The following is a 57671-nucleotide window of genomic DNA, read 5'->3' as shown; positions in this document are numbered from 1 at the left end:
GGAGCGGCAAACGAGATCGAGGCCTGGATGCGCGATCCGAGATCGGTCGCAGCTTACGAAGCTCAACAAGCCACGCTCGGCAAGAATCCCTCGAACGAGGTGTTGCTCAATACCCGGCTGATCCCCGATCCGCGCCAGATCCGCTTGCGCGTGTATCAGACCAATTCGACCCACAAGTCGATGTCGGCGATCCGTCAGGGCTCGATGCTCTCGGTCAAGGACGTCGAATTCCACACGGTCGAGCAGCAGTTCAAGGAGGCCGTCTTTACCCATGCCTCCACGAGTCCGAACCAGCAGTTGATCGCGAGCCTCGACGTCTCGCGGCGCCAGATGGAGCTGGAAGGGTATGGTCTGGTGGCCAATGCGATCGAGATCGCGCTCGCCATCCGTCACGCCGTCAACACCAATCCGCTGCTCTCGAAATATTTCCGTATCCTCGGCGCCGACGCCATGGTGCCGGCGCAATATCGCCAGAGCGGGTTCACCGATTATCTGGCGGCCGGCGCGAACTGGGCGAGCTCTCTGAAGAGCCTGGACGAGGATGAGTTCTGTCTCGATCCGACCCGCATGACGCTGGTGTGCGGCACCGCCGGCTACGACGGCACGCAGTTCAAGGGCATCCTGGCGAACGACTACAACATCCAGGTCAACAAGACCTCGCGCAATTCGGTGCTGCTCCAGTCCAACATCAACAACACCCGCAGCGACATCGCGCATCTTATCAGGGTTTTGGCCGAGATTGCGGGCGAGGTGGATCGCGGCCTCGCCCGAGGCGGTGCCAATGCGAAGAAGACCTTCGAGGCGCGGGTGAAGAGCCTGATGACTGACGTGCCTGATCTGCCGAACTTCTCGCACTTCCACCAGAGCTTCCGTGGCGATGCCGGCAGCAAGACCAATGAGGGTGATATCCGCAGCGGATTCTACGCGGCCTACGACGCGGCGGGATGCGAATTTATCAGGCTCGCCGATCCCGAGATCGACCGCCGCCTGAAAGCCGGCCCCGACCTCGTCTCCGCCAGTTTCGTGATTCCCTATCCGCCGGGCTTCCCGATCATGGTGCCGGGTCAGGTGATCACCCAGGAGACCATCGACTTCATGCGCAAGCTCGATGTGAAGGAGATCCATGGCTACGACGCCAAGGAAGGCCTCAAGCTCGTGCGCGCCGAAGCCTTGGCGAAGATCGGCAAGCCCAAGCCCGGCGCGCAGCCGAAGCTGAAGGCCGCTTCGTAAAGAGGGGACGAACATGCAAGGTTTTTTCACCTTCCTGCAGCAGAATCCGTTTCTGCTGCTGTTCTTCGTCGTTGGTCTTGCCGTCTATATCGGGCGAGCCAGCATCAAGGGCTATGGTCTCGGCATGGTTGCCGGTGCCATCGTGGTGGGCGCCGGCTTGTCGGTCTGGGCATCCACCTATGGTGTGAAGCTCGAGCTGAACAATTTCGTCAAGAGCCTGTTCTACTATCTCTTCATGTACGGCGTGGGCTTGCGCGTCGGTCCGTCCTTCATCAACAGCCTGAGGGGCGACGGGCTGAAATTCTGTGTCCTGGCCGTGGTGTCGAGTGTTCTTGGCCTCGCACTCGTCGTCATCTGTACGAAGTTGTTCGCGCTACCGATCGGCGCCGCCGGTGGCATGCTGGCGGGATCTCAGACCATGTCGGCTGCGATCGGTTCGGCCGAGCAGGCCGTCACCTCCGGTGTCGTCAAGCTGCCCGAGGGCATGAAGCCCGAGGACGCCTCCGGGATGATCGCGTTGTCCTACGGCATCACTTACATCTGGGGCACCGTCGGCATCATCCTGATCTGCAAATATCTGCCGCGCTGGTGGGGTGTCGACGCCACGGCCGCCGCCAAGCAGTATGAGCGGGAATTTGGTGTCAAGGATCTCGAGGGCGGCGGCCTGACCGGTTATCGCCAGTTCGCCCTGCGGGCCTACCGGCTGGAAAATCCCGCGACGGTCGGCATGAGCATCGCAAAATTCCGTACCGTGAATCCGGAATACCGCATCGTCAATGTTGGGCGGAACGGTGAGCCGCAAGGCGCCGATGCTGACCTCGTCTTGCAAAAGGGCGACATCGTCGCGCTGGGCGGTGCGACCGAGCATCTCACGGAGAAAATGGGCCTGATCGGTCCGGAGGTTGCGGACGCCAAGACGCTCGGCATCCCCATGGACCAGGCGGACATCCTCGTCACCAACAAGGACATGGTGGGACGCACCTTCGAGTCCTTCCGCGACACCGCAATCGCTGGCCAGTTGCAGGTGACCAAGGTTGAGCGTGGAGGCGTCCAGATTCCGGCGGGTCTCAAGACCAAGCTGGAGCGAATGGACATCGTCTCCGTGGTCGGTCTGAAGTCCGCGGTCAACGATCTCGGCGAGATGTGGGGGCGCATCGCGCGCACCAACACCTCGACCGACCTGCTGACGCTGGCGGTCGGCATGATCATCGGCTTCCTGATCGGGATGATCGAGTTCCCGGCCTTCGGCGCCAAGATCGGCCTCGGCAACGCCGGTGGTCTCCTGCTCTCGGGCGTCATCGTGTCCTCGATCGTGTCGCGCTTGCGCTTCTTCGGCAACACGCCGAACGCGGCGCGCAATGTGCTGGAGGATCTCGGTCTCGTGGTCTTCGTCGCGATCGTCGGCGTCAATGCCGGCGCCGGGCTGCTGGCACAGCTCACCGGTGCGGTCGCCTTGAAGATCTTCCTCGCCGGTTTCATCGCTTGCACGATCCCGCCCTTCGTCGTCTGGGCGATCGGTTACCACGTCTTCAAGATCAATCCGGCGGTGCTGATGGGCGGCGTTGCCGGCGCCCGGTCGCATTCCGGTCCGTGTCGTGAAGCCGCGGTCGAAATCCAGAGCTCCGTGCCCTGGATCGGCTTCCCGGTCGCCTATGCCGTATCGGGCATCCTGCTCACCGTGTTCGGCTATTTCGCGATGATCCTGGCACAATAGTCCGTTGCAACAACCAAAGGGGAATGAACGTCATGAGGAAATCTGCCATCGCCGCCTCCTTGATCATCTCGTTTGCGGCCGCTACCGGCTTCAGCACGCCGTCGCGTGCCGAGACCGGTCAGGTTGCCGTCGTCTTCACCAAGGGCGGCTTCATCGTCGGCGTCGGCGGCGGCGAGGGTGTCTTGGTGTTGCGGGGCAAACAATATCCCTTCACCGTGTCAGGCATGAGCGTCGGTTTCACGATCGGAGCTTCGACGACCAAGTTTGTCGGCCGCGCCCTCAATCTGAGGGGTCCGCAGTCGATCGAAGGCTCTTACGCGGCGGGCGGAGCCGGCGGCGCCGTCGCCGCGGGAGCCGGAGCTGTGCAGTTGCAGAACGGCAATGGCGTGATCCTTCAGCTCAGTGGACCGAGGGTCGGCGCGGAAGTATCGGCTGCGGTTGGCGGCGTCACGATCCGGCTGAAATAGGCCCGGGGGGCACTCAAGCTAAACGGGCTGCGTCATCGTAGCCCGTTTCGCGTTTCAGTAGCGTTCCTCGACGAACTTCAGGCCGCGCAGGCTCGCCTGGTCGTTGTAGCGTCCCTTGTCGGACCGCGGCGGCAGCTTGACCTTCTCCCGCTTGACCTTCTTGTAAGGGATCGTTCTCAGGATGTGCGAGATGACGTTGAGCCGCGCTCGCCGCTTGTCGTCGGAGCGGATCAGTCGCCACGGTGCATGCTTCGTGTCGGTCGCCTCGAACATCGTGTCACGCGCGCGCGAGTAATCGTACCAGCGCCCGAACGACTCGGTGTCCATCGGGCTCAGCTTCCACTGCCGCAGCGGATCCTCGATACGCGCCTTGAAGCGGAGCTCCTGCTCCTCCATCCCGACCTCGAGCCAGAGCTTGATCAGGACGATGCCGGCGTCCACGGCGAATTTCTCGACCAGCGGACACAATTCCAGGAAGCGCTTGTGTTCGGTCGGCGAGCAGAAGCCCATGACGTATTCAACGCCGGCGCGGTTGTACCAGCTGCGGTCGAAAATCACGATCTCGCCGCCGGCCGGGAATTGCTCGATATAGCGCTGCAGGAACAGCTGGGATTTCTGCCGGTCGGAGGGCGCGGGCAGGGCGCAGACACGGAACACGCGCGGGCTCACCTTTTCGGTCAGCGCCTTGATGGTCCCGCCCTTGCCGGCCGCGTCGCGCCCCTCGAAGATGATGATCACCTTCAGTTTCTGGGCTCTGACCCATTCCTGAAGGTGACACAACTCGACCTGGAGTTTTTCGAGCTCCTTCTCATAGTCCTTCCGCTTCATCCGCTCCACGGGCGCGTCCTTGGCCATGCTCAATCACCCCAGGAAATGGTCACGCCGATATCGCCGGGAACACCGCCTGGAAAATCGATGATCTGATAGGCGATGCGATAGCCGCGCGGTTTCAGGTAATCGCTCCAAAGCTGGAAGATTTCCTTCGGAATCCCGGTCAGGGTGTTCTCCCAGCCCGCTTCCATCTGATTGATGGCGCGGCCCTTGTCGGTGCACAGCGTGTTGGGGAAGCGATAGACCAGAACTTCGGTCAAGCCGTTCCGCACCGCACGCTGGATGATCGTCGAGGCGAGCTTGATCTTCTCGTCCTCGGTCTTGCCAGAAGGCTTGCTGAGGCGTTCAATGAGGGCGTGTTTCTCGGCTTCGGCGGCGGCGGCAAGGCGCGCATATTCGTCGGCCTTCTCTGCCTCCTTGAGGGCTGCTTCCTTGCGGATCTGCGTGGCGCTGGGGATGAGATCATCGATGCCGGGCATGGCAGGCGGCTCCTGTTGTTGCACGTCAACTTTCAGGCGAGGCTAGGTGGAGCCGTTCCAGGCCCGTTGATCCAAATCAAGCAATTGCGCCACCCGATACCAACACTGCTTTCGACGCATTCAAGTGGAAACGCGCCTGACGAGGAGAGAACGTTGAGCGATCAGCTTCATCCGATGGCCCCGCATCATCTGCCGTTCTATCTCGCACCGGGAAGCGGGGTGGATCCGCTGATGGTCGTGATGGGAATCTTCCTGATCGGCACCGTGCTCTGGGTCGGTACTCTTTATTGGAAACTGCACAGCCTGCCCGAGCGAATGGCGCACAAATCGCAGAAACTGCAATTCGAATTCGTAGCCGTGCTCGGCCTGATCTCGCTCTTCACGCACATGCACATCTTCTGGATCGCAGGCCTGCTGCTAGCCATGATCGACATTCCCGACTTCGGCGGTCCGCTGCGCAGCATCGCCGATTCCGTGGAGAAGATCGCGGATGCGACGCCCGAAGACAGCGACGCGGCCACGCAGGCCAGCCCGCGACCGACAGGCGGCGACACGCCGCCTCCAGAAAAGCCGGGGCCCGCGAAGGAGAAGGAGCACAGCCATGTTTGAGCTGATGTTCTGCTCGCTGCTGACGATCCTGCCCGACTATCTCTACCGCCGCTATGTCCAGGGCAAGCGCTTCGGCAAGGAGATCACCTTCTTCTCCGTCTGGTACGAGCTGCGCTGGGGCATTACCGGCTGCCTGATGCTGACGGTGTCGCTGATCACCATGATCTTCTATTTCCATCCGTCGACATCCAACGCGACGCTTTATTTCCGCACCGTGCCGATCCTGCCCGAAGGCTCGGGCCGCGTGGCCGAGGTCAAGTTCGGCTTCAGCGCGCCGGTGAAGAAGGGCGACGTGCTGTTCACGCTCGACGCGTCGAAGCAGCAGGCCGCATTTGAGACCGCCAGGCGCAAGATTGCCGAAGTCGATGCCGCCATGCAGACGGCACAAGCTGACGTGGTCAAGGCCGAGGCGCAGATCGGGGAAGCCAAGGCCAGCTACCAGCAGGCCAAGGACGAACTCGACACCAAGACCGAGCTCCAGCGCCGCAATGCCAACGTCGTGGCGCAGCGCGACATCGAGAAGCTTCAGGTGTTGGTCGACCAGCGTCAGGCCGGAATCGATGCCGCGACGGCCGCGCGGCAGTCGGCGGCCTTGCAGGTCTCGACCTCGCTTCCAGCGCAGAAGGCGAGTGCCGAGGCGACGCTTGATCAGGCCCAGGTCGATCTCGACAAGACACTAGTCCGCGCCGGCGTCGACGGGCGCGTCGAGCAGTTCCTTGTCCGCCCCGGCGACGTCGTCAACCAGTTGATGCGGCCGGCGGGAATCCTGATTCCGACGGAGGCCGGCCGAACGTTCCTTCAGGCCGGCTTCGGTCAGATCGAGGCCCAGGTGATGAAGACCGGCATGGTGGCGGAGGCGACTTGCATCTCGAAGCCGTGGGTCATCATCCCGATGGTGATCACGACGGTGCAGGACTACATCGCCACCGGCCAATTCCGCTCCGGCGAGCAGTTACTGGAAGCACAGAACGCCGTTCGGCCCGGCACGATCCTGGTGTTCCTGGAGCCGCTCTACAAAGGCGGCCTCGAGGGCGTGACGCCGGGCTCAAGCTGCATCGTCAACGCCTACACCAGCAATCATGAAGAGATTTCCGCCAAGGACACCCCGACCAGCCGAAAGATCGCGCTGCACGTCGTCGACGGCGTCGGCCTGGTCCATGCCCTGCTGCTGCGCATCCAGGCGTTGCTGCTGCCGATTCAGACGCTGGTGCTGAGCGGGCACTGACGTGTCAGATCGGATCGTTTCGCCCCGTTCTGCGTGCAGCTTGACTGCGTCCTCGGCACTGTCGAAGCGGCCCATTTGTCGCTAGAATTGTGGTCCGGAGGCGCCGGAGAGCGGTCGAGGCGAAGGGGAACGGGCGCATGACCATGGCGTCGGTCAAGCAGTGGCTGGTTGCGGCCACGCTGTTGGGTCTCGGCTTGTTGCTCGCCGCGTGCATGCTGTCCGGGCCAGCGCGAGCCGCTGAGCCCGGCTCGGCTGCGCGCAGCGAGCCAAAGCGCGTGCTGATCCTGCACTCCTTCGGCCGCGAGTTTCGCCCCTGGAGTGAATATGCGCGGAGCATCAAGGTCGAGCTCGAGCGGCAATCGCCCTGGCCGCTCGACGTCCAGGAGCACGCGCTGCTCAGCGCGCGCTTCAACAATGCGGGCCCCGAAGCGCCCTTCGTCGAATATCTCGGTTCGCTCTACCATGACCAGCCGCCCGACATCGTGCTGAGCATCGGCGCACCCGCGGCGCGGTTCGTGCAGAGATACCGTGCGAAACTCTTTCCGGAAGCGCCGGCGGTGCTGACCGTGGTCGAACAACGGCTGGTGAACCGCCTGGATCTCACCGACAATGACGTGGTCGTGTCCGTCCGCAATGATTTCGTGGCGGCCTTCGAGAACATTCTCAAGGTCTTGCCCGATATCAAAACGGTTGCCGTTGTGATCGGCGCCTCGCCCCTCGAGAAATTCTGGATTGAGGAGGTGAAGCAGGAGTTGAAACCGCTGGAAGGCCGGCTCGACCTCGTCTGGTACCCCGACCTCCCGTTTGAGGAGATCCTGAAGCGCGCATCGGCGCTTCCACCGCACACGGCGCTGTTCTGGGGGCTGATGTCGGTCGATGCTGCCGGCATTGTCCACGAGGGCGATATCGCCCTGCACAGGCTGCATGCTGTCGCGAACGCGCCGATCTTCTCGTATCAGGAGCCTTTCTTCGGCAACGCCAGCGTCGGCGGGCCCATGCACTCCGTCGCCGAAACCAGTTCGAAGACCGTCAATGCCGCGATCCGCATCCTCGGCGGCGAGAAGCCGGCCCGCATCAAATACGAACCGATCGGATTCGGGTCGCCGAAATATGATTGGCGGGAATTGCAGCGCTGGGGGATCAGCGAGAGCAGTCTGCCGCCGGGCAGCGAAATCCTGTTTCGTGAGCCGACCGTCTGGGATCGCTACAGCTGGCAGATGCTGCTGATCGCGGCCGTGATTTTGATACAGGCCGGTTTCATCAGCGGGCTTCTGCACGAGCGCCATCGCCGTCAATTGGCCGAGATCGAGTCGCGACAGCGCCTGGCGGAACTCGCCCACGCCAATCGGTACTCGGCCGTCGGCGAGTTGACGACGTCGATTGCCCACGAGCTGAACCAGCCGCTCGGGTCCATTCTGACCAATGCCGAGACGGCGGAGCTCATGCTCAAAGCCACTGCACCCGACATCAACGAGATCCGCCAGATTCTAGCCGACATCAGGCGCGACGATCAGCGGGCGTCCGAGGTCATCCGCAGGCTTCGCAGTGTCCTGAAGAAGCGACCGTTTGAAATCAGGGACACCGAACTGAACGACACGGTACGGGAAGCCATTGGCCTGGTGACAGCCGTCGCCGACGGGCGCCGGATCACGCTGGGTTACGCGCCGGCCGCTGCGGAGCTGCACGTCAAGGGCGATCCCGTGCAGCTGCAGCAGGTCGTTCTCAACCTGATCATCAATGCGTTGGATGCGGTCTCCGACGCGGACATGAAGAAGCGCGAGGTCAGCGTATCGACCGGGCGCGCCGGAAGCCACGCCGAGATCCGGATCGCCGATACCGGTTCGGGCATTGCGGTCGGCGACCTCGCGAAAGTCTTCAATCCATTCTTCACGACCAAGCCTCAGGGCATGGGTATGGGGCTTGCAATCGTCAAGACCATCGTCGAGGCCCATCACGGCACCATAGCCGCCGAGAACCAGCCGTCTGGCGGTGCGCTGTTCACGATCAGGCTCCCGATCATCCACTAGCACGGACGTTTGGCGATCAGGCGGCGCGGCATTGCTCTCGCGCCGCAACAAGGCGGCGAAGCCGTCCTTCGTTGATCTTGATCAATAAACGCCAGTACCGCGGCCCGATCTTGGTGGTCGGAAAGTTCGATGGAGGATGGCATGTTTCGCTGCGGCAAGACCCTGTTGGCGCTTGCGCTCGTGGTTGCGATCCCGGTCGTCGCGACTGCTCAGACCGCCGACAAGCCGGCGGCCCCGAGCACGCAGGCGCAGCCGGCAAGTCCGCCGGCACCGGCCGCCGAGGTTCTGAAGCCCGAGCAGCTCGAGGCCCTGGTCGCGCCGATCGCACTCTATCCCGATGAGCTGCTTGCCAATCTGCTGGCTGCCTCGACCTATCCGCTCGAGGTGGTGCAGGCCGACCGCTGGCTGAAGGACCACACGAGCCTGAAGGGCGACGCGCTGAAGGCGGAGGTCGACAAGCAGGGCTGGGACGACAGCGTCAAGGCGCTCGCAAGCACGGCCGATGTTCTCTCCATGATGAGCGACAAGCTCGACTGGACCCAGAAGCTCGGCGATGCCTTTCTTGCGCAGCAGCCCGACGTGATGGATGCGATCCAGCGTCTGCGCAACAAGGCCTATGACAACAAGAAGCTGGTCACCACCAAGCAGCAGAAGGTCAGCGTCCAGAGCCAGGAAGGCAGGCAGGTCGTCGTCATACAGCAGGCCGATCCGGAGACGATGTACGTCCCCTATTACGATCCGGCGACGGTCTATGGCACCTGGCCCTATGCGGACTATCAGCCGTATTATTTCGGCTATCCATCCTATATCGGTGCTGGCGTGGTCGCTGCTGGCCTCGCCTTCGGCACGGCCTGGGCGATCGGGCGCTGGGGCAATTACTGGGGCGGCGGCGCCAACTGGGGTAACCGCAACGTCTACGTCAACCGTCGCACCACCAACATCAACAACGGCTGGCAGCACAATCCGGCGCATCGCCAGGGGGTGCGCTACAACAACGTCAATGTTCAGCAGCACTTCGGGAACAACAATATCAGGGCTGGCGCGTCGGACCGGATGGACTTCCGCGGCCGCGATGGAAACCAGGTGCTGCGTCCGAACCAGGGTGCGGGAGATCGGGCGGGAGATCGCGCCGGCGACCGTGCCGGTGATCGTGGCGGTCCGGGTGATCGTGCAGGAGATCGTGCTGGTGATCGCGGTGATCGTGCCGGCAATCGCGGCGACCGGCCCGGCGGCGGCGATCGCGCTGGCGCGGGAGATCGTGCCAAGGGTGGTGGAGATCGCGCCAAGAATGCAGGCAAGAATGCAGGTAAGGGCGGCGGCGATCGTGCAAAGGCTGCCAACCGTGCCGGCGGCGGCGCTGCCGCCAATCGTGGCGGTGGCGGCAATCGCGGCGGCGCGATGAACGTCTCCTCCGGTCGGGCGGCGGCCGCAGCATCGGCGCGCGGACGCTCCAGCATGGCGAGCATGCCGCGCGGTGGTGGCGGCGGGGGCTATGCCGGGCGCGGCGGCGGTGGCGGAATGGCCATGCATGGTGGTGGTGGCGGCTTCCGTGGTGGAGGCGGCGGAGGAGGCCGCGGCGGTGGCGGCGGTGGCCGGCGCTCCGACATCGCGCTGAAGCACGACATCACGCTGCTCGGCCATCTCTCTAACGGCCTCGGCTATTATCGCTTCAGCTACATCGGCAGCGACAAGGCCTATGTCGGCGTGATGGCGCAGGAGGTGGAGCAGGTGATGCCTGACGCCGTGACGCGCGGCAGCGATGGTTATCTGCGCGTCTATTATGAAAAGCTTGGCCTGACATTCCGCACCTACCGCGATTGGCTCGCCGACGGCGCGAAGATCCCTGCGGAGGTGACGCCATGATCGGCCTGAAATCGCTCCATCGCGCGATCCTGGCGGGCGTGGTGGCGCTCGCCATGCTTGGCTCGGCGGCACAGGCACAGCAATCCTACAAGACACCGGAGGATGCGGCCGCCGCGCTCGCGGCCGCAGTCAAAAGCGGGCCGGGCGACATTCTGAAGGTGCTCGGCAGGGCCGCCGAGGATATCGTCTCGTCCGGTGACGAGGTCGCCGACAACGACATCCGTCAGCGCTTCACGTCGATGTACGACGCCAAGCACGGCATCAAGGCGGAGGGCAACAAGACCGCGACCTTGATACTGGGGCCGGACGATTTCCCGTTCCCGATTCCGCTGCTCAACACCAAGACAGGCTGGGCGTTCGACACCGACGAGGGGCGGATCGAGGTGCTTCGCCGCCGCATCGGCCGCAACGAGCTCGACGCGATCCAGACCGCGCTCGCCTATGTCGATGCCCAGAATGAATACGCCGACAAGGATCGCGGCGAGGGCGCCGGTGTCTACGCGCAACGCTTCCTTTCCACGCCCGGCAAGAAGGACGGCCTGTTCTGGCGTGACGACAGTGATCCGAGCCCGCTCGGCGCACTGGTCGCGGAGGCCTCGGCCGAAGGCTACAAGCAAGGCACAGGCGAGGGACCCGCGCCTTATCACGGCTACTACTTCCGAATACTGAAAGGCCAGGGTTCCGACGCGCCCGGTGGCGCGCTCAACTACGTCGTCAAAGGCAAGATGATCGGGGGCTTCGGACTGATCGCCTGGCCCGCCGAATACGGCAATTCCGGCGTGATGACCTTTCTCGTCAATCATGCCGGCACCGTCTACCAGAAGGACCTCGGCAACCGCACGGCGGTCATCGCCGAGCGCACCACGCTGTTCGATCCCGACCAGACCTGGAAGAAGGTCGATGCCGCGAAGCCATAAACCGGAACGCATGCGGCGCGCGATCGCAATCGGCTTTACGGCGCTCGTGGTGCTCCTGCTCGCGATGCCGGCCACGCCGTCGTTCGCGCAAGCGAGCGGCCATGTCCAGGTGAGGTTCGTCAAGGCTGGCCTGCTGGTCGGAGGCGGCACCGGCAGTGGTGTGCTGAACTACCGTGGTCGGAACTATCCCTTCAAGGTCTCCGGCTTGAGCGTCGGCATCACGGCCGGTGCGACCGTCGGCAGATTTGATGGCCGGGCATCAGGCATTCGCGATGTCGGCGACTTCGTCGGCAGCTATAGCTCCGTCGGCGGCGGCTTCGCACTCGTCGGCGGCGTCAACGGCGCCCATCTGCGCAACGAAAAGGGCGTGACGATCGTGCTGCAAGGCCCGAAGGCCGGACTTGAGCTCGCCTCCAACATCAGTGCGATCACGATCGCCTGGAAGTGAGCGCCTCGAGCCTGGGGTTACCGGGCCGCGATGGCAGTCATCTCGAGTTTGACGCCCGGACCGAGATCGGCCACGCCGATCGCAGCGCGCGCCGGCAGGTGAGCTTCCGCAAAGTGCGCCTTCCAGGCCGCATTGAACTCCGCCTTCTCCTTCAGGTTGGTCATGAAGATGGTCACCTGCAAGACGTTGGCGAGATCGGAGCCGAGCGTCTTCAACAGGCGCGCCAGCTGCCCGAGGACGTCGTTGGCCTGGCCCGACATATCGAGGCTGGTGTCCTCGGGGACGATCCCGCCGATGTAAAGCACGCCATTATGCTCGACCACTTCGTGGAGGAGTCCTTCGTAGGGCAAGACGCGCTGGATCATGATGAGACCGATGTTGCTGTGGGGATGGGCGGCATATCGCACATTTCCATATCGATGTCGTTTGAAGAGATTTCGCGACCGGGGCGTCCCGAAGGTCATCCAACAAGATATTGAAAATAAAGAATAAATTGGCTTAAGAATCGCCGCTCGTCGCGCGGTCGGACGGTCACCAAGCTGTACTTGCGCGCGGGAGCCCGGCGCTTCCGACGGCCCTGATCCCGACGACATCGGGATGCGGATCGGTATACTGCCACCGGAATCGACGCGGCAGCGGCTGGGCCCGTGCCGTACCGGAACAAGGATCAGACGATGGACGATACGATTGGCTTTCCCGACCCCGGCCTCGACCTGTCTGACGGCTTCAAGCCCCACACCTCGCATTGGGGCGTGTTTTCCGCGCGTCAAAGCGAAGCCGGACTCGAGGTCAGGGCCTATGCGGGCGACCCCGATCCGAACGGCATCATCGGCAATTTCCCCGGCGCGCTGCGGCATCAGGCGCGCATCGCCCAGCCGGCGATCCGCCGCGGCTGGCTCGAGCGCGGACCTGGCCCGGACGATCGCCGCGGCCGCGATGAGTTCGTCTCCGTCAGTTGGGAGAAGGCGCTCGATCTGCTCGGCGACGAGCTCGGCCGCATCCGCGACACGCGCGGCCCCGGCGCCGTGTTCGGCGGCTCCTACGGCTGGTCGAGCGCGGGCCGCTTCCATCATGCCCAGAGCCAGGTGCATCGCTTCCTCAACATCGCGATGGGCGGCTATGTGCGCTCGGTGAATACCTATTCCTCGGGCGCGTCCTCGGTGCTGCTGCCGCAGATCCTTGCGGGCTACGAGGACATCACCAAGCGCAACGTCACCTGGGAGCAGATTGCCGAGAACACCGACATCGTGCTGGCGTTCGGCGGCATGGCGCTGAAGAACTCCATGGTGGCCGGCGGCTCGATCAGCAAGCATGTCGAGCGCGGCGCCATGGAAGCCGCGCGCCGGCGCGGCTGCGCGTTCATCCTGGTCAGCCCGCTGCGCGACGATCTTCCCGTCGAGGCCGGCGCCGAATGGATGACGTGCCTGCCCGGCACCGACACCGCCCTGATGCTCGGCATCGTCCACACACTTGTGAGCGAAGGTCTGCACGACCAGGCCTTCCTCGATCGCTACACCGAAGGCTGGCCCGTGTTCCTGCGCTATCTCAATGGCGAGAGCGACGGGCAGGCCAAGCATGCCGAATGGGCCGCCGCGATTTGCGGTGTCGATGCGGACGCGATCCGCGAGCTCGCGCGCCGCGCCGCCGGAAAGCGTGCGCTGATCACCGTTTCGCATTCGCTCCAGCGCGCCGAGCATGGCGAGCAGCCGGTGTGGATGGGCATGGTGCTCGCAGCAGCGCTCGGCCAGATCGGCCTTCCTGGCGGCGGCTATGCTTATTCGCTCGGCGCGATCGGCTATTACGGCCGCCGTGTCAACGACGTGCCGGGACCGACGCTGGGGCAGGGCCGCAACGGCGTGCGCGATTTCATTCCGGTCGCGCGCATCGCCGACATGCTGCTCAATCCCGGCACGACCTATCGCTACAATGGCGAGACGCGTACCTATCCGGACATCCGCCTCGTCTACTGGGCCGGCGGCAATCCCTTCCATCACCATCAGGACATCAACCGCTTGCGCAAGGCTTTTGCGCAGCTCGATACGTTCGTCGTGCACGAGCTCGCCTGGACCGCGACGGCGCGGCACGCGGACATCGTGCTGCCCTCGACCATGACGCTGGAGCGCGAGGATATCGGCTATTCGACCAACGATCCCCTGATGGTCGCGATGCACCAGATCGCCGAGCCCTTCGGCCTTGCGCGTGACGATTACGACATCTTTGCCGATCTCGCCGAGCGCCTGGGTGCGCGCGAACCTTTCACCGAAGGGCGCACGTCGCGGCAGTGGCTCGAACATCTGTACGAGCCGACGCGTGCCTCGCTTCAAGCGCGTGGCCTCGAGGCGCCTGATTTCGACGAACTCTGGCGGCGCGGCAGCCTGGTCGTGCCGCAACAGCCCGACGACGGCGGCCGGCTGCGCGGCTTTCGCGAGGATCCGGCCTATCATCCGCTGCCGACGCCGAGCGGGCGCATCGAGATCTATTCAGCCAAGATCGCTGCGCACGGCGATGCCGATTGCCCCGGCCATCCGGTCTGGCTCGACAAGACCGACATGCCGAAACCCGGCGCGCCGTGCTTCCTCGTCGCCAACCAGCCGGTGACGCGCCTGCACAGCCAGCTCGACTTCGGCGGCCATTCGCTGGGCGCGAAGCATCGCGGCCGCGAGGTGGCGCGCATGAATCCACGCGATGCCGATGCACGCGGAATCAAGGACGGCGACATCATCCGACTGTTCAACGAGCGCGGCGCCTGTCTCGCCGCCGTCCACGTCACCGACGGCATTGCGGCCGGCGTCGTGCAGCTTCCGACCGGCGCGTGGTACGACCCGATGGACCCCGAGGACGAAGCGCCGCTCTGCGTTCACGGCAATCCCAACGTGCTCACCCGCGACATCGGCACCTCGTCCTTCGCGCAGGGCTGCACCGGCCAGCTCACGACGGTCGAGGTGGAGAAGTTCACCGGCAATCTGCCGCCGATCCGCGCGTTCGATCCGGTGTAGGCGCGTCGCTGCTGCGGCCGTATTGCGAAGGCGCCGAATTACGCTGCGCTCGAGAGGCAGAAAGAAAAGGGGCCGCCCTGTGTGGGCGCAGGGACGGCCCCGAGTGGCTCGCAGGCCCGGGAGGAAAAGGGCTCGAGCCGGCGTGAGTGGCAGGGCACTCACGCCTAGGAAATCGCAAACCGGTCGAAGTACAGATGGCGTGATGCCAAGTGCCTTGATCTTAAGTCGCTTGATTCCAAATCCCTTGATTCCAAGTCCCTTGATTCCAGTTCCCTCGATCCCAATTCGCCTGCCGCCGCACGAACTACGCCGCTGCGCCGACCATCCAGTCCATGTCCGCGGCAGGGCGCCGCCGCGGAAGCGCCTCCGTAGCAGGCAGCACAGTCCTGCTGGCCAGACGCCAGCGTGCCGGTGACTCGCCGCTGATGCGCTTGAACACGGTCGAAAAATGCGCCTGGGTGCTGAAGCCGACGGCAAGCGCGATCTCCGCCAGCGGCCGCTCGGTCGTCGTGAGCAAGGTCTTCGCACGCTCGACGCGATGATTGAGCAGATATTCGCGTGGACGGTAGCCGGTCGCGGCGCGGAACTGTGCCGCGAAATGCATCCTCGAGAGGCCCGCGACATTGGCGAGCTCAGACAGACTGATGCAGCGATCAAAGTGATCGGCGATATATTGCTCGACGCGCCGTAGCCGCCATTTCGGCAAGGCATTGACTTTTGAGCGTGGCAGCTCAAGCCGGGTCAGATGCATCGCAAGGGTCTCGCCGATGCAGCGCGCGAACTGCTGGTCCGCGGTATCGCCATGCTCGGTCAGTGCCTTCGCGAGCTCGGCTGCGAGCGGGTCGCGCAGCAGGACGAGGTCGTTGAGGCCCTCGGTCGCCGGCCGCGCCGCCGAAAAATGATCGGTCGAGATGTGGAAGTGCAGGAAAGCGCAGGGCGACTGGAATTGCACGCCGAGAAGCTTCGATGGCGCACTGACGTACAGCGTGCCCGCGGGCATGGTGCCGTCGAAGATGATCTGACGGTCCCGCGTCAGCTTTACCCGAGCGGTCTTCAGCGCGATGGCGACGAAATAGCGGTCCGCCGGCGTCGTAGCTTCGTGCGACGAGATGGCCCGAGAGTCCTCCCATCGCGAAATCGTGATGTCCGTGTCCAGGCCGCGGTCGATGTTGCGCCATCCGCTTTCCTGCGCGATTGCTCGCATCCCGTGCGAAGCCTCGCGATCACACCGGCTGGCGGGAAATTCGATCCAGGCATGCGCTGCTTGCAAGTCATTGAACATCGCTCGTCCTCTCCTGGCCTCGTCGCCGCTTGCAGCGATCGGCCAACTCTCAGTGCTTTCCACGATCAGAGGATAGGCGTGAGCCAGGCAAGAAGCCCGTTAGTGATGATTAGGAGGTGTTAGATTTTGTGCGAGCGCATGAAGTGTGACAGCCCGCCGCAGGACGTTTGATTTTGTCCAGCATTTCAATTATTTGCGCAGATCGGTGCGGTGTGAGTTCATTGCAGAACATCGCGCTGCGATCGATGTGCCGGTATGAGGCCGGCGCGGTGCCTCGCTGGACCGCGCATCGACGGCGGGTATAGTCGCCGCGCATTTGAATGAAATGGCTGTCAAGATGAGTCAGAAGTGACCGAACCCCCGGCAGGACATGGCTCGCCCGGCAATGGCGCCGGGGCGAGCCTTGATTTCGACGCAGTCTCGTTCGGACCGTTTTCGCTGCGGTCGCGGTTGCTCGAGAGGGACGGGGCGCCGGTCAAGCTCGGCAGCCGCGCAATGGACATTCTGCGCCTGCTCCTCAGCCGTGCCGGCGAAGTGGTGCCGAAGAACGAGATTCTGAGCTACGCGTGGTCCGGCCTCGCGGTCGAGGAGATCAGCCTGCGCGTCCATGTCGCGGAGCTGCGCAAGGTGCTTGGCGACGGCAAGGACGGGGCTCGCTACATCACCAACGTCCCGAGCCGCGGCTATTGCTTCGTCGCGCCTGTGCAACGTGGCGAACGCAACGCCACTCCGGCACTCGCGCCGCGTGCACCTGAAAGAACGGTGCCGCCTGCGGCCTTGCCACACCGGCTGGACCGGATGATCGGTCGGGACGATGTGCTGCCCGAGTTGTCGGCGCGTCTGCTGAGCGACCGCTTCGTCACGCTGCGAGGACCGGGCGGCATCGGCAAGACCACGGTTGCGACCGCGCTCGCGCATGACATGTGGCAGGCATTCGAGGGCCACGTTCATTTCCTCGAATTCGGCCCACTGAAGGACGCCACGCTGGTCGCGAGCACGGTTGCCGCCGCTCTGGGCCTCGTCGTGCATCACGATGATCCCTCAGGCAGCATAGTCAATTTTCTGCGCGGACGGCGGCTGCTTCTTATCCTCGACAGCTGCGAGCACGTCATCGACGAGGTCGCTCGTTTGGCCGAAAACATCTATCGCGAAGCGCCGGGCATCGCCATTCTCGCCACCAGCCGCGAGTCGCTGCTGGTGGAAGGCGAGCAGATCTTCGAGCTCGTTCCGCTGGCCGGCCCGCCGCAAGGGGCGCGCCTCAGCGCCGGTGAAGTGCTGGATTATCCGGCCGCGCAGCTGTTCATCGATCGTGCCGCGGCCGCAGGCCATCGCGGCGATATCACGGACGACGATGCCGAGGTCCTGGCCGAGATCTGCGGCAAGCTCGATGGTATCGCGCTCGCGATCGAGCTCGCCGCCGTGCGCGTCGGCGTCTACGGATTGCGGGAGATGGCCGCGCTGCTCGACTCCAGGCTCAAGCTCGAATGGCGCGGACGGCGAACGGCGCCGCCACGGCAGCAGACGCTCGGCGCGACGCTCGACTGGAGTTTTGGCCTGATCGGCGAGAGCGAACGCACAGTGCTTCAGCGACTCGCCATCTTCGCCGGCTCCTTCACGCTCAAGGGCGCGATCGCAGTCGCCGCGGATGAGGGTGCCGCGGCCGATCGCGTCGTCGATGCGCTGGAACAGCTCGTGGCCAAGTCGCTGGTGTCGGCGCAGCCCGATGGCGCATCGCGGCGCTATCGCCTGCTGGATGCCACGCGCGCCTATGCCATGCAGAAGCTGGTCGACGCAGGCGAAGCGGTGGCGATCGCGCGCCGTCACACGGTATATATTCAGCGCACGCTCGAAGCCGGCATGGCGGAGCAGGGCGGCGACCCGGCTTCGCGCCTGCAGGCGCGGGCGAGCCTGCTCGCAGATGCCCGTGCGGCGTTGGAATGGAGTTTTGCCAACCACGACGGTGCCGCCTTGCGCGTGCCGCTCGCCGGCAGCGCCGCAAGGCTGTTCGTCGAGCTCAACCTGCTGAACGAGGCGCGCATCTGGTCGGGCCGCGCGCTCGCGATGCTCGACGATGCCAACCAGGGCGGCAAATGGGAGCTCGAGCTGCAGTCGACGCTTGGCCACGCCTTCATGTTCACGGAGCGCAACAGCGAGCAGGCCGAGGCCGCACTCCGGCGCGGGCTGGAGATCGCCGAAGCGCTCGACGATCACGCCAATGCGTTCAGGCTGCTGTCGCGGTTGAACATGTTCTATCGCCGCACGGGCGACTACAGGCACCTCGTGCCGACCGCACGCCAGGCCGAGCGCATCGCCCGCCAGATCGGCGACACCGCGGGGATCGCAGGCAGCAAGGCGCTTCTCGGCGTGTCCTATCATCTCGCCGGCGACCAGGCCGAGGCGCAGGCCCATCTCGATGAAGGCGTGCGCGACGACGCCGCGCTGCGCGGGACGGAGCCCGGGCATTTCGCCTATTCGCGCACGCCGCAGATTCCGCTCGCGCGGGTGCTGTGGTTGCGCGGCTTCCCCGACCGCGCACTCGATTGCGTCCGCCCGCTCGTCGGCGCCGCCGCGCCGCGTGATGTGGTGATGCATTGCATCGCGCTGTGCTGGTCATCCTCGGTGTTCGGCTGGGTCGGCGACTGGGCCGCCGTCGAGACGATGACGGGGCGCCTCGCGACCCATGCGAATTTGCACGGGCTCGCGCCGTACGAAGCCGTCGCGACCGGCTTTCGCGCGCAGACCATAATCGCCCGCGGCGAGCTGGCCGGCGGTGTCGATCTGCTGCGGAGCGCGCTGCCGCGCCTGCATGCGGATCGCTACGAGCTCTACGCATCCGCGTTCGCCGCGGATCTGTCGCAAGGACTGGCGGCGCTGGGACGGTTGACGGAAGGGCTGCAAGTCCTGCATGAGACGATCGCTCGCGTCGAGCAGGGCGGCGGAGGTTTTGACATGCCCGAGCTCCTGCGCCGGCGCGGCGACCTCGAGGCGCGCACCGGTGATCTCGGTGCCGCCGAAGCGAGCTTTGCCGTATCGCTCGCGCTGGCCGAGCAGCAGGGCGCGCTGTCCTGGCGGTTGCGGACGGAGATGTCGCTCGCGGCGCTTCGGCTTCGGCAGGGCGTCAAGAATCCGCTCGACGATCTCGCCGCAACCTATGCCCGGTTCTCGGAGGGATTCGAGACAGCGGATTTGAAGGCAGCGCGGCTCCTGCTGGACGAGGCATCTGCCTGACAAGGCTCAGTCGAACCGGAAATCCGTAAGATCGATCGACACCATCAGCTCATCACGCAGCGGCATCAGATCGTCGCCGCGCAGATAGATGCGCCGGCGGCTCGGGAGCTTGAAGCCGTCGACGGTGACGGGATCCGATACGTACTGAGCTGCCGGAAAATTGCCGGCGATCTCGACCCGGTAATCATGCCGGCGGATCAGCATGTCGGGGCCAAAATAGAAATCTTGCTCGGCGCTGTGGCTTGCGATCACGGCCGGGAACGTCGCCCGCAATCCGCGCCAGACCTCCGCGCCCTCGCGCCAGGGCGCGATCTCCCGGACCTCGAACCCGTCCGCCGCCAGCAGGAACGGCGCAGTCATGTAGGTCCAGAGCGCATAGCCGTTGAAATAGGCGCGATGCAGCGGATCCCAATGCGTGCGCATATCGTGCCGCGCGAACGAGCCGCGCGGATTGTTGCGCTCCGCGACGATGCGGCCGTCCGCAGCCACGATGGCAATCCGCTCCGGGCTGAAGTCGGTGCGCTGGCCGGGCTTGCCGAACGGCTCCACCGAAGCCCGCTCACGATGCAGCTCGATCCGCATCGTGCGCGGCGCATGGTCCTGATCGACGCCCTTCAATATCCAGAGGTCGCCGCCGGTCACGATCGTGGCGGTGAGGCGCTCATGGGCATTCCATCGATCGAGCCCGCCATGGGCCTCGATCGCATTCGCCAGCAGCGGAATCATCCGGCTGTTTTCCTCTCGCATCGGTGGTGTCGCCCCAATAGAGATACCCCCGTGCGCAGACGACCGCCCGTTAAGCGTTGTTAAGTGCCGTTGGCAGGCCCGGCGCCTAGGCTTCGGCCATGACGTCCAGCACCGCGTCGGCAAAGGCCTTCGGCGCCTCTTGCGGTAGATTATGGCCGATACCGCCCTTGATGGTCCGGTGCGAATAACGCCCGGAGAATTTCTTCGCGTAAGCGGACGGCTCCGGATGCGGCGCCCCGTTGGCGTCACCCTCCATGGTGATGGTGGGCACGGCGATCATGGGCGCCTGCGCCAATCTCGCCTCGTCGTCGGCATATTTCGCTTCGCCTTCGGCTAGGTCCAGCCGCCAGCGATAATTGTGGATTACGATCGCTACATGATCCGGATTGTCGAACGCCTTCGCGCTGCGATCGAAAGTGGAATCGTCGAAATGCCATTGGGGCGAAGCGAGCTGCCAGATCAGCTTCGAGAAATCGTGGCGGTACTTGTCGTAGCCCTCGCGGCCGCGCTCGGTCGCGAAATAGAACTGGTACCACCATTGCAGCTCGGCCTTCGGCGGAAGCGGCATCTTGCCGGCCTGCTGGCTGCCGATCAGGTAGCCGCTCACCGAGACCATCGCCTTGACCCGTTCCGGCCGGAGCGCGGCAATGATGTTGGCGGTGCGCGCACCCCAGTCGAAGCCGGCAATCGTCGCCTTGTCGATTCCGAGCGCGTCCATCAGGGCGACGATGTCGGCCGCGATCGCCGCCGGCTGCCCGTTCCGCATCGTCGAGTCAGAGAGGAAACGCGTGCTGCCGTAGCCGCGCAGGTAAGGCACGATCACCCGACGGCCGGCCGCGGCGAGCAGCGGTGCGACATCGACGAAGGCGTAGATGTCATAGGGCCAGCCATGCAGCAGGATCACGGGCGGGCCATCCGCGGGACCCGCCTCGGCATAGCCGACATTGAGGAGGCCGGCGTCGACCTGTTTCAGGGACGCGAACGCGGTGTTGGCGCCGGGCTTGACGACGGTGGCGGACTTCGCCGGCTTCGCCGTGGCCGTCGTGCTCAGCGCAAGCTGGGTCGCGGCAAGCGCCATCGCAGCCCTGCCGACGAAACGACGTCGTTCGTGGCTGATGTTATCGGTCATATGTGCCTCCTGTGGTCAGTGCATTGTGCGAGTCGCCGTCAGCCCTTGTGCCCATCCAGACGCGCAAGGAAGTCGCGAACCAGCGTGGCGATCTCGTCGGTCGCCTCGTCGAGCGCGAAATGGCCGGCTTCGAGGATGTGGACCTCCGCATCCGGCACATCGTCGCGATAGGCCGAAGCGCCGGCGACGGCGAAGGACGGATCGTACTTGCCCCAGACCACCAGCGTCGGCGGCCGCGTCTTGCGCAGCCACTCCTGCCATTTCGGATAGGAGGCCACGTTGGTCCGGTAATCCAGGAACAGCGTAGTCTGGATCTCGGCCTCGCCGGGACGCGTCAGGAACGCGTATTCGTCGGTCCAGCTATCGGGGTCGTAGCGCTCGGGGTGCGGGCTGGAGCCGAGGTGCCGCTGGCGCGTCGCGGCCAAGGATGTGAAGTTGGCCTTGAGCGCCTCGAGCTCATGCGCCGGATCGGCCCAATATCTGCGACGCGCTTCCCAGAGCGGGCTCAAGCCTTGCTCATGCGAAACGGCATTCTGGATCATGATGGCGCGAACGCGCTCTGGATGCGCCAGCGCCATGCGGAAGCCGACCGGGCCGCCATAGTCCTGCATGAACAGCACGTAGTTGGTCAGGCCGAGCTTGTTCGTCAGCTCGCCCATCACGCCGGCGATGTTGTCAAAAATGTAGGTGAAGTCGGACGGCGGCGGCGCGCTGCTGTTGCCGAAGCCGGGATAATCAGGCGCGATCAGGTGATATTTGTCCGCGAGCAGCGGCAGCAGAGGCTCCCACATCCGCGACGAGGAGGGAAAGCCGTGCAGCAGCAGTACGGTCGGCGCGTCGGCGGGCCCGGCCTCGCGGTAGAAGATGTTGAGACCCCCGATATCGATCGTGTGATAGCTGATCGAGCGTCGGCTCGACCGCAGATCCTGTGCCGAGGCCTGCACGGTGGTGCAGGCGAGGGCGGCTGCGAGGGCGAGGGTGGCTGGAATGTTCATGTCATCGCTCCGATGTGGGCGTGTCGCGTCGAGACGTGCCGGCGCGTCATGCGCCGGCAACCGCTCTGACGGGATTGAGCGGCAGGCTGCCACCGTGATCACTGTTGTGCGCGGCAGCTTTCGATCGCCGGATCACATTCGTAAGCTCCGGCGTAAAGCTTTCGTCATCGTCCTCGATGTGTCCGGTCAGTGCCGGGGCGGTGCTCATTGATGAGCACCGCTCCGATGCGAGTCTGACTTACGCGGCCGACTTCGCCTTCTTGGCGAGGGCGGCGAGCAGCGTCTGCGCGGCCGGGCCGGAGGAGTGCGGATTCTGTCCCGTGATGAGCTGGCCCGCGCTGACGACGTGTACGCCCCAGTTCGCCGTTTTCGAGAAGACCGCGCCGAGCTTCAACATCTCGTCCTCCACGAGGAACGGCACGACATGGGTCAGGCCCACGTCCTCTTCCTCGCCATTGGTGAAGCCGGTCACTTCCTTGCCCTCGACCAAAGGCTTGCCATCGGGCGTCTTGACGTGGCGCAGCGCACCGGTCGAGTGACACACCACCGCGATGGTCTTGCCGGCGGCGAGGAAGGATTCGATCAGCTTGACCGAGTCCTTGTCTTCGGCGAGGTCCCACATCGGGCCGTGACCGCCGGGATAGAACAGCGTGTCGAAGTCTTCCTGCTTGACGCTGTCGAGGCGCACCGTCTTGTCGAGCTGGGCTTCAGCGGCAGCGTCCGCCTCGAAGCGCAGCGTCAGGTCAGTGCGGAACTCGGGCTCGTTGCTCTTGGGATCGAGTGGCGGCCGGCCGCCCTTGGGCGAAGCCAGCGTGATCTCCGCGCCGGAATCCTTGAACACGTAGTAGGGGGCGGCGAGCTCCTCGAGCCAGAACCCGGTCTTGCGTCCGGTGTTGCCGAGCTGGTCGTGGGAGGTGATAACCATAAGAATCTTCATGACGATCTCCTTGAGTGCGTTCGCTGCAATGACGCATTCCCTCGTGGTGGAGGTGCACCGGCCTCGGTCTCGTTCGAGCACGACGCTTGTTCGTTGCTCGTGAGCCCAATGTTGCACCCAAGGCCGCGTGTTAGCTCGTTATGTATTGTTAGGCGTTGAGAGCAGTGAACGGTTCCCGCTCTCGCGCGTCGCCACCGCTACTCGAACACGGCGTCGAAGATCTCGACGTCCATCAGCACGGGCCTGGCGATCACGCTTCCATCAGGCCGCAGCGTCTGCACACGCCGCAATGTCGGCACGACGATGCCGCCGAAGCTGTCATGGGCCCAGGAATAATGTGCGACCTTGTTTCCGAACAGATCGTGATCCGTCCGCCGTTGCAGGGCGTTCTCGTCGAAGTAGAAGATCTGCTCGGGCGCGAGCGTGATCAGGTTCGGCGGGAACTGCGCGCGCAGCCGCCGCCACGTGTCAGCGTTTTCGCGCCACGGCGGAAGCTCCTCCGTGACGACGTCGGGATGGGCGAGCAGAAATGGGTTGGTCAGATAATTCCAGATCGCAACGCCGCAGAAGAAGACGAGGTGCAGTTCGTCCGCGAGCGCAGGAGAGCCGGTCTCGGGAAATGCAGGGCTCGGGTTATCCCATGTGCGCAGGACCTCACCCTCGAGGCTCTCGATTGTGATCGCGTCGGGTTGAAAGCAGCCGGAGTGTTCACCCCCGGTAATGCCGGTGAAGCGGACCGACTGGGCGCGGGTCGAGCCCTCCGCCGTCACGTCCTTGAATTCGCTGGCATGTCCGGCGCTGGAGAACAACGAGCCGCCGACGGAAAGGTGGAGCGTGAATTGGGTCAAGCTATTCCAGCGGGCCATACCGCCGCTGGCATCAATTACATCGTCAAGAAGCGCCATATCCCGCCATATCCACCGTGAAGTGCCACCACCATGGCGGGGCGGATGCGGCTTGGCGTGTTAGAAGTTGTTAGGACTTGCGAGCAGGTGCTTGGACGGTATCCCGTTGAAGATACTGTCAATTCAGCGCGCTCAGGAGCTCCCTGGCGGCCACGAGATCGCGGGTTTGGAGGCCTTCTTGGTATCGCGCGACGAGCGGGGCGAGCAGAGCGCGTGCTTCGCCCGCTTGTCCGGCCTGGCGCCAGACCCGGCCGAGGCTGATCGCCCCCCGCAGCTCCCAGCCGAGCGCGCACTGCCGGCGCGACAGATCGAGCGATTTCCGGAAGCAGCGCTCGGCCTCCGCGGTGTTTCCCGACCGGACGAGGATGTCGCCCTTGACCCGGAGCATCTCCGGCATGTCGAAGGATTCGCCATGATCTGGAATCTGCGCAATGGCATCATTGATCGTGCGCAGGGCCTCGTCCGGCTGGTTCTCCGCCACGAGGCCCTCCGCCAGCGCCGTCGCAAACACCGTCGTCATGATCCGGTGCCGCGTCGCGTACAGCGTGGCCTGGCTCCGGCGAAGATGCTCGATCCCGCCGGCGGTGTCGCCGCGGCGAAGCATGAGCTCGCCCTTCTGGCCGATGCCGACGGCGTGATAGGGACCGAGGAAGTGCCGCGCCGAATGGTCGATCAGCCGCTCGATCAGGATTTCGGCATTGGCCCAGTCGCCGACCCAGAGGAATACGTAGATCGTCCAGATCAGGGAGATGCCGAGGGTGAGGGGTTGTTCGAGCAGTTCCGCCTCGTGAACGGTGTATCTCGCCGCCTCGATCGCGCGATCGGGCCGCCCGGTGAGCCAGAGCCCGCGCGCCAGCGCGACCAGCGCGACGATGCGGTCGTCATAACCGAGATGCCCGATGTTCAGCCGCTGCGAGCCGGGATTGTGCACCATCGCGCTCTCGCAGAACTGCACAGCCTTGTCCTGATTGCCGATCAGATGGTGCGCGACGCCCAGCATCCATTCCACGTTCAGCGCGGCGGCCGGATCATTCAGCTTGCGCGCAACGCTCTCGCCCTGCTCGCCGGTGCCGAGCGCGCCGTGAAAATCCCCGACCCTGGTCAGGTAGATGTGCAAGCCGCGCAGCAGCCAGAGCTGCCAGTGCAGATCCTCGAGATCCCGCGCAAGCTGAAGACTGCGTGTGAACGCCGACCGGACCGCCTCGGTATTGCCCTGTGTGAACATCACGGAGACGCCGAGCGCAGCCTGCAACGTCATCTCCTGGCGGCGGTCGATCGAATTCGTATCGAGAGAGACAAGCGCCTGCTTCGTCCAGCGATAGCACTCCGTCAGCAATGTCAGTTCGAGGAAAAACTGGGCCGCCGAAGCCGCCAGATCCACGCCGATCGTCCGGTCGGCGCTATCCGAAAAGCTCCAGGTCAGCGCGGCCCTGACATTGGGCAAGTGGTCGGCATAGGGAAGGAAGCCGCCTGCGGTCTGCATGCCCGTGGATTTGAGCGCGATGTCGCGCAGGAAGTCGCGGAAATATTCGGCGTGAGCGCGCGCGACACGGGGCGCTTCGCCGTTCTCGACGAGCTTCGCGCCGACGAAGGTGCGGGTGGTGTCGAGCAGACGATAGCGCAGCCGCCGCTCCGCAGGTGAGGTTGCGATCAGCGATTTGGAGAGCAGGTTCGAGATCGCCTCGACCGCCTCGGGCTCGCTGATGCCCTGGCTGAACGCAACGGCGAGCGCGGCCTCCATCGTGAATGGCCCGACGAACACCGACAAACCGCGCAGCGTCGCACTCTCGGCTGCCGGCAACAGATCATAGCTCCAGGCGAGCGCGGCGCTCAGGGTCTGGTGCCGCGGGATCGCTGTGCGGCGTCCCCGCCACAGCAGCGAAAAGCGGCTGTCGAGCAGCGAGGCGGTCCCGGCAATGCCATAGGCGTTCACGCGTCCGGCGGCGAGCTCGATCGCGAGCGCGATGCCGTCCAGTCGCCGGCAGATCTCGGCGACAAGCGGTGCATCCTCCTCGCTCAGTTCGAATTCGCCCAGGCTCTCGGCAATGCGTTCTACGAAGAGCTGGCTTGCGGGATAGGCAAGGATGTCGGCGATGCCGAGCCCGTCGCGCTGGGGCGGGCAGTCCAGCGGAAACAACCGGTGGACGCGTTCGCCTTCGGTGCGAAAGGATTCGCGGCTGGTGGCGAGAATGTGCAGCTCGGGCGCCTCCTGGACGATGTGCTCGGCCAGGGGCGCGAGCTCGTCGATGATGTGCTCACAGCTGTCGAAGATCAGCAGCATCCGGCGGTTGCGCAGCACCGTCAGCAGGCCCGGCATCGGGTCCTCGGAATTGACGGTCAGGCCGAGCGTGGCGGCGATGGTGCTTGGAACGAGCCTGGCATCCGTCAGCGCGCCGAAATCAACGAAGTTGACCTGACCCTCGAAGGCCTCGAGCTCGCGATGCGCGACGGCGAGCGCGACGGAAGTCTTGCCAATCCCGCCGGGGCCGACAATTGTCACGAAGCGATGCTGCGCAAGCTCGGTGGAAATCCGCTCGACCGCGTCGGCTCGTCCGATCATCCTGGCAAGCGGCGGCGGGAGTATGTGAGGCGACGGGACGGCCGGGCCTGTCCGCTTCTCCGGCGATTCGGACCGGACCAGCGGGCTCGCGAAGCAATAGCCACGGCCGGGCACGTTGACGACATAGCGGGAGCCTTCGCCGGCATCCCCCAAGGCCTTGCGTAGCGTCGTGATGTGGAAGCGCAGGCTGCCCTCGTCGACCGTCACGTCGGCCCAGACGCGCTTGATCAACTCACGCTTGTCGATGACCTCGCCGGCGCGCTCGACGAGAAAAATGAGGATGTCGAGTGCGCGGCCGCCGAGGTGAAGCGGAGCGCCGTCCTTCTCGAGCAGGCGCGACCTTGCGTACAGCCGGAATGGCCCGAAGGAAATCGCCGCATCCTGGTCGTTAGTGTCCACCACGCGCCAATGAATCCAGTGAAGGGGCTGTTGTCCGCATCCTGATCTAGCAGAACGAGGTTATGAGTAAACTGGTCGAAAGTGGCGAAATCGCGCGGCAAGTCATTCGGCCGCACCGGGATGATGCGTGACAAATTTCGCTTAAACGCGAGCGGCTTGGGAAGCGATCGGGACGACCCGTCAGCGTGCTTGACCGTCGAGAGGACGGTCTGGCCGCCAACTTGTGCCGCCGATCATAACAAAATCTTGCAACGTCTAACGAGCAAAACGCGCGCGGTGCATCCAGTATACGCTTCGAGTTAGGTCCTAGATCCAACGGGGAGGCTATCATGTCCGCTATCGGCTTGGAGACGAGCGACCATTTCGTTCGATCTCAGCACATTGCCAGCCTTGATGATCAGTCGCGTGATTGGGAACTCGTGCTGCGGGAATCCCACCATCGGATGAAGAACACGCTGACGCTGCTGGGTGCGTCAGTCCGCCGCGACTTCTCGCGGCCGGGCACTAGGGACATGTCGGGCGCGGTGGACCGGTTCGAGCAGCGCATTGTCGCGTTCGGCAGGCTCTATCAGCTCTTGTCCGACATCGACAGTCTGTCCGCCGTCTCCGTCGAGGCCTTCTTCGAAAACCTGTGCGAGGCGCTCTCCGAGGCAGTGCTGGAACCGGCCGGCATCCGCTGCGAGGCAGCGATCGAGAGCGGGGCGCTGCCGGCATCGCAGTGTCATCGGCTGGCGTTGATGCTGACAGAGCTGGTCACGAATGCCGCCAAACATGCCTTCCCGAACAAGAACGATGCGCTGATCCGCATCGAAATTACCAACCGCGACGGCGCCTGGCTCTGCACAGTGGCTGACAACGGCATCGGCGCGACCGGTCCGCTTCAGGGCACCGGCAGCCGTATCCTTGAAGGGCTCGCACGCAGTATCGACGCGCGGTTGCAGGGCGAGGCGAGCCAGGGCGGCACACGTGTGACGATCGTGATGCCCACTGCCGCTTGAATCTCGCTTCAATTTCAACTCAGGGAGTTCGACATGGCCACTACCGAAATCGACCGCGACGCCGCGGCCGGGTCTCCGAACACATCTTCGACATCGCGTGGCGTTGATCTGAAGCTTGAGATCGTCGTGATCCCCGTGTCGGATGTCGACCGCGCCAAGGCGTTCTACACGCGCCTCGGCTGGCGATTGGACGCCGATTTTGCCTCAGGTGACGAATGGCGCGTGGTCCAGTTCACGCCGCCGGGTTCGGCCTGTTCGGTGATCTTCGGCAAGAACGTCACACCGGCAGCGCCCGGTTCGGCGCGCGGGCTGTACCTGATCGTCTCCGATCTGGCGGCGGCGCGACAGGATCTGCTCGACCGTGGCATCGCGGTGAGCGCACCATTCCATGGTGCGGGCGACGTTCACGCCGGTCCGGACGAGCCGTATCTGTTCGGCAGCGTCCGGGTCAGCGGTGCTGACCCGAAGCGCGGCAGCTACAGCTCGTTTGCCTCGTTCAGCGATCCCGACGGTAATGGCTGGCTGTTCCAGGAGGTCACGACGCGACTGCCTGGACGCATCGCTGGTGACGGCACGACGTTTGCCTCAACGGCCGATCTGGCCGCAACCCTGCGACGTGCCGCTGTCGCGCATGGTGAGCACGAGAAGCGCATCGGCGGACACGACGAGAACTGGGCGGATTGGTACGCCGACTACATCGTCCGCGAGCAGGCCGGTCAACCGCTGCCCTCCTGAGTTGTAATGAACCTATCTCCTGAATTCACAGCCAGGGCGCGCGCCGATTGAACTCGTCGCGCGCCGTGTTGCTTCTGCATCGCGCGTATCGTCATCGTCGCTCGCTCTCTTGCATCCCGCGGACTCGCAACGGCTAACGCGGCCTAACAACCGATAACGAGCTAATTGCCAGGACCTGCGCCAATCTCTCTTCACGACGAAACGACGCGTCGATTTCGAATTCGGTTGGCGTCACCGACCAAAGCAGGGGAGATCTGCCATGACAACGCAAGCACGAGCCGACATTCTCAATCCCGACCGCCGTCAATTGCTGAGCCAGGCCGCAATGACCGCGGTTGCCGCCAGCGTGGCGAGCCTGCTGCCGCTGCATCCGGCAAAGGCCGCTGCAAGCGGCCCCATCCGCCCGTTCCGCGTCAGCGTGCCCGAGGAAGATCTGCTTGACCTCCGCCGCCGCCTCGCGGCGACACGCTGGCCCGATCGCGAGATTGTCGCTGACCAATCACAGGGCGTGCAGCTCACCACGCTTCAGCAGCTCGTGCGGTACTGGCAGAACGACTACGACTGGCGGAAGATGGAAGCGCGGCTGAACGCCTTGCCGCAATTCGTCACCGAGATCGACGGCGTCGACATCCACTTCATTCACATCCGCTCCCGCCACGAGAATGCGCTGCCGATGGTCGTCACGCATGGCTGGCCCGGCTCGATCATCGAGCAGATGAAGATCGTCGGCCCGCTCACCGATCCCACCGCGCATGGCGCGAAGGCTGCGGATGCATTCGACCTGGTGATCCCCTCGCTTCCCGGCCACGGCTTCTCCGGCAAGCCGACGGAGCTCGGCTGGGATCCCCAGCGCATCGCGCGTGCCTGGATCGTGCTGATGAAGCGCCTCGGCTACAACCGCTACGTGGCGCAGGGCGGCGATTGGGGCAATGCCGTCACGGAGCAGATGGCGGTGATCGCACCGCCGGAACTGCTCGGCATTCACACCAACATGCCCGCCACCGTTCCCGACGACATCGCCAAGGCGCTTCAGCCCGGCGGGACGCGGCCGTCAAACCTCTCGGCCGACGAGCGCATTGCCTACGACCAGCTCGACGATTTCTACAAGCACGGCCTCGGCTATGCGATCGAGATGTCGAACCGGCCGCAGACGCTCTATGGCCTGGTCGACTCGCCGGCCGGCCTTGCGTCCTGGATGCTTGATCACGACGCACGCAGTGCTGCGATGATTGCGCGGGTGTTCGACGGCAAGACCGAAGGCCTGTCACGGGACGACGTGATCGACAACATCACGCTCTACTGGCTCACCAACACCGCGGTGTCGTCGGCGCGGCTCTACTGGGAGAACAAGCTGGTGTTCTTCGCGCCCAAGCACATCAAGATCCCGGTCGCCGTCAGCGTCTTCCCTGACGAGATCTATGCCGCGCCGCGCAGCTGGGCCGAGAAGGCCTATCCGAAGCTGATGCACTACAACCGCCTCGACAAGGGCGGCCACTTCGCGGCCTGGGAGCAGCCCGCGCTGTTCTCTGCGGAAATGCGCACCGCCTTCCGCCCGCTGCGCCAGTCGATCTGAACCGAGCAGGGGACGCGCGCTGCCGTGCGTCCCTTTTCCGAACACACATGTCAGGAGTGCCAACAATGAACCGCCCCGTACAGATCTTCACTACCGAGGACATTCGCCTGGAGCGCCGCCTGCCGACATACTGGCGTGTCACCTTCGAGATGCCGCCGGTGAACATCTTCGGTCCAAAGCACCTTCCGCTGCTCAACGACATCATCACCGCGATTGAGACCGATCCGGACGTGAAGGTCGTCGTATTCGACAGCGCCGTCGAAGGCTTCTTCATCACGCATTACGACTTCCTGGCGCCGCTTGAGGACTCGCTTCGCGTTCCGCCCGGGCCGACCGGCCTTCAGGCGCTGCCCGACATGCTGGTGCGCCTCAGCCGCGCGCCGGTCGTCTCCATTGCCTCGATCCGGGGCCGTGCGACCGGGGTCGGCAGCGAGCTCGCGCTGGCGAGCGACATGCGCTTTGCCAGCCGCGAGAAGGCGATCCTGTCGCAATGGGAGGTCGGCGCGGGACTCGTGCCCGGCGGCGGGCCGATGGCCCGGTTGCCGCGGTTGATGGGCCGAGGCCGTGCGCTCGAAGTGTTGCTCGGTGCCGATGACATCCACGGCGATCTCGCCGAGCGTTACGGCTACGTGAACCGTTCGCTGCCGGATGCGGAGCTCGACGGCTTCGTCGAGGCGCTCGCCATGCGCATCGCGTCGTTCGACAAGGAGGCCATCGCCGAGACCAAGCGTCTCGTCGATGTTGCGAGCCTGCCGCCGGATGACGAGATCAAGCCGGAGTGGGACGCGTTCCTGGCCGCGCTCGGCCGTCCCGCCAGCCAGACCCGCATCAAGGCGCTGATGGCGCGCGGCTTCCACCGCGCCGGCGACGTCGAGAACCGGCTCGGCTTCCATGTGGGTCAAATCAGCGGCTAACGGAACCGCTGTGGCGTTCGGCCGGTTGGAGGGGTGACAGGCGGTCGTGCCAATGTCGCTTTCCTCCGCTACCGAGCGCCGGTGCTAAAAACCAACCTGAAAACCAACAAGGAGAATTGAGATGATCCGCAAGGCAACAGCAGTCTGGAAGGGCACCGGTCGCGACGGCACCGGCCATCTCTCAAGCGAATCCGGCGTGCTCGCCGGGACGCCCTATTCGTTCAAGACCCGCTTCGAGAACGAGAAGGGCACCAATCCCGAGGAGTTGATCGCCGCGGCCCATGCCGGTTGCTTTACCATGGCACTGGCCTTCGGCCTTCAGCTCGCCGGCTTCACGCCGGACGAGCTGTCGACGGAGGCCGCCATCACGCTCGAGCCGGAAGGCAAAGGCTTCAAGATCAGCAAGTCGGCACTGACGCTTCGCGCCAAGGTGCCGAACCTTGACGATGCAGGTTTCGCCAAGATCGCCGGCGAGGCCGAGAAGAACTGTCCGGTGTCGAAGGTGCTCAACGCCGCGATCACGCTCGACGCCAAATTGACCTGATCGAACACAGGGAGCGGTGCCATGCCTAGCCAAGATCTGCCTCGCCAAGATCTGTCTCGCCAAGATCCGCCTCGCCAGCATCAGCCGGATGAAGACAGGTTCCGGGCGATCTTGCCCGAGGAGATCGCTTGGCAACCGTTCCCTGCGTTCCCGCCGGGCGCGCGGCTGGCCGTGATGGTCGGCCATCCCAGCGAACCCGGACCTTACGTGGTCCGGGTGAAGGTGCCCGGGGGCACAAAACTGATGCCGCACAAGCATCCGGAGGATCGCATCTACACGGTCATGTCGGGTGTGTTCTACATCGGCCTCGGCGAGCGTTTTGATGGCGACCAGGTGAAAGCCTATCCGCCGGGCAGCGTCATCGTGCTGCCCGGCGAGACCTGGCATTTTCACTGGGCGAAGTCCGGCGAATACGTCACACAGGTCTCCGCCATCGGGCCGCTGGGCCTCGAATATCACGATGACCATGATGACCCGCGCTTGCATCCGGCAGCGGAGAAGCGCTGACTATCTCGACGAAACCAATGGAGCATGAGATGACGACAGAGCGCGCAGTTTTGGCCGGAGGCTGCTTCTGGGGCATGCAGGATCTGATCCGCAGGCAACCGGGGGTGATCTCCACACGTGTCGGTTACACCGGCGGGCATGTGAAGAACGCCACCTATCGCAATCACGAGGGCCACGCCGAGGGGATCGAGATCATCTTCAATCCCGCCAAGACGAGCTTCCGGACCATGCTGGAGTTCTTCTTCCAGATCCACGATCCCACCACGCTCAATCGCCAGGGCAATGATCTGGGCACGAGTTACCGCTCGGCAATCTTCTATACGAGTGACGAGCAGAAGAGAGTCGCGGAAGACACCATCGCCGATGTCGAGGCGTCAGGTCTCTGGCCCGGCAAGGTGGTGACCGAGGTTGCGCCCGCAGCGGAGTTCTGGGAAGCCGAGCCGGAGCATCAGGATTATCTCGAGCGCTATCCCGATGGCTACACCTGCCACTTCATCCGGCCCGACTGGAAGCTGCCGCGGCGTGCGGCCGCCGTGGGAGGCTAAACGGATTGTCGCGTAAGGCCGCCGAGGGCCTTTGACGAGGAGTGCAAATGTGTGAACTCCCCTCATCGTACGATCACGAGAGTTCCTCGCGGCTCAATACGCCTCCGGCTGGCGTCGGCAGATCACGGCCACCGCCTTGCGGGCAATCTCCCTCAGATCGGCGCGGCGTGCGCCGGCGCGGGCGCGGATGGCGATCGTCTGCATCGTGGCGGCGGCGAGGATCGCAAGTGCAGCCGGATCGGCCTCGCGATCCAGCTCGCCCTTGTCCTGCGCCAGGCGGAAGCGGGCCTCGAAATCGGCATCGATCGCGCGCAGTCCCGTCGCAACGCTGCTCCGGATCGCCGCATCCTCGGCGACTTCGGTCACCGCGGTTCCGACCACGAAGCAGCCGCGCGCTGATCCCTTGCCGGAAAAGTAGATCGACAGCGCCGCGTCATAGGCCAGCATCAGCGCTTCGTCTAAGGGATGGTCCCCTGCGAGAGCCTCACGCGTTGCCGCAAGGCTGATCTCCCAATAGCGCGCCAACGCCTCGAGATAGAGCGCGTGCTTGTTGCCGAACACCGCGTAGAGGCTCGGTGGACTCATGCCGGTCGCGGCCGCGACCTTGTCCAGGGACGTGCCGGAATAGCCCGTCCTCCAGAACGTCTCCGTGGCCCGCTTGAGGGCCGTCTCAGTGTCGTAGGCGGGTGGCCGTCCCCGGCGCGCCGGCCCCGTCTCGCTCTTTTTCCGTGCCATGTCGTCCGAACCTGGTTGCCATGTTCCACACATATATTTGTATGGATCGTTATAAAAATCAATGGCCGCGCGGCTTGATCGCCGCATCGGGGTACAATATTTGTAACGAACGTTAGTAAATGAGATAAGGACGAGGACGATGGGTTGGAACTTTGCGCCAATCGCCGGCTGGCTGGGCGATCGCAGCTTCCGCGGGAGCGAGGCTGCTGCGCCGTTGTTCGGAGCGGATCTTGCCAGGCGGCTGCGCCGGCCCCTGATGCTCGTGGTGCCCGCCGCGGCCGCCGTGTTTGGCGCCTTCATGTATCTGGCGCAGGAACAATTTGTCTCGACCGACGATGCGTTCGTGCGCGCCGCGAAAGTCACCATCAACGCGCGGGTGTCCGGCCAGGCGGTCGAGATCGCCGTGCGCGACAACGAGCGCGTCCGGCAGGGCCAGGTGCTGTTTCGAATTGACCCGGAGCCCTACCAGATCGCCGTCGATCAGGCCGAGGCCCGGCTCGGCAGCGCGCGGCTCCAGATCGACTCCCTCAAGGCGACCTACCGCCAGCAGCAGGCGGAGCTGCAATCGGCGAAGGACTCGGCCTCTTTCGACGAGCGCGAGTTCGACCGCAAGAGGATGCTGGTCGCCTCCGACTTCACGCCGCGCGCGGTCTACGAGCGGGCCGAGACCGATCTCAAGGTCGCGCGCCATCGGATGGCGTCGATCGAACAGCAGGTCGCTAATACGGTCGTCGCGCTCAACGGCGACCCCGACATCGATGTCGACCGCCATCCGACAGTCCGCGCGGCGAGGGCGCAGCTCGATCGCGCGCGGCTCGATCTCTCCTACGCCACCGTGAAGGCACCCGACGACGGTATCGTGACCAAGGTCGACGATCTGCAGATCGGCGGTTTCGTCAACGCAGGCGCGCCCACATTCTCGCTGATGTCGAGCCGGGACGTCTGGATCGAGGCGAATTTTCGTGAGACGGGCCTGACCCACATGCGGCCGGGCCAGGAGGCGACGATCGACGTCGACGCCTATCCGGATCGAAAATTCAAGGCGCATATCGTCAGCATGAGTCCCGGCACCGGGTCGGACTTCTCGATCCTGCCACCGGAGAATGCGACCGGGAATTGGGTCAAGGTCGTCCAGCGGCTGCCGGTGCGCCTCGAGCTCGACGATCCCGATTCGGCCCGGCCACTGTTCTCCGGCATCAGCGTGACGGCGCGGGTCGACACCGGCCATCGTCGCAACTGGCTGCATCTGCTCCAGCCTGCGCTCGCGACGGAGGTCAAATGAGTACGCCCCTCCCATCGACCGCGACCGGCGGTCATCATGCAATCTCGGCGGCCGCCCTGATGGCGACCTATATGCAGGCCGTCAACATTTCGATCCCGAACGCTGCGCTGCCGCACATCCAGGCCACGCTCTCGATGGCCAATGACGAGGTCGGCTGGGTGTTCTCCTCGTATATCGCTGCAAGCGCCGTGACCATGTCGATCACGCAATGGCTCGCGGGACGCTACGGCCGCAAGGCGGTCTATCAGGCAGCCCTTGCCGTCTTCACGCTTGGTCTTGTCCTCGACACGCTGGCGACGACGTCGATCCAGTTCGTGCTGGCGCGGATTCTCCAGGGCGCGGCGAGCGGACCACTTGCGCCGCTCTCATTGGCGATTCTGCTCGAGGCGACGCCGGCGGCGCGACAAGCGCGCATGGGCCTGGCATTGACGGTCTGCTCGCTGCTCGGCATCAGCACCGGTCCCGCTCTTGGTGGCTGGCTCAGCGAATATTACGGCTGGCCGTCGATCTTCTATGTCAGCCTGCCCATGACGGCCTTCATCGCCCTGACGATGGCCCTGTTGCTGGGCGAGAAGCGGGCAGAGCGGAGCCAGCCCTTCGATGTCTTCGGCCTGACGACCTTCTCCGCCGGCATGATCGGGCTGCAGATGCTGCTGGATCGCGGCGAGCGCCTCGAATGGTTCGCCTCGACGGAGATCTGGGTCGAAGCGATTGCCTCGGTCCTGGGATTCTATCTCTTCATTGTGCACGTTCTGACGAAGAAGGAGCATTTTCTCCGCACGGCGCTGTTCAGGGATCGCAATCTCGTCCTCTCGACGGTGATCTCCGTCGCGCTCGGCTTCGTCCTACTGCCGACATTGGCGCTGACGTCCCCGATGCTGGAGGAGTTGCTCAACTACCCTGTCGACACCACCGGCTACATGAGCATTCCACGCGGCGTGGCGCTGGTGGGCGCGCTGGTGCTGACCAGCCTGGTTCCGGGACAGGTCGACTACCGGCCGTTCCTCATGGGGGGCATGGCGCTGGTGGTCTATGCCAACTGGCTGATGCTCGGCTATTCGCCGGCGATGGATTGGCGTCCGGTCGTCGAAGCAGGTTTCCTCCAGGGCGCTGGTCTCGGCATGTTGTTGCCGGCGCTGGTGAGGGCCGCGTTCGGAACGCTCGATCCGAAGCTTCGCCCTGAAGGCAGTGCGCTGATCAACCTGTCGCGCCTTTACGGCAGCACCATCGGCATCGCGGTGGTCCAGCTCTTCTTCTATGCCAATACCCAGGCCGTGCATATCGCGCTCGCCAAGCATCTCACGCCTTATCGTGTCGCGGCGATTGTCACGGGCCCGATCGGGAAGCCGGGCCTTGCCGCCCTCAACGGCATGGTCACGCGCCAGGCGGCCACGGTCGCGGTCATCGATCAGTTCGAGATCCTGATGTTCGCCATGCTCGTCGTGATCCCGCTGGTGTTCTTTCTTCGTAAGCCGCGTCCCGTCGGCTAACGCCGGAGAGTCGTGAAATGTGTCCGCAACCTCGATCGCTTCGTCCGCATCGCGCGGCCAGCAGTCAACAAGGAGTATCACCATGACGACCTCCGATTCACTTCGTTACATCAGAATTCCCACGCACGAGTCCGTGACGATTCCCGCAGTCGGATTTGGCACGCTCATTCCCGATCCGCTCGTGACGAGGCAGGCGACCAGGGCTGCATTGGAGGCCGGATTTCGACATCTCGATTGTGCCGAGCGCTATCGCAACGAAGCGGCCGTCGGCGACGCGCTACAGGACGCATTCAAGGCGGGCACGCTTCGGCGTCAGGACCTGTTCGTTACGACGAAGCTGTGGAACACCAATCATCGGCCGGAGCGGGTCAGGCCCGCCTTCGACGCCAGTCGCCGGCGGCTGCAACTCGACGAGATCGATTGCTACATCATCCATACGCCCTTCGCCTTTCAACCCGGCGACGAGCAGGACCCGAGGGATGCGAGCGGCCATGTGATCTACGATTCAGGCGTGACGTTGGCGGAGACATGGGGGGCGCTGGAGCGCCTCGTCGACGACGGGCACTGCAAGTCGATCGGGCTGTCGGACATCACCTTGGAGAAGCTGCGCGAGATCGTCGAGGTCGCGCGGATCAGGCCTGCCATGGTGCAGGTCGAATCGCATCCCTACCTGCCCGAATGGGAGCTGCTCGACTTCTGTCGGGAGCATGGAATTGTCCTGCAGGCGTTTGCCGCGCTGGGACACGCCATGAAGCCGAACCTCCTCGCTGACCCCGTGATCACCGCCATCGCGGAACGCCTGCACAAGACGCCGGCTCAAGTCGCCCTGGCCTGGGCCGTCCAGCGCGGCACGGCTTTCCTGACGACGTCGACCAATCCTCGGCGGATCGCGGAGAACTTCGATATTTCGACGCTGTCTGAAGACGCCATGCGGGAGATGCGGGACCACATCACGACGAATGTCCGCTTCAACACCGTGGTCGAGACCGGCGTGCCCGGCTTTATTCCGCGGGCAGGATGACGCGAGCGGCGTGGTACGAAGGCCGCAGGCCTTCGGCCGGCCTCGTCAAGTCCGGAGTTGCGCGATCAAATCGCGTGCGCTGCGGATATCGGCGATGCCGGCGCCCTCGCTGAACGCCCCGCATGCACGTTCGAGAATTGCCAGGGCCTCTGCATTCTGGCCGGCTCCGATCATGAACCGCGCGAGGCTGATCGCACCGCGCAGCTCCCAGAATCGCGCGCCCTGCTGGTTGGCAATCTCCATGGCCTCGCGAAAGCGCGCCTCGGCGTCCCCCGCATGCCGCGGGCTCTTGAGCAACAATTCGCCCTTGATGCGCGTCAGTTCCGGCAGATACCACAGCTCCTGCCGGTCGTTGCAGCGGGTCAGGACGTCCTCGATCACGTCGAGGCCACGGTCGACCTGGTGGGCCTCGCCGGAACACGCGGCGAGTTCGCCGAGCAGCGGAAGAAAGCGCGGCAGGAAACGCGCATCGCCGGCGCGATTGAGCTCTTCGCGCAGCAGCGGCAGGCCGGTCGCGACATCGCCACGCCTTACGACGACCGCCGCGTTGAAGGCCCGTGCCCACAGGCCCCACAGCCGGATGGCGTGGCGCTCGGTGTGTTCGAGCAGCTCGGCGCCGTGGCGCTCCGCGGCCTCGAAATCGCCGGACCAGAAGGCGATCGGGCAGGCGGCTTGCCCCAGCACGCTGCAGAAAGTCAGCGCGTGGCCGTTGGCGCGACCTTCCTCGATGTTTCGGGCGGCGAGCGCCTGGGCCTGATCGGCGAGGCCCTGAAGCCACAGGATGCGGGCCCGGAAATATTGCGTCGATATCCTGAGGTCGAGCGGGAAGATCTTCGGCTTCTCCGCCAGCACATGCAGCGACGCGTTCACGCGCTCGATGCGGAGCCGTGCGTCGTTCTGATCGCCGAGATAATGCAGCGCCACCGCCATCAGCCGGTCGCCCAGCATGAGATCGGTCCTGTCCGACGAGTTCGCCGCTGCATTCGCAAACCGGTCGGCGAGCGCACGGGCCTTGCCGAACTGTCCGTTGTTGAACTGGTCGATGCACAAGCCCCAGAGTGCGCGCAGCCGGAAGTCCTTGTCGTCGAGCCTGTCAGCCAGCTCCAGGGTCGTCTCGAGGATCGGACGCGCCTCGCGGGCGCGGCCCTCGCCATACATCAGCGACCAGCCGAGCGCCGACAGGAGTTGCATGCGAATGCGATCGTCGCCGCTGTCGCCGAGCGCGGTGAGCGCCGTCTTGGCGCGCTCGCGGCATTCGGCGAACAGGGACAGGCGGACCCACAGCGTGACGGCAGCCGCCGTCAGCGCGATCCCGAGTGCAGCGTCACCGTCGGGCCCGAAGGCCCAGTTCAATGCGGCGCGCACATTGTCCAGCTCCGCGCCATAGATGCTCAGCCATTCCGGCAGCGGCGTCGATGTATCGGCCTCCGCGCGCTCGAAGAAGTCGCGAAAATGCTCTCCATGACGGCGCGCGAACTGACTGGTCTCGCCGAGCTCGTTCAGCTTTCCATGCGCATAGGTGCGCGTGGTGTCGAGCAGGCGGTAGCGCAGCGTTCGCGAGCCGGATGGCGAGATCAGCGATTTGGTGACGAGACTGTCGATCGCCTCCAGCGTTTCGGACGTGCCGAGGCCGTCGCCGGCAGCCACCGCGGCAGCCGCCTCCGGCGCGAAGGGCCCGGCAAAGACCGACAGGCGTCGCAGCGTGGCACTCTCGGCGGGAGGTAGCAGATCGTAGCTCCAGTCGAGCGCCGCGGCGAGCGTCTGGTGTCGTGGCACGGCGGTGCGCCGACCCCGCCACTGCAACGAGAAGCGGCTGTCGAGCAGCGACGCCGTGCCGGCAATGCCGTACGCATTGACACGGCCGGCCGCGAGCTCGATTGCGAGCGCAATGCCATCGAGGCGCCGGCAAATGCTCGCGACGAGCGGCGCCTCTTCCGCACTGAGCTGGAACGGACCCGAGCTCTGCGCAATGCGCTCGACGAAGAGCTGGGCCGCGGGGTAAGCGAGGACCTCGGCGACACCCAGGTCCTCGCGCTCCGGCGGGCAATCCAGCGGGAACAGGCGGAAAATCCGTTCGCCGTCGCTCCGGAACGACTCGCGGCTGGTAGCGAGAACGCGAAGCTGCGGTGCGTCGCGAACGATGCGCTCGACGAGCGGTGCCAACGCATCCAGCACATGCTCGCAGCTGTCGAAGATCAGCAGGGCTGGGCCGGTCTTCAGAAATGTCAGCAGGGCCGGCGTCGGATCCTCCGCGCTGATGGTCAGTCCCAGTGCGGAGGCGATGGTGGTCGCGATGTGGCTGGCATCCCTCAGTGGACCGAAGTCGACGAAGAATACGCGCCCGCCGAAATCCGCCGATCTGCGATGCCCGACGGTGACGGCGACGGCAGTCTTGCCGATGCCGCCGGGGCCGACCACCGTCATGAAGCGATGCAGCGAAAGCCCGTTCGATATCTTCTCGACGATCTCCTCCCGTCCGACCATTTTCGACAGCGGAGAGGGAAGGGAACGGGGAGGTGCGATATTCACGGCGGGCTGAGCGGCCGGCGGGGCCGCGTGAGCGAGCGAGGCGACAAAGCAGTAGCCGCGGCCGGGCACATTGACGACATAACGGGCCGACTTGCCGGTATCGCCCAGCGCCTTGCGCAGTGCCGCGACGTGGAAACGCAGGCTGCCCTCGTCGACATTGACGTCGGCCCAGATGCGCTTGACCAGCTCTCTCTTGTCGATGACTTCGCCGGGGCGCTCGGCGAGGAAGATCAGAATATCGAGCGCGCGGCCGCCGACGTGAAGCGGCGAGCCCTCCTTCTCCAAGAGCCGCGACTTCGGAAATAGTCGAAATGGCCCAAAAGAAATGGCCGAGTCTTCGGTACGATCTGGCACGCGCCATTGCCCCCGCAACGGGAGTCAAAATGTATTACTTTTTGGTCTATCAGAACGAGGCGTACAGTAAACTGGCCGAAAGCAGTGGGCAGAGCTGGTAGCCCTGCGCGCATGGCTTCGATCGGTCGGTCCGCCGAAATAACCCTTAAGAAGTAAAGGGTTATGGTGACATGACAAGGCGATGACACCGGTGCCCTCACCCGGATGGCGCATTGACGGCGGTAGCAGATTGCTGAGACTGGATCGTTCGGGAGCCGGTCCCGCCTCGACAGTGACCACCGACTTCCGGAATTCGAACATGGCTTCCTTCTCGCGGCGACGATTCGTCCATGCGCTATCGGGCGCAGCGGCGCTGGCGGCGATCCCGCGCAGCGGACAAACCGCTGACTATCCGTCTCGTCCCATTCGCCTCGTGCTTCCGTATGGAGCCGGCGGAGCGGGGGACCAGATCGGGCGTCCCTGGGTGGACAAGATGTCATCGCTGCTTGGGCCGACCTTCGTGGAATATATCGGCGGTGCGGGCGGCGCGATCGGGGCTGCGACGGTCGCGCGCGAGGAGCCCGACGGCTATTCGCTGCTGCTCGGCAATGGCAGCACGCAGGTCATCATTCCCCTGACCTCGAAAAATCCCGGCTATTCCGTCGACGATTTTCGCGCCATCTATCGCTTGATCAGCACCGCGCTGGTTTTCGCGGTCCATCCGTCGGTGCCTGCCGCGGATCTGCGTGAGCTGATCGCCTACGCTAGGGACAATCCGGGAAAACTGTCCTACGGGACACCAGGCATCGGCACTGGCAACCATCTGGTCGGCGAATCCTTCAAGCAGCAGGCCGGCGCGCTGGACATCGTCCACGTGCCGTATCGGGGCATTTCGCAGGCGACCAACGACCTCGCTGGTGGCCAGATATCGCTCGTCATCGGCGTCATGTCCGACCAGTTGAAGCAACTGGGCGGGGCCGGGAAGGTCAGGCTGCTGGCGGTCACCAGCGAAAAGCGGTTGAGCGGCGCGCCGGAGATTCCGACCGCGGTCGAATCCGGCATGCCGGATCTCCGCTATGAGGGCTGGTTCGGCATCTTCGCACCCAGGCACACCGACGATGCGATCATCGACCGGATCGCACAGGCGACGCTGGTCGCGATGGCCGATCCGGCGATGCAGGCAAACTACCGTGCCCAGGGCATCGAGCCCGACATCGATTCGAGTCCCGACAAATTCCAGCGCATCATCGACGTGACGACGGCAAGCCTGGCGCCCGTGATCAAGTCGATCGGGCTGAGCAATTTGTGAGGCCGCTCAGGCCTCCACGCGCGACGTCTGCCGGCCCTCCGCCGTGACCATGCGCGCCGACAGCGCGACGAGACACATCAGCGCGGCCAGCAGCCAGAACGCTGTCGGCAATCCGCCAAGCCGTGCGACGAAGCCGACGCCGGCGGGACCGATGAGGATGCCCGCGTAGCCTGCGGTCGTGATGGCGGCGACGGCGAGCCCCGTGGGCATCACGGTCTGCCTGGCCGCCCGGCGGAACAGCACCGGCACGAGGTTCGATGCACCGAGGCCGATCAGCAGGAAGCCGCCGATGGCGACCGCCGCTACGGGCGCCCTGAGCAGGACTACGAAGCCCGCGATCGCAATGATGCTGCCCCAGAACAATGTCGCGCGATCCCCGATGCGTGCGACGACGGCGTCGCCGCCGAGCCGCCCCGCGGTCATCGCGATCGAGAACACGATGTAGCCGATCCCGCCTTGCGTCTCCGAGACGAGGCCGGCGCCGATGACGAGCAGCGCGCCCCAATCGAGCATCGCGCCCTCGACGAGGAAAGTGATGGCGGCGAGCAGCGCCAGCAGGAGCACGGAGCCATGCGGCAGCACGAAGAGCGGTCCGTCCTGCACCTGCACCGAACGAAGCAGGCGCGGCCAGGCCGCCAGCATCGCGACCAGCATCAGCACGGAGCAGATCAGCGTGCAGGCGAGCGCGCCGAGTTGCAACGAGAGCAGCGCAGTCATCAAGGCGGATCCCGCGAAGCCGCCGATGCTGAACAGCGCGTGGAAGCCGGACATCAGCGGGCGGCCCGCGTCGCGCTCCACCTCGACCGCATGAATGTTCATGGCGACGTCGATGGAGCCGAGCGCGGCGCCGAAGGCGAACAGGGCCAGCGCCAGCGTTGCCGGCGAGCTTGCGATCGCCAGCAGGGGCAGCACCAGCGCCAGACCGAGCCCGCCCGCAATGATGATCGGCTTGCTGCCGTAGCGCGCGCTCATGACTCCGGTCAGAAGCATCGCGACGACCGAGCCGATGCCGAGGCTGAGCAGGAGCAATCCAAGAACGCCGTCATCGACGCCGAGCCGCGTCTTTGCGAACGGCACCAGCGGCGCCCAGCACGCGATGCCGAAGCCCGCGACGAGAAAGGCGAGCCGCGTCGCGAGGCGCGTTGCCGGCCGGTCGGCAGAATGCATGGGAACTCCGGGGAAGCAGGGCGGGGCGGATCGACAAGCCCTGAGATTGCCGCGCCTTTATGTCCGAGGCGTGCTCGAATTGTCGCAGATAGTGCTCAAGAACGGCGCGACGTCAACCTGGGTTCCGAAGCGTGTTGCGTTCGGGACGATATTCGTAAGCGCGCCGCCGGGCCCGGCCGTCGGGCAAAACACCGGGTCATTCCGAGCTGCGTCGGTGTCAAGCCGCGCTTGCAAGAATATTCCACTTTACCGAAATTCGGAAATGGCGTATGTGTCTTCCATCCCGGCTCATCAAGAGGGGCGATCTTGTGTCGTCACTGTCGCGAGCCGGGCTTGCGGTGGACGCGACAGCGTCGGGCGCGAGAAGTGCGGGCAAGGGCGGATTGCTCTCCGTGAGCCCAAAGCTTCGTGCCGGATGAGCGGCGCTGTCAGGTTCGTCTCGTCTGTAAGTTTCCGGCTCCGTCGACAGGGCTGGAAAAACTGCGGCGAAATGGCGGGCCGTGCGTACGGCAAAACCGTGTGGTCCTGGCCGTCGTTGCTACGGTCAAGTGCTTTGCGAATGCGGCAGTCGCGTCAACCGGCGCGGTGCTGGTGACTTTTGCAAGCGTGAGGGAGGCCAGAAGGAACTCGGCTCCCGGGAGAGCACGGCATAGGCCGTCCAACCACTGCGCAGGGAAGGCCGAGTGATTGGCACCACCTGTATGCTGCTGTGCGGTTTCCTTGCGCTACCTTTCGCGCAGCGGACCGCGGGTGCGAGGTCAGCACCCGGCCTTCCCTGCGCCCTCTTGGCTTCGAGGGTGGAACGACGAAGCAAAGCTCGGGCGAAATTCGCTGCGAGGATGCGAAGGTGTGTCTGCAACACGCGCTGTCATCGCCCGCGAAGGCGGGCGACCCAGCATTCGAGAGGCGGGTGTGGTTGAACGCTGCGCTTCGGCTATGCCGTGCCGATCACGAAGGGCAAGTACGACATCGTCCAGGAGTTCAGATGCGGCGGCACGTCGTTCTAGCCACCGAGGAGCCGCCGGCAGGCGTCGACGAAGACCTGCGCGCCCGTGACGATGTCGGCGTCGGCGGTGTTCTCGGTCCAGTGGTGGCTGATGCCGCCGATCGACGGCACGAACAGCATGGCCGCGGGCATGACGGTCGCGAGCAACTGCGCGTCGTGGCCGGCGCCGCTGGGCATGCGAATGGATCGTCCGCTGGCAAGGGCCTTGCTCGCGGCTTCGATGGCGTCCTGGAAGCCGGCGTTCATCATCGCGGGCGCGCCGGTGCGCAGCTTCTCCACGGTGACGGCGCAAGGGCCTTTCGCGGTGGCCTCGTCAGCCATGGTCCGCAGCAGTTGCTCCAGCCGCGAGATCACCGCCGGATCGTCGTCGCGGATCTGGAACAGCAATTCGGCCTTGCCCGGGATGATGCTCGGCGCGCCGGGATCGAGCGTGATGCGGCCGGTGGTCCAGACCGTGCGCGGGCCGCAGGCCCCTGGGAACCGCTCGTCGATCGCGACGCAGAACTTGGCCAGCGCGAGGCCGGCATCTTTCCGCGCCGCCATGCGGGTGGTGCCGGCATGGTTCTGCTCGCCGACGAAATTGATCTGGTACTGCCAGATGCCGACGATGGAGGTCACCACGCCGATCGCGAGCTTGCCGCTTTCGAGCGTGTCGCCCTGCTCGATATGCGCCTCCAGATATCCGATGTGGCGTCCCGGCTCGGCGGCGACGCGCGCGCGGCCCGAGAGCCCCATGTCGGCGAGTGCGTCGCGCATGGTGCGGCCGCTGGTGCGGTCGCGGGCGGCATCGATGTCGGCCTCGGTCACCTGTCCGACATAGGAGCGCGAGCCGAGGAAGTGCCCAAAGTGTCCTTCCTCGTCGCACCAGGCGGCAATTTCGACCGCACCCTTCACGGACGGGTCGGCATTGAGCACGCGGGCCGCTTCGAGCGCATAGACGACGCCGAGCGGGCCATCGAGCCAGCCGGCGTAGTTCTGGCTCTCCAGGTGCGAGCCCGCCAGCAGCTTCGGCCCCTGCTTCGCGCTGGTGCCGAACACATTGCCGATGCCGTCGATCGCGGTGGTGAGGCCGGCGTCAGGCAGCTTCTGCACGAGCCAGTCGAGCGACTGCTTGTGCGGCTCGGAGAAGGTCGGCTTGTGCACGCCGGTCTTGTAGGCGCCGATGGCACGGAGCGTATTGAGATCGGCGAGAACGCGTTGCCCATCGGCACGCGGCTTGGTGTCAGGCATGTTCGGCAACCTTCAACGCCTCGGTGCGGATCTCCTCGACCAGCCGTTCCTTCAGCTGGACGAATTCGGGCGTGGTCTTGATCTTGTAGGAGCGCGGATGCGGCAGGTCCACATTGATTTCGGCCTTGATGCGGCCGGGGCGCGCGCTCATCACGATGACGCGGCTGCCGAGGAAGATGGCTTCCTCGATGTCGTGGGTGACGAACAGCACGGTCTTCTGGTCGCGCTCCCAGATCCCGAGCAGCATTTCCTGCATCAAGGCGCGGGTCTGGTTGTCGAGCGCGCCAAAGGGCTCGTCGAGCAGCAGGATCTTTGGATCGTTGGCGAGCGCGCGGGCGATCGCGGTGCGCTGCTGCATGCCGCCGGAGAGCTGCTTCGGCCAGTGGTTCTCGAAGCCGGACAGCCCGACCTGGCGGATGAAGGCATCGGCGATCTTGTTGCGCTCCGCCTCGGGCACGCCGCGCTCGCGCAGGCCGAAGGCGATGTTCTCGCGCACGGTCAGCCACGGAAACAGCGTGTAGGACTGGAACACCATGCCGCGATCGGCGCCGGGGCCGGTCACCTCGCGCCCGTCGAGCGTGACGCGCCCGCTGGTCGGCCGGTCGAGACCGGCGACGATGCGAAGCAGCGTGGACTTGCCGCAGCCGGAGGGGCCGAGGATGGTGACGAAATCGTTGTTGCCGATGGTGAGATCGGTCGGCTCCAGCGCCCTGGTCGGCGCGTTGCCGTGGCGCGCGGGGAAGGTTCGCGAGACCTGTTCGATCTTCAGCGTGGTCATGCGAGCCTCCACGGAAACAGCCAGGCGTTGAACGCCTTGAACATGAAGTCCGAGAGGAGACCGATCAGTCCGATCACGATGATGCCGAAGATGATCTGCCCGGTGTTGAGCAGCGCCTGGCTGTCGGTGATCATGTGGCCGATGCCCGATGACGAGCCAATCAGCTCGGCGACGATGACATAGGTCCAGGCCCAGCCCAGCACCAGCCGCAGGATCTCCGCGATCTCGGGTGCGGAGGAGGGCAGCAGCACGCGCCGGATGATGCCGCGGTCGCTGGCCCCGAGCGTATAGGCCGCCTCGACCAGATCGCGCCGCGTGGTGCCCACGGTTACGGCGATCATCAGGATGATCTGGAACACCGCGCCGATGAAGATGACGAGCAGCTTCTGCAATTCGCCGATGCCGGCCCACAGGATCAGCAGCGGGATAAAGGCCGAGGCGGGCAAATAGCGAGCAAAGGAGACGAACGGTTCGAGGAACGCTTCGACCGGCTTGTAGGCGCCCATCAGCACGCCGAGTGGAACCGCGATGATCGCAGCGAGCGCAAAGCCGCCGACGACGCGCCAGATCGTCATGCCGATGTCGTAGATAAAGCCCTGCTTGGCGAGCAGGTCATAGCCTTCCTGCATCATGGTCAGCGGGTTGGCGAGAAAGGTCTTCGACACATGGCCGCCGAGCGTCGCCCACGACCAGAGGGCGACGAACAGCACGAAGAACGCGAGGCCGTAAGCCACGCGCTGCTTCGATGTCACGGGATCCAGGGGACGCATCAACGATCTATCCGGGCGGTGAACGAGTTTTCCGGTCCCGCCGCGAGACGGGGCCGGCAGCTCCTGAACGGCTTACTTGATGTAGCTCGCGTCGAAGAGGTCCTCGACCTTCGGCGCGGCCTTGATGATGCCGATCTCGAGCAGGAGGTCGGCGGCCTCCTTGTTGAAGGTCAGGAAATCGCCGGCAAAGAACTTCTGGTTCGCGGCCTTGTCCTGCCAGCGCAGATATTTTGCCGAGTTGCCGAACGCCTCGCCGGTCTGCTTCACATCGGCACCCATGATCTCATAGGCCTTGGCCTGATCCTTGGCGATCATGTCGAGCGCCTCGAAATAGCTGTCGGCGAGCGCCTTGGCGGCCTTCGGGTTCTCGGTGAGGAACTTCGGCGTGCAGCCAAAGGTGTCCATGACCATCGGATAGTCGAGCGTGGTCGCGATGATCTTGCCCTTGTCGGGCGCGGCCCGAACCGTCGACAGATACGGCTCATAGGTCATCGCGGCGTCGTTCTGGCCGGAGACGAAGGCCTGCGCGGCGGCCGCGGGCTCGAGGTTCACGACGGTGACATCCTTCACCGAGAGTCCGTTCTTCTTCAGCATCCAGGCCAGCGCGAAATAGGGCGAGGTGCCGGGCGCGGAAGCCGCGACGGTCTTGCCCTTGAGGTCCTTGATCGATGCGAGATCGTTGCGCACGGCCATGCCGTCGGCACCATAGCTCTTGTCGAGCTGGAAGATCTGCTTGGTCGCAACGCCATTGGCGTTCCAGGAGATCCAGGTCTCGACGGTCGTGGCAGCGCACTGGACGTCGCCGGAGGCGATCGCGAGGTGGCGGTCCTTCTGCGGGATCTTCTTGATGGTCACGTCGAGACCATTTTTCTTGAAGATCCCGGCCTCCTTCGCCAGCGTGAGCGGCGCGAAGCCGGTCCATCCGGAGATGCCCACGCCGACCTTGACGTCGTCGGCGAGCACGGGAGTGGAGGCCGCGAGGGCAATGATTGTCGCAAAAATTGTCGAACTACGCATGATTGTCGTCCTCTTGCCGATCGATGGATTGACGTCCCTGTTGATCATTCGGTCCTGATGGACCGTTGCCCGAAGCGTTGCACGATTTGTGCCGACATCGTTCTCTCAGCCTCCCTTGAATCGGGCGACAAGGCGGTGAGAGTCACCGGGATAGAGCAGGCGCACCGCGGTGATGGTGCGCGCGCTGCGCCAGGTATAGCGGTCGATCACGAGGCAAGGCGCGCCGACGGCGATGTCGAGCGCTTCCGCCGTGCGATCGTCCGCAACGATGGCGCTGATCGTATGCTCGGCTTCCGTCCATGGGACATGATGAAGCAGCCACGAGCCGGGCGGTTCGCGCGAGAAATCCGCGGTCGCTGCATCCGGCACGGACGACAGATCGATCAGTCGGTCCTCGACGGCAAACGGCACCTTGTCGGCGCTGTGCCGGCAGGTGATCGCAACGACCTTTCCGGCCTTCTTGACGCCAAGACGCTCGCGGTCGGCGGCGGTCGCCGCGCGAAGCTTGCGCCCGATCAGCTCGTAGCCGTAGCCGCGGCCAAGCGCGGTGATCTCGGCGCGAATGTCTGCGATCTTCAGCACCGCCGACAGATGCTGCGGCCGGCGTACGAAGGAGCCGGCGCGGCGCCGCCGTTCGATCAGGTCTGCCTGCGCGAGCTCCGACAGCGCCTTGTTCACCGTCATGCGCGAGCAGCCGTAACGCGCGACCAGTTCGTGCTCGAACGGGATACGATGCCCGGGCGGCCATTCGCCGGTCAGGATGCGCTTCTCGATATCGGCGCGGATGCGCTTGTAGAGCGTCGGCTGGTCGGCGGCATTGGTGGCCAGGCTCATGCGACGAGCCTCCGCACCGCTGCGTTGAAGCGCTCGCGCGCGGCCTGTCGCAGTCTGTGTCGTCCGCCTTCGACGACCTTGTGGCCGCCGGCCCAGACGCAATCGATCGCGCCGGTCCCTCCGGCAAAAATCCAACCGTCGATGGCGGCGTCGCGCAAACGTCCCGCGAGCGACGGATGTGCGGTGTCGAGCGTGACGATATCGGCGCGTGCGCCGGGCCTGAGGCCAGCCGCGGCCTGTGCCAGCGCGCGCGCACCGCCGGCGAGCGCATGATCGAACAGCGTACGTCCCGTCGAGCGGCCTGCGCCGCCGGAGAGCACGTTGCGCTCGCGATGCTTGAGACGCTGGCCATATTCGAGCTGGCGCAGCTCGTCGGCTGCGCCGACCAGCACGTTGGAGTCGGTGCCCACACCGAACGCGCCGCCGGCGTCGACGAATTCGCGCGCCGGAAAGATGCCGTCGCCGAGGTTCGCTTCCGTGATGGGGCAAAGACCCGCCACAGCACCGGTCTTCGCGAACGCGATGACTTCCTCATTCGTCGTATGGGTCGCGTGAATGAGGCACCAGCGTTGATCGAGCGGCGCGTGTTCCAGCAGCCATTGCACCGGCCGTCGTCCCGACCAGGCCAGGCAATCCTCGACTTCCTTCACCTGCTCGGCGGCATGGATATGCACCGGCCCGCCATCGGCGAGCGGAATGATCGCCGCGAGCTCGTCGGGCGCCACAGCACGCAGACTGTGCGGCGCGATGCCGATATCGGCGCCCGGTAAGCTTGCGATCGCCTTGCGCGATGCTGCCATCAGCGCGGCGAACTGATCGACCGAGCAGATGAAGCGGCGTTGTCCGGCATGCGGTGCGGCGCCACCGAAGGAGCCGTGCGCATAAAAACTCGGCAGCAGCGTCAGCGCAATGCCGGAAGCTTCGGCGGCCTGTGCAATGCGGGCAGCCATTTCCGCGAGGTCGGCATAAGGGGAACCGTCGCGATCGTGGTGGAGGTAGTGGAATTCGCCGACGCGGGTAAAGCCCTGTTCGAGCATCTCGACATACAACAGCGTCGCAACGGTGGCGACATCGTCCGGCGTCATCGTCAGCGCGAAGCGATACATCGTGTCGCGCCAGGTCCAGAACGTATCGGTGCTATCGCCGCGCAGTTCGGCCAGCCCCGCCATGCCGCGCTGGAATGCGTGGCTGTGCAGGCTCGCCAACCCCGGCAGCGCAATTCCATGACGCTCGTCGCCGGCGGCCGGCGCCACGCCCGGCGTCACCTCGGCGATCGCGCCGGCGTTGATCACCATCTGCACGTCATTGGCCCAGCCCGAAGGCAGGAGCGCGGAGGCGAAATGCAGTCGGGTCATGATTACACGCCGGCTGGACAGAACCGCCCCACGATTATATGTCTAGACATATAAGTCAAGCATCCCACGAAGGGACCATTGCATGGCAGAGCGCTTCGACCGGATCTGGCACAACGCCCGGCTCGCCACGATGCGGGCCGACCGTCCCGATCTCGGCGAGATCGAGCATGGCGTGATCGCCACGCGCGGCGGCCATATCGCCTATGCGGGCGCAGCGGCGGATTTCCCTGGTGATGCGGACGCGATCAAGCGGATCGATTGCGAGGGGCGTTGGATCACGCCCGGCCTCGTCGACTGCCACACCCATCTCGTCTATGGCGGCAACCGCGCGCATGAATTCGAGTTGCGCCTGAAGGGCGCGAGCTACGAGGAGATCGCGCGCGCCGGCGGTGGCATTGTTTCGACGGTGGCCGCGACGCGCCAAGCGAGCGAGGCCGAGCTCGTTGCAAGCGCGCTGCCGCGGCTCGATGCGCTGATCGGCGAGGGCGTCACCACCATCGAGATCAAGTCCGGTTACGGCCTCGATGTCGAGACCGAGATGCGCCAGCTCTCAGCGGCGCGCGTCCTCGGCCGCCAGCGGCCGGTTGCGATCCGCACCTCCTTTCTCGGGGCGCATGCGCTGCCTGTGGAGGCCGGCGGTGACAAGGATCGCTACATCGATCTCGTGTGTCATGAGATGCTGCCGGCCGTCGCAAAGGCCGGTCTTGCCGATGCCGTCGATGCCTTCATGGAAGGTATCGCGTTTTCGGCCGAGCAGACCGCGCGGGTGTTCGAGACGGCGAGGGCGCTTGGGCTGCCGGTCAAGCTCCATGCCGACCAGCTGTCGAACCTCGGCGGTGCTGCGCTCGCCGCAAAATTCTCGGCGCTCTCCGCCGATCACCTCGAGCACACCGACGAGGTCGGCGCTGCCGCGATGGCGAAGGCCGGGACAGTCGCCGTGCTGCTGCCCGGCGCCTTCTATTTCATCCGCGAGACGCAGAAGCCGCCGGTCGAGGCGTTCCGCAGGCACGGCGTCCACATGGCGCTCGCGACCGACTGCAATCCCGGCAGCTCGCCGCTGACATCGCTCCTGCTCTCGATGAACATGGGCGCAACGCTGTTCCGGATGACGGTGGCCGAATGCCTCGCTGGTGTTACCCGCGAAGGCGCGCGTGCGCTCGGCGTGCTCAATGAGACCGGCACGCTGGAAGCAGGGAAGTGGTGCGATCTCGCGATCTGGGACATCGAGCGGCCCGCCGAGCTCGTCTACCGCATCGGCTTCAATCCGCTGCATCGCCGGGTGTGGAGGGGACAGTGACGGAACAGGGCGCGGCGATCGTCGTCAAGCCGGGAGCTGTCAGCGTCGATGATCTCGCGCGCGTGCTCAAGGGACAATCCGTCGTACTCGATCCGTCATTCTGGCCGGGCGTCGAGGCGGCCGCGGAGATCGTCGCAAAGGCAGCGCATGCCGCCGCGCCGGTCTACGGCATCAATACCGGTTTTGGAAAACTGGCCTCGAAGCGCATTCCGCCCGACCAGACCGCGCTGCTCCAGCGCAACCTCATCGTCTCGCATTGCTGCGGCGTCGGCCCGGCCACGCCGGGGCCGATCGTACGGCTGATGATGGCGCTGAAGATCGTCTCGCTCGGCCGCGGCGCCTCCGGCGTGCGTCGCGAGGTGATCGAGCAGTTGCAGGCCATGCTGGCGCAGGACGTCTATCCGCTGGTGCCGCAGCAAGGCTCGGTCGGCGCCTCCGGCGATCTTGCGCCGCTCGCGCATATGACGGCGGTGATGATCGGCGAGGGGCAGGCGATCGTCGATGGCAAGACTGTCTCCGGCCGTGAGGCACTCGCCGTCGCCGGTCTCGCGCCGCTGACGCTCGGTCCCAAGGAGGGGCTCGCGCTGATCAACGGCACGCAGTTCTCGACCGCCTACGCCGTCTCCGGCGTGCTGCGCGCGTTTCGCCTGGCTCGCGCCGCGCTCGTCACCGGCGCGCTGTCGGTCGATGCTGCGATGGCCTCGACGGCGCCGTTCCGCCCCGAAATTCAGGCGTTGCGCGGTCACGTCGGACAGATCGCTGCGGCCGCGACGTTGACCGCGTTGCTCGACGGCAGCGATATCAGGTTGTCGCATCTCGAAGGTGACGAGCGCGTGCAGGATCCCTATTGCCTGCGGTGCCAGCCGCAGGTCGCGGGCGCCGCGCTCGACCTGATCACGCAGGCCGCGCGCACGCTGATCGTCGAAGCCAACGCCGTCACCGACAATCCGCTCGTTCTGGTCGAGACCGGCGAGATCGTCTCCGGCGGCAATTTCCACGCCGAGCCGGTCGCCTTTGCCGCCGATACGATCGCGCTGGCGCTGTCGGAAATCGGTGCGATCAGCGAGCGGCGCATCGCGACGCTGGTCGATCCCGCGCTCAATTTCGGTCTGCCGCCGTTCCTGACGCCGGACCCCGGCATCAATTCCGGCTTCATGATCGCCGAGGTCACGGCCGCCGCGCTCTACGCCGAGAACAAGCAGCGTGCGGCTGCCTGCTCGATCGACTCCACTCCGACCAGCGCCAACCAGGAAGACCATGTCTCGATGGCCGCGCACGCCGCGCGTCGCCTCTCGGATATGGCCGATAACCTCGCCGCCATCCTCGGCATCGAGCTTCTGGTCGCAGCGCAAGGCATCACGCTGCGTGCGCCGCATGCGACCAGCGCGCCACTCGTTGCCGTCATCGCTGCGCTTCGCGAGCATGTGCCCGCGCTCGGTGCCGATCGCTACATGGCCGGCGATCTCGCCAAGGCGGCTACGCTGATCGAAGCCGATGCGTTACCGGCCGTGGCGATCGCGGCGCTTCCAACCGATCCGTTCCCGAGACTTGACTAAAGAGGTGCTCCGCATGAACCGCCGACTGGACAATGACCGCACCATCCGCGCGCCCCGCGGCAGCGACATCAGCGCCAAGAGCTGGCTGACGGAAGCGCCCCTGCGCATGCTGATGAACAATCTCGATCCTGACGTCGCTGAGCGTCCGAGCGAGCTCGTCGTCTATGGCGGCATTGGCCGCGCCGCGCGCGACTGGGAGAGCTTTGACCGCATCACGGCGGCCTTGCGCAAGCTCGAAGCCGACGAGACGCTCCTGGTCCAGTCCGGCAAGCCGGTCGGTGTCTTCCGCACCCATGCCGATGCCCCGCGCGTCCTGATCGCGAACTCCAACATTGTGCCGCATTGGGCCACGCTCGACCATTTCAACGAGCTCGATCGCAAGGGCCTGATGATGTACGGCCAGATGACGGCGGGCTCCTGGATCTATATCGGCAGCCAGGGCATCGTGCAGGGTACCTACGAGACCTTCGTCGAGGTCGGCCGGCGCCACTATAGCGGCAGCCTCGCGGGAAGATGGATTCTCACCGCCGGTCTCGGCGGAATGGGCGGCGCGCAGCCGCTGGCCGCGACCATGGCGGGCGCCTCGATGCTCGCGGTCGAATGCCAGCCGAGCCGCATCGAGATGCGATTGCGCACCGGCTATCTCGATCGGCAGGCCGCGACGCTCGACGAGGCGTTGGCGATCATGGAAGAGGCGGCGAGGACCAAGAAGGCAATATCGGTCGGTTTGCTCGGCAATGCCGCGGAGATTTTCCCTGAGCTGGTGCGCCGCGGCGTCAAACCCGACATCGTCACCGACCAGACCAGCGCGCATGATCCGATCAACGGCTACTTGCCGAAGGGCTGGACGCTCGCCGATTGGGAAACCAAGCGCGCCGCCGATCCGAAGGCGGTGGAGCGTGCGTCGAAGACGTCGATGGTCGAGCACGTCCAGGCCATGCTGGATTTCCATGCGCAGGGCATTCCGACGCTCGACTACGGCAACAACATCCGCCAGATGGCGCAGGACATGGGCCTGAAGAACGCCTTCGATTTCCCCGGTTTCGTTCCCGCCTATATCCGTCCTCTGTTCTGCCGCGGCGTCGGGCCGTTCCGCTGGGCTGCGCTGTCGGGCGATCCCGAGGACATCTTCAAGACCGACGCCAAGGTCAAGGAGCTGATGCCTGACGACAAGCATCTGCACAACTGGCTCGATATGGCCAAAGAACGCATCAAGTTCCAGGGCCTGCCGGCGCGGATTTGCTGGGTCGGCCTCGGCGATCGAGATCGCCTGGGCCTTGCCTTCAACGAGATGGTGGCACGTGGCGAATTGAAGGCGCCGATCGTGATCGGCCGCGATCATCTCGACAGCGGCTCGGTGGCGAGCCCCAACCGCGAGACCGAGGCGATGAAGGACGGATCGGATGCGGTGTCCGACTGGCCGCTGCTCAACGCACTGCTCAACTGCGCCAGCGGCGCGACCTGGGTCTCGCTGCATCACGGCGGCGGCGTCGGCATCGGCTACTCGCAGCATGCTGGCATGGTGATCGTCGCCGACGGCACGCCGGAAGCGGCCAAGCGGATCGAGCGCGTGCTGTGGAACGATCCCGCCAGCGGCGTGATGCGCCATGCCGATGCGGGCTATGAGACTGCGATCGATTGTGCCCGTGACAAGGGCCTCGATCTGCCAAGCCTCGCGAAGTAACTAGCCGCTCACCAGCAGCTTCGGCATCGTCATCTTCGCGCCGTCCATGAAGGTTTGGACGGCGTCGCGGACGATCGCGTCGAGATCGGGCGGGATCGGCGTCTCGTAGATGAACTTGCGGATGGCGAGATAGAAGATGCGGCCGTGCAGGCCCCAGAACAGCTCGGTCTCGCGTTCGCTGAGCGGATGGGATTTCGCGTCGGGCAGCTTCAAATCGTGGCGCAGCTCGGCCGCCGCGGGCTCGATGATCTCGCGGCGGACAATGTCGAGATAACGGCCGGTGATGCCGAACGACTTCATGCCGGAGAAGACGAAGATCCGCACCCAATTGTACTCGAATACGCGTTCGACATAGTCGAGATAGAAGCGCGTCAGCCGCGCCTCGAGCGGCAAGGTTCGGTCGCGGATCATCGGCCCCCAGTCGGGCGACCAGCGGCTGAGATAGACCTCCTGGTAGACCCGCTCGATCAGCGCCTCCTTGCTCGGGAAGTGGCGATAGATCGCCGAATGCGTGATGCCCATGCGTTTTGCCAGTTCGCGGGTCTGGCCCTCGAAGCCATGCTCGGCGAAGAAGCGGATCGCCTCGTCCACGATCGCACGCTCGCGGTCGGCCGCACGCATGTTGCGGCGCTTTGGCGCGGACTTGCTGCCTGTGTCCGTCCGCTTCCGGACCGGTCGCTTCGCTGGTTTCTGCGCTTTTCGGGCCATTTCGTCGCTGTTTAGCAATCTCCGGCTGCCTTCTTAGCCTAAAGGTGCATTTGTGACCAAATGGTCATTTCCTGTTGACCGCCTCTCGGCAGCGTGTCAGGATTTTGAGACCAGATGGTTACAAATCTGGCATCCCGGCTGATGAGCCGACGGATCTCGAGGAAACGGCGGTGAAGGCGAGGGCTTTCAGCTATTTTCGTGCTGCGACGATCGACCAGGCGCTGGATGCTCATGCCCGCGCCGGCGATGACGCGCGCTTCATTGCAGGGGGCCAGAGCCTCGTGCCGGCGTTGTCGCTGCGGCTACAAGCGCCACGGTTGCTGATCGACATCACCCACATCGAAGAGCTGCGCGGCGTCTGGCGCGAAGGCGGTTACTTGCGCATCGGCGCGCTGACGCGCCATTGCGAGATGCTGAGCGAGCCGCTAATCGCCGAATTCGCGCCGCTGCTGCATGCTGCTGCGCCTTTTGTCGCCCATCCCGCGATCCGTAACCGCGGCACCATTGGCGGCAGCGTCGCGCTCGCCGATCCTGCCTCCGAATTCCCGGCGATGACCCTGGCGCTCGATGCCGAGATCGAGATCGCCGGCCCTTCCGGCAGCCGGCGTGTGAAAGCCGACGACTTCTTCGTCGAACTGTTCGAGACCGCATTGCGGCCCGGTGAGCTGATCACCGCGATCTACGTTCCGTTGTTCAAGGCCGATCAGCGTTTTGCGTTCGACGAGCTGGCGCGCCGGCGCGGGGACTATGCTCTGGTCGGGTGCGGCATGCTTGCGACTTTCACAGCCGAACGCATCGACGACATCCGCATTTCCTTCTTCTCGGTCGGCAATACACCGACGCGGGTGAAGGGCGCTGAGGCAACCCTGATCGGCTCGAACCTGGATCCCGAACGTATCGCCGCCGCACAAGCGGCGCTCGAAAGCGATCTCGCGCCGCCCGACAGCGACGAGGTGCCGCCGGCGATGCGGCTGCATCTCGCCCGCGTGCTGCTCGGCCGCCTGCTCGGACGTCTGGGTGAGGGCGCATGAGCGGTTTTGACGAAACCATTTTGGACGACCCCGACGAGACCGTGCAGGTCCGCTTCGTCGTCAATGGCCGCAAGGTCGCCTGCGAGGTGGCGCCGCGCGAGACGCTGGTCGATTGCCTGCGCAACGCGCTCGAACTGACCGGCACGCATGCGGGCTGCGAGATGGGGGCCTGCGGCGCCTGCCTGGTGCAGCTCGACGGCCGCGCTGTGCACTCCTGCCTGATCTTTGCAGTGCAGGCCGATGGCGCCAAGATCAATACCATCGAAGGTCTTACCGAGAGCGGCGTGATCGCCGATCTCCAGGCCGAATTCCATCGCCGAAACGCGCTGCAATGCGGCTTCTGCACGCCGGGCATGCTGGTCAATGCCCATGAACTGCTCTCGCATGTGGCGCGGCCGAGCCGCGACGAAATCCGCGACGCGCTGTCGGGCAATTACTGCCGCTGCACCGGCTATGAGGCGATCGTGGACGCCATCGACGCGGTGGCCAAAGCGCGCAATGAAAATGGAGGCGCGACATGAGCGCGCCGCTGACCTCGCTCGACCGCCCGAATTCCTATATCGGCCGCTCCGTGCCGCGCCCGAACGCCAAGCGGCTGCTCGCCGGCCGCGGTCGCTATGTCAGCGACCTCCGCCTGCCGCGCATGCTCTATGCCGCGTTCCTGCGCAGTCCGCATGCGCACGCGAAGATCGTCGCCATCAATACCAGACAGGCGCGAGCACTCGAAGGCGTGCATCTCGTTGCCACTGGCGAGGATCTCGCAAAGATCTGCACGCCCTGGACCGGCACGCTCGATCACTTCAAGGGCATGACGTCGGCTCCGCAATTGCCATTGCCGCTCGACCGCGTGGTCTGGGCCGGGCAGGCTGTGGTGGCCGTCGTCGCCGAGAGCCGGGCAATTGCGGAAGATGCGCTGGAGCTGATCGAGATCGATTACGAGGACCTCCCTGTCGTCGTCGATATCGACAGTGCACGAGAGGCTGGTGGCCCGCTGATCAATCGCGGCAGTGTCAATAACACCTGTTTCCGGGCCCAGCTCGACAATGGCGCCGTTGACGACGCCTTTGCGCAGGCCGCGCACGTGGTGGAAGAAGAGTTCTCCTTCGGCCGCCACACCGCGGTGACGCTGGAGCCGCGCGCCATCGTTGCAGACTACGATCCCGCCGCCGGCGCACTCACCGTGCATCACGCGACGCAGACGCCCTACCAGTTCCAGGATCTCTATTCGCGCCACTATGGCATTCCCGAGGCCCGCGTTCGCGTGATCGCGACAGACATCGGCGGCTCCTTCGGGATGAAGCTGCATGTCTATCACGAGGACATGGCGGTGGTCGGTCTCTCGATCCTACTCGGCCGTCCTGTCAAATACGTCGCCGATCGTATCGAGTCCTTTGTCTCCGACATTCATGCTCGCGATCACCGCGTCCGCGCCCGCATGGCGGTGGACGCCAAGGGCGAAATTCTCGCGATGGACGTGCTGGACCTGACCGCGATCGGGGCGTTCTCGACCTATCCGCGCACCAGCGTGGTCGAGGGCAACCAGGTGATCCGCCTGATCGGCGCGCCCTATCGTTTCAAGAACTATCGCGCCACGCTGGAGGTGATCTTCCAGAACAAGGTGCAGACCAGCCAGTATCGCGCCGTCGGCCATCCCATCGCCTGCGCCGTCACCGAGCGGCTCGTGGACATGGCGGCGGCCAAGGTTGGCCTCGATCCTTTCGCCATCCGCGCGCAG

The 57671-nt window shown here is 64.9% G+C and carries 49 protein-coding genes (2 of these 49 running past the window's edge); 28 read left to right on the top strand and 21 right to left on the bottom strand.

Going from position 1 to position 57671, the window contains the following annotated elements:
- The 3 genes in view from ABIA90_RS35475 to ABIA90_RS35465 are tightly spaced (at most 32 nt apart) and all read left to right on the top strand, a layout consistent with a single transcriptional unit that may run on beyond the window.
- A protein-coding gene (locus ABIA90_RS35475) for a decarboxylase (protein ID WP_354120317.1) crosses the window boundary here: on the top strand, positions 1-1230 show its end. Its footprint begins 1524 nt before the window's first position; only the last 1230 of its 2754 coding nucleotides appear in the window; its start codon lies beyond the left edge, outside the window; it ends in the stop codon at positions 1228-1230.
- Between the two features lie 13 nt (positions 1231-1243).
- Positions 1244-2944 carry an aspartate:alanine exchanger family transporter gene (locus tag ABIA90_RS35470; protein WP_354120318.1) on the top strand — a complete coding sequence of 567 codons (1701 nt, stop codon included), beginning with the start codon at positions 1244-1246 and terminating at the stop codon, positions 2942-2944.
- Positions 2945-2976: 32 nt separating this feature from the next.
- Positions 2977-3411, top strand: a complete 435-nt coding sequence (locus ABIA90_RS35465; protein ID WP_354120319.1) for a hypothetical protein — start codon at positions 2977-2979, stop codon at positions 3409-3411.
- Between the two features lie 54 nt (positions 3412-3465).
- Here the strand turns inward: ABIA90_RS35465 and ppk2 are convergent, their stop codons facing one another.
- Together ppk2 and ABIA90_RS35455 are read right to left on the bottom strand one after the other, a co-directional pair.
- Positions 3466-4266, bottom strand: coding sequence for a polyphosphate kinase 2 (gene ppk2 / locus ABIA90_RS35460; RefSeq protein ID WP_071911459.1), 801 nt, complete (start codon positions 4264-4266; stop codon positions 3466-3468).
- Positions 4267-4268: 2 nt separating this feature from the next.
- Positions 4269-4721, bottom strand: a complete 453-nt coding sequence (locus tag ABIA90_RS35455; protein ID WP_166343343.1) for a hypothetical protein — start codon at positions 4719-4721, stop codon at positions 4269-4271.
- A 174-nt stretch (positions 4722-4895) separates the two neighbouring features.
- Between ABIA90_RS35455 and ABIA90_RS35450 the strand changes: the two genes are divergently transcribed.
- The 6 genes from ABIA90_RS35450 to ABIA90_RS35425 all read left to right on the top strand — a co-directional run bounded on the left by ABIA90_RS35450 (position 4896) and on the right by ABIA90_RS35425 (position 11810).
- Positions 4896-5330, top strand: coding sequence for a hypothetical protein (locus ABIA90_RS35450; RefSeq protein WP_354120495.1), 435 nt, complete (start codon positions 4896-4898; stop codon positions 5328-5330).
- The gene (locus tag ABIA90_RS35445) at positions 5323-6555 is read left to right on the top strand and encodes an HlyD family secretion protein (RefSeq protein ID WP_354120320.1); all 1233 of its coding nucleotides are present in this window, start codon (positions 5323-5325) and stop codon (positions 6553-6555) included. The genes ABIA90_RS35450 and ABIA90_RS35445 overlap by 8 nt, the downstream gene beginning before the upstream one ends.
- 137 nt (positions 6556-6692) lie before the next feature.
- Positions 6693-8582: a sensor histidine kinase gene (locus ABIA90_RS35440; protein WP_354120321.1), complete on the top strand. Its 1890-nt coding sequence runs from the start codon at positions 6693-6695 to the stop codon at positions 8580-8582.
- A gap of 141 nt (positions 8583-8723) precedes the next feature.
- Positions 8724-10445, top strand: coding sequence for a DUF3300 domain-containing protein (locus ABIA90_RS35435; protein ID WP_354120322.1), 1722 nt, complete (start codon positions 8724-8726; stop codon positions 10443-10445).
- Positions 10442-11362, top strand: coding sequence for a DUF2950 domain-containing protein (locus ABIA90_RS35430; protein ID WP_247303613.1), 921 nt, complete (start codon positions 10442-10444; stop codon positions 11360-11362). Before ABIA90_RS35435 ends, ABIA90_RS35430 begins: the two co-directional genes overlap by 4 nt.
- Entirely contained in the window at positions 11346-11810 is a 465-nt protein-coding gene (locus ABIA90_RS35425) for a lipid-binding SYLF domain-containing protein (protein WP_247303611.1), read from the top strand. The genes ABIA90_RS35430 and ABIA90_RS35425 overlap by 17 nt, the downstream gene beginning before the upstream one ends.
- A 17-nt stretch (positions 11811-11827) precedes the next feature.
- On the opposite strand, the gene ABIA90_RS35420 is transcribed toward ABIA90_RS35425, so the two are convergent.
- A complete protein-coding gene (locus ABIA90_RS35420; RefSeq protein WP_479711147.1) occupies positions 11828-12217 on the bottom strand; it encodes a RidA family protein in 390 nt (129 codons plus the stop codon).
- Between the two features lie 267 nt (positions 12218-12484).
- Here ABIA90_RS35420 and ABIA90_RS35415 point away from each other — a divergent pair, with 267 nt between their 5' ends.
- Complete coding sequence (locus tag ABIA90_RS35415) at positions 12485-14806, top strand: molybdopterin guanine dinucleotide-containing S/N-oxide reductase (RefSeq protein ID WP_354120323.1); 2322 nt, start codon at positions 12485-12487, stop codon at positions 14804-14806.
- A 304-nt stretch (positions 14807-15110) separates the two neighbouring features.
- Here the strand turns inward: ABIA90_RS35415 and ABIA90_RS35410 are convergent, their stop codons facing one another.
- Entirely contained in the window at positions 15111-16088 is a 978-nt protein-coding gene (locus tag ABIA90_RS35410; RefSeq protein WP_354120324.1) for a helix-turn-helix domain-containing protein, read from the bottom strand.
- 348 nt (positions 16089-16436) lie between these two features.
- Here ABIA90_RS35410 and ABIA90_RS35405 point away from each other — a divergent pair, with 348 nt between their 5' ends.
- Entirely contained in the window at positions 16437-19316 is a 2880-nt protein-coding gene (locus tag ABIA90_RS35405) for an ATP-binding protein (protein ID WP_354120325.1), read from the top strand.
- A gap of 6 nt (positions 19317-19322) precedes the next feature.
- Here ABIA90_RS35405 and ABIA90_RS35400 read toward each other — a convergent pair whose 3' ends face one another.
- The 7 genes from ABIA90_RS35400 to ABIA90_RS35370 form a co-directional block, all read right to left on the bottom strand.
- Positions 19323-20042 (bottom strand): hypothetical protein, encoded by a 720-nt coding sequence (locus tag ABIA90_RS35400; protein WP_354120326.1) that lies wholly within the window; start codon positions 20040-20042, stop codon positions 19323-19325.
- 106 nt (positions 20043-20148) lie between these two features.
- On the bottom strand, positions 20149-21192 hold the full coding sequence (locus ABIA90_RS35395; protein WP_354120327.1) for an alpha/beta fold hydrolase: 1044 nt from the start codon (positions 21190-21192) through the stop codon (positions 20149-20151).
- Between the two features lie 38 nt (positions 21193-21230).
- Positions 21231-22187 (bottom strand): alpha/beta fold hydrolase, encoded by a 957-nt coding sequence (locus ABIA90_RS35390; RefSeq protein ID WP_354120328.1) that lies wholly within the window; start codon positions 22185-22187, stop codon positions 21231-21233.
- Between the two features lie 46 nt (positions 22188-22233).
- Positions 22234-22395 (bottom strand): hypothetical protein, encoded by a 162-nt coding sequence (locus ABIA90_RS35385; RefSeq protein WP_354120329.1) that lies wholly within the window; start codon positions 22393-22395, stop codon positions 22234-22236.
- A gap of 30 nt (positions 22396-22425) precedes the next feature.
- Entirely contained in the window at positions 22426-23124 is a 699-nt protein-coding gene (locus tag ABIA90_RS35380; protein ID WP_283017282.1) for a type 1 glutamine amidotransferase domain-containing protein, read from the bottom strand.
- Between the two features lie 197 nt (positions 23125-23321).
- Positions 23322-24029 carry a hypothetical protein gene (locus tag ABIA90_RS35375; protein ID WP_354120330.1) on the bottom strand — a complete coding sequence of 236 codons (708 nt, stop codon included), beginning with the start codon at positions 24027-24029 and terminating at the stop codon, positions 23322-23324.
- Between the two features lie 118 nt (positions 24030-24147).
- Entirely contained in the window at positions 24148-26991 is a 2844-nt protein-coding gene (locus tag ABIA90_RS35370; RefSeq protein WP_354120331.1) for an ATP-binding protein, read from the bottom strand.
- Between the two features lie 326 nt (positions 26992-27317).
- Between ABIA90_RS35370 and ABIA90_RS35365 the strand changes: the two genes are divergently transcribed.
- The 7 genes from ABIA90_RS35365 (at position 27318) to msrA (ending at position 32804) form a co-directional block, all read left to right on the top strand.
- On the top strand, positions 27318-27986 hold the full coding sequence (locus tag ABIA90_RS35365) for a sensor histidine kinase (RefSeq protein ID WP_354120332.1): 669 nt from the start codon (positions 27318-27320) through the stop codon (positions 27984-27986).
- 33 nt (positions 27987-28019) lie between these two features.
- Positions 28020-28721, top strand: a complete 702-nt coding sequence (locus ABIA90_RS35360; protein WP_354120333.1) for a VOC family protein — start codon at positions 28020-28022, stop codon at positions 28719-28721.
- Between the two features lie 259 nt (positions 28722-28980).
- Positions 28981-30294, top strand: coding sequence for an epoxide hydrolase family protein (locus ABIA90_RS35355; protein ID WP_354115766.1), 1314 nt, complete (start codon positions 28981-28983; stop codon positions 30292-30294).
- Positions 30295-30359: 65 nt separating this feature from the next.
- Entirely contained in the window at positions 30360-31208 is an 849-nt protein-coding gene (locus ABIA90_RS35350; protein ID WP_354120334.1) for an enoyl-CoA hydratase/isomerase family protein, read from the top strand.
- A 121-nt stretch (positions 31209-31329) separates the two neighbouring features.
- On the top strand, positions 31330-31752 hold the full coding sequence (locus tag ABIA90_RS35345) for an OsmC family protein (protein ID WP_014493564.1): 423 nt from the start codon (positions 31330-31332) through the stop codon (positions 31750-31752).
- A 111-nt stretch (positions 31753-31863) separates the two neighbouring features.
- Entirely contained in the window at positions 31864-32259 is a 396-nt protein-coding gene (locus tag ABIA90_RS35340) for a cupin domain-containing protein (RefSeq protein ID WP_354120335.1), read from the top strand.
- Between the two features lie 29 nt (positions 32260-32288).
- A complete protein-coding gene (gene msrA / locus ABIA90_RS35335) occupies positions 32289-32804 on the top strand; it encodes a peptide-methionine (S)-S-oxide reductase MsrA (RefSeq protein ID WP_071917299.1) in 516 nt (171 codons plus the stop codon).
- A gap of 93 nt (positions 32805-32897) precedes the next feature.
- Here msrA and ABIA90_RS35330 read toward each other — a convergent pair whose 3' ends face one another.
- Entirely contained in the window at positions 32898-33539 is a 642-nt protein-coding gene (locus ABIA90_RS35330; protein ID WP_354120336.1) for a TetR/AcrR family transcriptional regulator, read from the bottom strand.
- A 139-nt stretch (positions 33540-33678) separates the two neighbouring features.
- Here ABIA90_RS35330 and ABIA90_RS35325 point away from each other — a divergent pair, with 139 nt between their 5' ends.
- From ABIA90_RS35325 to ABIA90_RS35315, 3 genes are all read left to right on the top strand, one after another.
- Positions 33679-34821 (top strand): HlyD family secretion protein, encoded by a 1143-nt coding sequence (locus ABIA90_RS35325; protein WP_354120337.1) that lies wholly within the window; start codon positions 33679-33681, stop codon positions 34819-34821.
- The gene (locus tag ABIA90_RS35320; protein ID WP_354120338.1) at positions 34818-36311 is read left to right on the top strand and encodes an MDR family MFS transporter; all 1494 of its coding nucleotides are present in this window, start codon (positions 34818-34820) and stop codon (positions 36309-36311) included. Before ABIA90_RS35325 ends, ABIA90_RS35320 begins: the two co-directional genes overlap by 4 nt.
- 82 nt (positions 36312-36393) lie before the next feature.
- Positions 36394-37332 (top strand): aldo/keto reductase, encoded by a 939-nt coding sequence (locus ABIA90_RS35315; protein WP_354120339.1) that lies wholly within the window; start codon positions 36394-36396, stop codon positions 37330-37332.
- A gap of 45 nt (positions 37333-37377) precedes the next feature.
- Here ABIA90_RS35315 and ABIA90_RS35310 read toward each other — a convergent pair whose 3' ends face one another.
- Positions 37378-40215: an ATP-binding protein gene (locus ABIA90_RS35310; protein ID WP_354120340.1), complete on the bottom strand. Its 2838-nt coding sequence runs from the start codon at positions 40213-40215 to the stop codon at positions 37378-37380.
- Between the two features lie 298 nt (positions 40216-40513).
- Here ABIA90_RS35310 and ABIA90_RS35305 point away from each other — a divergent pair, with 298 nt between their 5' ends.
- The gene (locus ABIA90_RS35305; protein ID WP_354120341.1) at positions 40514-41503 is read left to right on the top strand and encodes a Bug family tripartite tricarboxylate transporter substrate binding protein; all 990 of its coding nucleotides are present in this window, start codon (positions 40514-40516) and stop codon (positions 41501-41503) included.
- Between the two features lie 6 nt (positions 41504-41509).
- Here the strand turns inward: ABIA90_RS35305 and ABIA90_RS35300 are convergent, their stop codons facing one another.
- The 7 genes from ABIA90_RS35300 to ABIA90_RS35270 form a co-directional block, all read right to left on the bottom strand.
- On the bottom strand, positions 41510-42670 hold the full coding sequence (locus ABIA90_RS35300; protein WP_354120342.1) for an MFS transporter: 1161 nt from the start codon (positions 42668-42670) through the stop codon (positions 41510-41512).
- A 1003-nt stretch (positions 42671-43673) separates the two neighbouring features.
- A complete protein-coding gene (locus ABIA90_RS35295; RefSeq protein ID WP_354120343.1) occupies positions 43674-44906 on the bottom strand; it encodes a Zn-dependent hydrolase in 1233 nt (410 codons plus the stop codon).
- Positions 44899-45684 (bottom strand): ABC transporter ATP-binding protein, encoded by a 786-nt coding sequence (locus ABIA90_RS35290; RefSeq protein ID WP_282524335.1) that lies wholly within the window; start codon positions 45682-45684, stop codon positions 44899-44901. The genes ABIA90_RS35295 and ABIA90_RS35290 overlap by 8 nt, the downstream gene beginning before the upstream one ends.
- Positions 45681-46454 (bottom strand): ABC transporter permease, encoded by a 774-nt coding sequence (locus tag ABIA90_RS35285; RefSeq protein WP_354120496.1) that lies wholly within the window; start codon positions 46452-46454, stop codon positions 45681-45683. The genes ABIA90_RS35290 and ABIA90_RS35285 overlap by 4 nt, the downstream gene beginning before the upstream one ends.
- Before the next feature lie 72 nt (positions 46455-46526).
- On the bottom strand, positions 46527-47471 hold the full coding sequence (locus ABIA90_RS35280; protein ID WP_354120344.1) for an ABC transporter substrate-binding protein: 945 nt from the start codon (positions 47469-47471) through the stop codon (positions 46527-46529).
- A 105-nt stretch (positions 47472-47576) separates the two neighbouring features.
- On the bottom strand, positions 47577-48305 hold the full coding sequence (hutC, locus tag ABIA90_RS35275; RefSeq protein ID WP_259256555.1) for a histidine utilization transcriptional repressor HutC: 729 nt from the start codon (positions 48303-48305) through the stop codon (positions 47577-47579).
- Positions 48302-49660 carry a formimidoylglutamate deiminase gene (locus tag ABIA90_RS35270; RefSeq protein WP_354120345.1) on the bottom strand — a complete coding sequence of 453 codons (1359 nt, stop codon included), beginning with the start codon at positions 49658-49660 and terminating at the stop codon, positions 48302-48304. The genes hutC and ABIA90_RS35270 overlap by 4 nt, the downstream gene beginning before the upstream one ends.
- An 82-nt stretch (positions 49661-49742) precedes the next feature.
- On the opposite strand from ABIA90_RS35270, the gene hutI reads away from it, so the two are divergent.
- Genes hutI through hutU form a run of 3 tightly spaced genes read left to right on the top strand, consistent with a single transcriptional unit; the run spans position 49743 to position 54197 of the window.
- Entirely contained in the window at positions 49743-50957 is a 1215-nt protein-coding gene (hutI, locus tag ABIA90_RS35265; protein ID WP_354120346.1) for an imidazolonepropionase, read from the top strand.
- On the top strand, positions 50954-52513 hold the full coding sequence (gene hutH, locus ABIA90_RS35260; protein ID WP_354120347.1) for a histidine ammonia-lyase: 1560 nt from the start codon (positions 50954-50956) through the stop codon (positions 52511-52513). The genes hutI and hutH overlap by 4 nt, the downstream gene beginning before the upstream one ends.
- 13 nt (positions 52514-52526) lie before the next feature.
- Positions 52527-54197 (top strand): urocanate hydratase, encoded by a 1671-nt coding sequence (hutU, locus tag ABIA90_RS35255; protein ID WP_354120348.1) that lies wholly within the window; start codon positions 52527-52529, stop codon positions 54195-54197.
- Here the strand turns inward: hutU and ABIA90_RS35250 are convergent, their stop codons facing one another.
- On the bottom strand, positions 54198-54818 hold the full coding sequence (locus ABIA90_RS35250; RefSeq protein WP_028170512.1) for a TetR/AcrR family transcriptional regulator: 621 nt from the start codon (positions 54816-54818) through the stop codon (positions 54198-54200).
- Between the two features lie 257 nt (positions 54819-55075).
- On the opposite strand from ABIA90_RS35250, the gene ABIA90_RS35245 reads away from it, so the two are divergent.
- The 3 genes in view from ABIA90_RS35245 to ABIA90_RS35235 are tightly spaced (each overlapping or abutting the next) and all read left to right on the top strand, a layout consistent with a single transcriptional unit that may run on beyond the window.
- Entirely contained in the window at positions 55076-55936 is an 861-nt protein-coding gene (locus tag ABIA90_RS35245) for an FAD binding domain-containing protein (protein ID WP_354120349.1), read from the top strand.
- On the top strand, positions 55933-56457 hold the full coding sequence (locus ABIA90_RS35240) for a (2Fe-2S)-binding protein (protein WP_354120350.1): 525 nt from the start codon (positions 55933-55935) through the stop codon (positions 56455-56457). Before ABIA90_RS35245 ends, ABIA90_RS35240 begins: the two co-directional genes overlap by 4 nt.
- Positions 56454-57671 carry the 5' portion of a xanthine dehydrogenase family protein molybdopterin-binding subunit gene (locus tag ABIA90_RS35235; protein ID WP_354120351.1) on the top strand. Its footprint extends 1158 nt past the window's final position, so only the first 1218 of its 2376 coding nucleotides appear in the window; it begins with the start codon at positions 56454-56456; its stop codon lies off the right edge, out of view. Before ABIA90_RS35240 ends, ABIA90_RS35235 begins: the two co-directional genes overlap by 4 nt.

The sequence above is a fragment of the Bradyrhizobium sp. LA6.8 genome, assembly GCF_040547935.1.
In the GTDB taxonomy this organism is placed as follows: Bacteria; Pseudomonadota; Alphaproteobacteria; order Rhizobiales; family Xanthobacteraceae; genus Bradyrhizobium; species Bradyrhizobium barranii.
This window is presented reverse-complemented; position numbering and strand designations above follow the sequence as displayed.

Bases quoted from the DNA above. Each gene is read 5' to 3' on its own strand.
- ABIA90_RS35390 (WP_354120328.1), bottom strand. From the start codon at position 22,187: ATGAACATTCCAGCCACCCTCGCCCTCGCAGCCGCCCTCGCCTGCACC.
- ABIA90_RS35440 (WP_354120321.1), top strand. From the start codon at position 6,693: ATGACCATGGCGTCGGTCAAGCAGTGGCTGGTTGCGGCCACGCTGTTG.
- ABIA90_RS35345 (WP_014493564.1), top strand. From the start codon at position 31,330: ATGATCCGCAAGGCAACAGCAGTCTGGAAGGGCACCGGTCGCGACGGC.
- ABIA90_RS35380 (WP_283017282.1), bottom strand. From the start codon at position 23,124: ATGAAGATTCTTATGGTTATCACCTCCCACGACCAGCTCGGCAACACC.
- ABIA90_RS35465 (WP_354120319.1), top strand. From the start codon at position 2,977: ATGAGGAAATCTGCCATCGCCGCCTCCTTGATCATCTCGTTTGCGGCC.
- ABIA90_RS35410 (WP_354120324.1), bottom strand. From the start codon at position 16,088: ATGTTCAATGACTTGCAAGCAGCGCATGCCTGGATCGAATTTCCCGCC.
- ABIA90_RS35425 (WP_247303611.1), top strand. From the start codon at position 11,346: ATGCCGCGAAGCCATAAACCGGAACGCATGCGGCGCGCGATCGCAATC.
- ABIA90_RS35360 (WP_354120333.1), top strand. From the start codon at position 28,020: ATGGCCACTACCGAAATCGACCGCGACGCCGCGGCCGGGTCTCCGAAC.
- ABIA90_RS35355 (WP_354115766.1), top strand. From the start codon at position 28,981: ATGACAACGCAAGCACGAGCCGACATTCTCAATCCCGACCGCCGTCAA.
- ABIA90_RS35450 (WP_354120495.1), top strand. From the start codon at position 4,896: ATGGCCCCGCATCATCTGCCGTTCTATCTCGCACCGGGAAGCGGGGTG.
- ABIA90_RS35400 (WP_354120326.1), bottom strand. From the start codon at position 20,042: ATGATTCCGCTGCTGGCGAATGCGATCGAGGCCCATGGCGGGCTCGAT.
- ABIA90_RS35350 (WP_354120334.1), top strand. From the start codon at position 30,360: ATGAACCGCCCCGTACAGATCTTCACTACCGAGGACATTCGCCTGGAG.
- ABIA90_RS35270 (WP_354120345.1), bottom strand. From the start codon at position 49,660: ATGACCCGACTGCATTTCGCCTCCGCGCTCCTGCCTTCGGGCTGGGCC.
- ppk2 (WP_071911459.1), bottom strand. From the start codon at position 4,266: ATGGCCAAGGACGCGCCCGTGGAGCGGATGAAGCGGAAGGACTATGAG.
- hutC (WP_259256555.1), bottom strand. From the start codon at position 48,305: ATGAGCCTGGCCACCAATGCCGCCGACCAGCCGACGCTCTACAAGCGC.
- hutU (WP_354120348.1), top strand. From the start codon at position 52,527: ATGAACCGCCGACTGGACAATGACCGCACCATCCGCGCGCCCCGCGGC.
- ABIA90_RS35330 (WP_354120336.1), bottom strand. From the start codon at position 33,539: ATGGCACGGAAAAAGAGCGAGACGGGGCCGGCGCGCCGGGGACGGCCA.
- ABIA90_RS35455 (WP_166343343.1), bottom strand. From the start codon at position 4,721: ATGCCCGGCATCGATGATCTCATCCCCAGCGCCACGCAGATCCGCAAG.
- ABIA90_RS35300 (WP_354120342.1), bottom strand. From the start codon at position 42,670: ATGCATTCTGCCGACCGGCCGGCAACGCGCCTCGCGACGCGGCTCGCC.
- ABIA90_RS35365 (WP_354120332.1), top strand. From the start codon at position 27,318: ATGTCCGCTATCGGCTTGGAGACGAGCGACCATTTCGTTCGATCTCAG.
- ABIA90_RS35290 (WP_282524335.1), bottom strand. From the start codon at position 45,684: ATGACCACGCTGAAGATCGAACAGGTCTCGCGAACCTTCCCCGCGCGC.
- ABIA90_RS35470 (WP_354120318.1), top strand. From the start codon at position 1,244: ATGCAAGGTTTTTTCACCTTCCTGCAGCAGAATCCGTTTCTGCTGCTG.
- hutI (WP_354120346.1), top strand. From the start codon at position 49,743: ATGGCAGAGCGCTTCGACCGGATCTGGCACAACGCCCGGCTCGCCACG.
- ABIA90_RS35445 (WP_354120320.1), top strand. From the start codon at position 5,323: ATGTTTGAGCTGATGTTCTGCTCGCTGCTGACGATCCTGCCCGACTAT.
- ABIA90_RS35395 (WP_354120327.1), bottom strand. From the start codon at position 21,192: ATGACCGATAACATCAGCCACGAACGACGTCGTTTCGTCGGCAGGGCT.
- ABIA90_RS35295 (WP_354120343.1), bottom strand. From the start codon at position 44,906: ATGCCTGACACCAAGCCGCGTGCCGATGGGCAACGCGTTCTCGCCGAT.
- ABIA90_RS35240 (WP_354120350.1), top strand. From the start codon at position 55,933: ATGAGCGGTTTTGACGAAACCATTTTGGACGACCCCGACGAGACCGTG.
- ABIA90_RS35415 (WP_354120323.1), top strand. From the start codon at position 12,485: ATGGACGATACGATTGGCTTTCCCGACCCCGGCCTCGACCTGTCTGAC.
- ABIA90_RS35385 (WP_354120329.1), bottom strand. From the start codon at position 22,395: ATGAGCACCGCCCCGGCACTGACCGGACACATCGAGGACGATGACGAA.
- ABIA90_RS35430 (WP_247303613.1), top strand. From the start codon at position 10,442: ATGATCGGCCTGAAATCGCTCCATCGCGCGATCCTGGCGGGCGTGGTG.
- ABIA90_RS35375 (WP_354120330.1), bottom strand. From the start codon at position 24,029: ATGGCGCTTCTTGACGATGTAATTGATGCCAGCGGCGGTATGGCCCGC.
- ABIA90_RS35435 (WP_354120322.1), top strand. From the start codon at position 8,724: ATGTTTCGCTGCGGCAAGACCCTGTTGGCGCTTGCGCTCGTGGTTGCG.
- msrA (WP_071917299.1), top strand. From the start codon at position 32,289: ATGACGACAGAGCGCGCAGTTTTGGCCGGAGGCTGCTTCTGGGGCATG.
- ABIA90_RS35305 (WP_354120341.1), top strand. From the start codon at position 40,514: ATGGCTTCCTTCTCGCGGCGACGATTCGTCCATGCGCTATCGGGCGCA.
- ABIA90_RS35280 (WP_354120344.1), bottom strand. From the start codon at position 47,471: ATGCGTAGTTCGACAATTTTTGCGACAATCATTGCCCTCGCGGCCTCC.
- ABIA90_RS35250 (WP_028170512.1), bottom strand. From the start codon at position 54,818: ATGCGTGCGGCCGACCGCGAGCGTGCGATCGTGGACGAGGCGATCCGC.
- ABIA90_RS35285 (WP_354120496.1), bottom strand. From the start codon at position 46,454: ATGCGTCCCCTGGATCCCGTGACATCGAAGCAGCGCGTGGCTTACGGC.
- ABIA90_RS35325 (WP_354120337.1), top strand. From the start codon at position 33,679: ATGGGTTGGAACTTTGCGCCAATCGCCGGCTGGCTGGGCGATCGCAGC.
- ABIA90_RS35320 (WP_354120338.1), top strand. From the start codon at position 34,818: ATGAGTACGCCCCTCCCATCGACCGCGACCGGCGGTCATCATGCAATC.
- ABIA90_RS35315 (WP_354120339.1), top strand. From the start codon at position 36,394: ATGACGACCTCCGATTCACTTCGTTACATCAGAATTCCCACGCACGAG.